This window comes from Acinetobacter sp. M5A5_2a (genome assembly GCF_053345265.1).
The window spans coordinates 173,015-230,685 of record NZ_JBKEZV010000002.1; the positions used below are offsets into that span (position 1 = coordinate 173,015).

50 protein-coding genes, 6 tRNA genes and 1 pseudogene (2 of these 57 running past the window's edge) are annotated in these 57,671 nt (G+C 39.6%); 25 read left to right on the forward strand and 32 right to left on the reverse strand.

Annotated features, from left to right (window positions below; genetic code table 11):
* The 5 genes from pilQ to ACLBWE_RS03185 form a co-directional block, all read right to left on the reverse strand.
* Positions 1-1,739: the 5' portion of a type IV pilus secretin PilQ gene (gene pilQ, locus ACLBWE_RS03165; RefSeq protein ID WP_447601133.1), read on the reverse strand. 415 nt of this gene lie to the left of the window's left edge; only the first 1,739 of its 2,154 coding nucleotides appear in the window; the start codon lies at positions 1,737-1,739; its stop codon lies off the left edge, out of view.
* 62 nt (positions 1,740-1,801) lie between these two features.
* Positions 1,802-2,329, reverse strand: a complete 528-nt coding sequence (locus ACLBWE_RS03170) for a pilus assembly protein PilP (protein WP_003653811.1) — start codon at positions 2,327-2,329, stop codon at positions 1,802-1,804.
* Positions 2,330-2,339: 10 nt separating this feature from the next.
* The gene (gene pilO, locus ACLBWE_RS03175) at positions 2,340-3,089 is read right to left on the reverse strand and encodes a type IV pilus inner membrane component PilO (RefSeq protein ID WP_045433421.1); all 750 of its coding nucleotides are present in this window, start codon (positions 3,087-3,089) and stop codon (positions 2,340-2,342) included.
* Positions 3,086-3,727: a PilN domain-containing protein gene (locus ACLBWE_RS03180; protein ID WP_347019403.1), complete on the reverse strand. Its 642-nt coding sequence runs from the start codon at positions 3,725-3,727 to the stop codon at positions 3,086-3,088. The genes pilO and ACLBWE_RS03180 overlap by 4 nt, the downstream gene beginning before the upstream one ends.
* On the reverse strand, positions 3,727-4,785 hold the full coding sequence (locus ACLBWE_RS03185) for a pilus assembly protein PilM (RefSeq protein ID WP_198496579.1): 1,059 nt from the start codon (positions 4,783-4,785) through the stop codon (positions 3,727-3,729). Before ACLBWE_RS03185 ends, ACLBWE_RS03180 begins: the two co-directional genes overlap by 1 nt.
* Before the next feature lie 161 nt (positions 4,786-4,946).
* Here ACLBWE_RS03185 and ponA point away from each other — a divergent pair, with 161 nt between their 5' ends.
* Positions 4,947-7,508, forward strand: a complete 2,562-nt coding sequence (gene ponA / locus ACLBWE_RS03190; protein WP_447601137.1) for a penicillin-binding protein PBP1a — start codon at positions 4,947-4,949, stop codon at positions 7,506-7,508.
* 54 nt (positions 7,509-7,562) lie between these two features.
* Here the strand turns inward: ponA and ACLBWE_RS03195 are convergent, their stop codons facing one another.
* The 9 genes from ACLBWE_RS03195 to ACLBWE_RS03235 form a co-directional block, all read right to left on the reverse strand.
* Positions 7,563-8,387 carry a putative RNA methyltransferase gene (locus tag ACLBWE_RS03195; protein WP_447601139.1) on the reverse strand — a complete coding sequence of 275 codons (825 nt, stop codon included), beginning with the start codon at positions 8,385-8,387 and terminating at the stop codon, positions 7,563-7,565.
* A gap of 2 nt (positions 8,388-8,389) precedes the next feature.
* Entirely contained in the window at positions 8,390-8,722 is a 333-nt protein-coding gene (locus ACLBWE_RS03200) for a DUF7709 family protein (protein WP_447601141.1), read from the reverse strand.
* 59 nt (positions 8,723-8,781) lie between these two features.
* Complete coding sequence (mraY, locus tag ACLBWE_RS03205) at positions 8,782-9,900, reverse strand: phospho-N-acetylmuramoyl-pentapeptide-transferase (RefSeq protein WP_003653822.1); 1,119 nt, start codon at positions 9,898-9,900, stop codon at positions 8,782-8,784.
* A complete protein-coding gene (locus ACLBWE_RS03210) occupies positions 9,901-11,301 on the reverse strand; it encodes a UDP-N-acetylmuramoyl-tripeptide--D-alanyl-D-alanine ligase (protein WP_003653823.1) in 1,401 nt (466 codons plus the stop codon).
* An 8-nt stretch (positions 11,302-11,309) separates the two neighbouring features.
* Positions 11,310-12,809, reverse strand: coding sequence for a UDP-N-acetylmuramoyl-L-alanyl-D-glutamate--2,6-diaminopimelate ligase (locus ACLBWE_RS03215; protein ID WP_447601144.1), 1,500 nt, complete (start codon positions 12,807-12,809; stop codon positions 11,310-11,312).
* 3 nt (positions 12,810-12,812) lie between these two features.
* Positions 12,813-14,645 (reverse strand): penicillin-binding protein PBP3, encoded by a 1,833-nt coding sequence (gene ftsI / locus ACLBWE_RS03220; RefSeq protein ID WP_447601146.1) that lies wholly within the window; start codon positions 14,643-14,645, stop codon positions 12,813-12,815.
* A gap of 11 nt (positions 14,646-14,656) precedes the next feature.
* Positions 14,657-14,989 carry a cell division protein FtsL gene (gene ftsL / locus ACLBWE_RS03225; protein ID WP_003653828.1) on the reverse strand — a complete coding sequence of 111 codons (333 nt, stop codon included), beginning with the start codon at positions 14,987-14,989 and terminating at the stop codon, positions 14,657-14,659.
* Entirely contained in the window at positions 14,989-15,912 is a 924-nt protein-coding gene (rsmH, locus tag ACLBWE_RS03230; RefSeq protein WP_005044059.1) for a 16S rRNA (cytosine(1402)-N(4))-methyltransferase RsmH, read from the reverse strand. The genes ftsL and rsmH overlap by 1 nt, the downstream gene beginning before the upstream one ends.
* 257 nt (positions 15,913-16,169) lie before the next feature.
* Complete coding sequence (locus ACLBWE_RS03235; RefSeq protein WP_447601149.1) at positions 16,170-16,775, reverse strand: NAD(P)H-dependent oxidoreductase; 606 nt, start codon at positions 16,773-16,775, stop codon at positions 16,170-16,172.
* 122 nt (positions 16,776-16,897) lie between these two features.
* Between ACLBWE_RS03235 and ACLBWE_RS03240 the strand changes: the two genes are divergently transcribed.
* Positions 16,898-17,497, forward strand: a complete 600-nt coding sequence (locus tag ACLBWE_RS03240; RefSeq protein ID WP_198496586.1) for a TetR/AcrR family transcriptional regulator — start codon at positions 16,898-16,900, stop codon at positions 17,495-17,497.
* 88 nt (positions 17,498-17,585) lie between these two features.
* Here ACLBWE_RS03240 and ACLBWE_RS03245 read toward each other — a convergent pair whose 3' ends face one another.
* The gene (locus tag ACLBWE_RS03245; RefSeq protein ID WP_416717806.1) at positions 17,586-18,584 is read right to left on the reverse strand and encodes a sulfate ABC transporter substrate-binding protein; all 999 of its coding nucleotides are present in this window, start codon (positions 18,582-18,584) and stop codon (positions 17,586-17,588) included.
* Positions 18,585-18,983: 399 nt separating this feature from the next.
* On the opposite strand from ACLBWE_RS03245, the gene ACLBWE_RS03250 reads away from it, so the two are divergent.
* The 8 genes from ACLBWE_RS03250 to ACLBWE_RS03285 all read left to right on the forward strand — a co-directional run bounded on the left by ACLBWE_RS03250 (position 18,984) and on the right by ACLBWE_RS03285 (position 24,015).
* On the forward strand, positions 18,984-19,283 hold the full coding sequence (locus ACLBWE_RS03250; protein ID WP_016139973.1) for a hypothetical protein: 300 nt from the start codon (positions 18,984-18,986) through the stop codon (positions 19,281-19,283).
* Positions 19,284-19,399: 116 nt separating this feature from the next.
* Complete coding sequence (gene gltX / locus ACLBWE_RS03255; RefSeq protein WP_447601152.1) at positions 19,400-20,908, forward strand: glutamate--tRNA ligase; 1,509 nt, start codon at positions 19,400-19,402, stop codon at positions 20,906-20,908.
* A 57-nt stretch (positions 20,909-20,965) separates the two neighbouring features.
* A tRNA-Ala gene (locus tag ACLBWE_RS03260) sits at positions 20,966-21,041 on the forward strand.
* A gap of 25 nt (positions 21,042-21,066) precedes the next feature.
* Positions 21,067-21,142: transfer RNA gene (locus tag ACLBWE_RS03265), tRNA-Glu, on the forward strand.
* Positions 21,143-21,271: 129 nt separating this feature from the next.
* Positions 21,272-22,693, forward strand: coding sequence for an amino acid permease (locus ACLBWE_RS03270; protein WP_447601154.1), 1,422 nt, complete (start codon positions 21,272-21,274; stop codon positions 22,691-22,693).
* A gap of 119 nt (positions 22,694-22,812) precedes the next feature.
* Positions 22,813-23,712: a hypothetical protein gene (locus ACLBWE_RS03275; protein WP_080758469.1), complete on the forward strand. Its 900-nt coding sequence runs from the start codon at positions 22,813-22,815 to the stop codon at positions 23,710-23,712.
* Between the two features lie 121 nt (positions 23,713-23,833).
* Positions 23,834-23,909: transfer RNA gene (locus tag ACLBWE_RS03280), tRNA-Glu, on the forward strand.
* Positions 23,910-23,939: 30 nt separating this feature from the next.
* A tRNA-Glu gene (locus tag ACLBWE_RS03285) sits at positions 23,940-24,015 on the forward strand.
* A gap of 91 nt (positions 24,016-24,106) precedes the next feature.
* On the opposite strand, the gene ACLBWE_RS03290 is transcribed toward ACLBWE_RS03285, so the two are convergent.
* Entirely contained in the window at positions 24,107-25,054 is a 948-nt protein-coding gene (locus ACLBWE_RS03290; protein ID WP_447601157.1) for a hypothetical protein, read from the reverse strand.
* Positions 25,055-25,328: 274 nt separating this feature from the next.
* Here ACLBWE_RS03290 and ACLBWE_RS03295 point away from each other — a divergent pair, with 274 nt between their 5' ends.
* The gene (locus tag ACLBWE_RS03295; protein ID WP_003653848.1) at positions 25,329-25,667 is read left to right on the forward strand and encodes a membrane protein; all 339 of its coding nucleotides are present in this window, start codon (positions 25,329-25,331) and stop codon (positions 25,665-25,667) included.
* Between the two features lie 18 nt (positions 25,668-25,685).
* Here ACLBWE_RS03295 and ACLBWE_RS03300 read toward each other — a convergent pair whose 3' ends face one another.
* The 5 genes from ACLBWE_RS03300 to ACLBWE_RS03320 all read right to left on the reverse strand — a co-directional run bounded on the left by ACLBWE_RS03300 (position 25,686) and on the right by ACLBWE_RS03320 (position 32,999).
* Positions 25,686-26,630: a cation diffusion facilitator family transporter gene (locus ACLBWE_RS03300; protein WP_017390939.1), complete on the reverse strand. Its 945-nt coding sequence runs from the start codon at positions 26,628-26,630 to the stop codon at positions 25,686-25,688.
* A 132-nt stretch (positions 26,631-26,762) separates the two neighbouring features.
* Entirely contained in the window at positions 26,763-29,921 is a 3,159-nt protein-coding gene (locus tag ACLBWE_RS03305) for an efflux RND transporter permease subunit (RefSeq protein ID WP_447601160.1), read from the reverse strand.
* Positions 29,911-31,128, reverse strand: a complete 1,218-nt coding sequence (locus ACLBWE_RS03310; protein WP_447601162.1) for an efflux RND transporter periplasmic adaptor subunit — start codon at positions 31,126-31,128, stop codon at positions 29,911-29,913. Before ACLBWE_RS03310 ends, ACLBWE_RS03305 begins: the two co-directional genes overlap by 11 nt.
* 2 nt (positions 31,129-31,130) lie before the next feature.
* Complete coding sequence (locus ACLBWE_RS03315) at positions 31,131-32,546, reverse strand: TolC family protein (RefSeq protein ID WP_447601164.1); 1,416 nt, start codon at positions 32,544-32,546, stop codon at positions 31,131-31,133.
* 54 nt (positions 32,547-32,600) lie between these two features.
* Complete coding sequence (locus ACLBWE_RS03320; protein ID WP_212772031.1) at positions 32,601-32,999, reverse strand: cation efflux protein, CzcI-like; 399 nt, start codon at positions 32,997-32,999, stop codon at positions 32,601-32,603.
* Between the two features lie 158 nt (positions 33,000-33,157).
* On the opposite strand from ACLBWE_RS03320, the gene ACLBWE_RS03325 reads away from it, so the two are divergent.
* Positions 33,158-33,850, forward strand: a complete 693-nt coding sequence (locus ACLBWE_RS03325; protein ID WP_017388592.1) for a hypothetical protein — start codon at positions 33,158-33,160, stop codon at positions 33,848-33,850.
* A 62-nt stretch (positions 33,851-33,912) separates the two neighbouring features.
* Here ACLBWE_RS03325 and ettA read toward each other — a convergent pair whose 3' ends face one another.
* Positions 33,913-35,574 carry an energy-dependent translational throttle protein EttA gene (gene ettA / locus ACLBWE_RS03330; RefSeq protein WP_003653862.1) on the reverse strand — a complete coding sequence of 554 codons (1,662 nt, stop codon included), beginning with the start codon at positions 35,572-35,574 and terminating at the stop codon, positions 33,913-33,915.
* Between the two features lie 296 nt (positions 35,575-35,870).
* Between ettA and ACLBWE_RS03335 the strand changes: the two genes are divergently transcribed.
* Both ACLBWE_RS03335 and ACLBWE_RS03340 read left to right on the forward strand, forming a co-directional pair.
* Entirely contained in the window at positions 35,871-37,148 is a 1,278-nt protein-coding gene (locus ACLBWE_RS03335; protein WP_447601167.1) for an O-acetylhomoserine aminocarboxypropyltransferase/cysteine synthase family protein, read from the forward strand.
* Positions 37,149-37,421: 273 nt separating this feature from the next.
* Positions 37,422-38,312: an SDR family NAD(P)-dependent oxidoreductase gene (locus ACLBWE_RS03340; protein ID WP_045433483.1), complete on the forward strand. Its 891-nt coding sequence runs from the start codon at positions 37,422-37,424 to the stop codon at positions 38,310-38,312.
* A gap of 70 nt (positions 38,313-38,382) precedes the next feature.
* Here the strand turns inward: ACLBWE_RS03340 and ACLBWE_RS03345 are convergent, their stop codons facing one another.
* Both ACLBWE_RS03345 and ACLBWE_RS03350 read right to left on the reverse strand, forming a co-directional pair.
* A complete protein-coding gene (locus ACLBWE_RS03345) occupies positions 38,383-40,572 on the reverse strand; it encodes a solute carrier family 23 protein (protein WP_447601170.1) in 2,190 nt (729 codons plus the stop codon).
* Positions 40,573-40,871: 299 nt separating this feature from the next.
* On the reverse strand, positions 40,872-43,220 hold the full coding sequence (locus tag ACLBWE_RS03350) for a Tex family protein (protein ID WP_446090853.1): 2,349 nt from the start codon (positions 43,218-43,220) through the stop codon (positions 40,872-40,874).
* A 668-nt stretch (positions 43,221-43,888) separates the two neighbouring features.
* Here ACLBWE_RS03350 and ompR point away from each other — a divergent pair.
* The 5 genes and pseudogenes from ompR (at position 43,889) to ACLBWE_RS03375 (ending at position 48,396) form a co-directional block, all read left to right on the forward strand.
* The gene (ompR, locus tag ACLBWE_RS03355; protein ID WP_000060753.1) at positions 43,889-44,653 is read left to right on the forward strand and encodes an osmolarity response regulator transcription factor OmpR; all 765 of its coding nucleotides are present in this window, start codon (positions 43,889-43,891) and stop codon (positions 44,651-44,653) included.
* 17 nt (positions 44,654-44,670) lie between these two features.
* Positions 44,671-46,128: an ATP-binding protein gene (locus tag ACLBWE_RS03360; protein ID WP_092708218.1), complete on the forward strand. Its 1,458-nt coding sequence runs from the start codon at positions 44,671-44,673 to the stop codon at positions 46,126-46,128.
* Positions 46,129-46,155: 27 nt separating this feature from the next.
* Positions 46,156-46,284: pseudogene (locus ACLBWE_RS03365) on the forward strand (hypothetical protein).
* A 35-nt stretch (positions 46,285-46,319) separates the two neighbouring features.
* On the forward strand, positions 46,320-47,834 hold the full coding sequence (locus ACLBWE_RS03370) for an acetyl-CoA hydrolase/transferase family protein (RefSeq protein WP_003653872.1): 1,515 nt from the start codon (positions 46,320-46,322) through the stop codon (positions 47,832-47,834).
* Between the two features lie 130 nt (positions 47,835-47,964).
* Positions 47,965-48,396: a GNAT family acetyltransferase gene (locus ACLBWE_RS03375; RefSeq protein ID WP_003653874.1), complete on the forward strand. Its 432-nt coding sequence runs from the start codon at positions 47,965-47,967 to the stop codon at positions 48,394-48,396.
* A 173-nt stretch (positions 48,397-48,569) separates the two neighbouring features.
* Here the strand turns inward: ACLBWE_RS03375 and ACLBWE_RS03380 are convergent.
* The 3 genes from ACLBWE_RS03380 to ACLBWE_RS03390 form a co-directional block, all read right to left on the reverse strand.
* Positions 48,570-48,645 (reverse strand) — tRNA-Phe (locus ACLBWE_RS03380).
* A 126-nt stretch (positions 48,646-48,771) separates the two neighbouring features.
* A tRNA-Phe gene (locus ACLBWE_RS03385) sits at positions 48,772-48,847 on the reverse strand.
* A gap of 105 nt (positions 48,848-48,952) precedes the next feature.
* Positions 48,953-49,336, reverse strand: a complete 384-nt coding sequence (locus tag ACLBWE_RS03390) for a GNAT family N-acetyltransferase (RefSeq protein ID WP_003653877.1) — start codon at positions 49,334-49,336, stop codon at positions 48,953-48,955.
* Between the two features lie 102 nt (positions 49,337-49,438).
* Between ACLBWE_RS03390 and hisB the strand changes: the two genes are divergently transcribed.
* From hisB to hisA, 5 genes are all read left to right on the forward strand, one after another.
* A complete protein-coding gene (gene hisB, locus ACLBWE_RS03395) occupies positions 49,439-50,032 on the forward strand; it encodes an imidazoleglycerol-phosphate dehydratase HisB (RefSeq protein ID WP_004639787.1) in 594 nt (197 codons plus the stop codon).
* Positions 50,032-50,649 carry an imidazole glycerol phosphate synthase subunit HisH gene (gene hisH, locus ACLBWE_RS03400; protein WP_003653881.1) on the forward strand — a complete coding sequence of 206 codons (618 nt, stop codon included), beginning with the start codon at positions 50,032-50,034 and terminating at the stop codon, positions 50,647-50,649. The genes hisB and hisH overlap by 1 nt, the downstream gene beginning before the upstream one ends.
* A 150-nt stretch (positions 50,650-50,799) precedes the next feature.
* The gene (locus tag ACLBWE_RS03405; protein ID WP_348948635.1) at positions 50,800-51,342 is read left to right on the forward strand and encodes a DUF805 domain-containing protein; all 543 of its coding nucleotides are present in this window, start codon (positions 50,800-50,802) and stop codon (positions 51,340-51,342) included.
* An 88-nt stretch (positions 51,343-51,430) separates the two neighbouring features.
* A complete protein-coding gene (locus ACLBWE_RS03410) occupies positions 51,431-52,072 on the forward strand; it encodes a 3'-5' exonuclease (protein ID WP_447601179.1) in 642 nt (213 codons plus the stop codon).
* Positions 52,073-52,166: 94 nt separating this feature from the next.
* Entirely contained in the window at positions 52,167-52,898 is a 732-nt protein-coding gene (hisA, locus tag ACLBWE_RS03415; RefSeq protein ID WP_004639792.1) for a 1-(5-phosphoribosyl)-5-[(5-phosphoribosylamino)methylideneamino]imidazole-4-carboxamide isomerase, read from the forward strand.
* Positions 52,899-52,955: 57 nt separating this feature from the next.
* Here hisA and ACLBWE_RS03420 read toward each other — a convergent pair whose 3' ends face one another.
* Both ACLBWE_RS03420 and ACLBWE_RS03425 read right to left on the reverse strand, forming a co-directional pair.
* Positions 52,956-54,671: an ATP-binding cassette domain-containing protein gene (locus tag ACLBWE_RS03420; RefSeq protein ID WP_447601181.1), complete on the reverse strand. Its 1,716-nt coding sequence runs from the start codon at positions 54,669-54,671 to the stop codon at positions 52,956-52,958.
* Positions 54,672-54,875: 204 nt separating this feature from the next.
* Positions 54,876-55,427, reverse strand: a complete 552-nt coding sequence (locus ACLBWE_RS03425) for a helix-turn-helix domain-containing protein (RefSeq protein WP_447601440.1) — start codon at positions 55,425-55,427, stop codon at positions 54,876-54,878.
* Between the two features lie 96 nt (positions 55,428-55,523).
* Between ACLBWE_RS03425 and ACLBWE_RS03430 the strand changes: the two genes are divergently transcribed.
* Positions 55,524-56,426, forward strand: a complete 903-nt coding sequence (locus tag ACLBWE_RS03430; protein ID WP_447601183.1) for a DMT family transporter — start codon at positions 55,524-55,526, stop codon at positions 56,424-56,426.
* Between the two features lie 32 nt (positions 56,427-56,458).
* Here the strand turns inward: ACLBWE_RS03430 and ACLBWE_RS03435 are convergent, their stop codons facing one another.
* The 3 genes in view from ACLBWE_RS03435 to ACLBWE_RS03445 are tightly spaced (at most 36 nt apart) and all read right to left on the reverse strand, a layout consistent with a single transcriptional unit that may run on beyond the window.
* On the reverse strand, positions 56,459-56,764 hold the full coding sequence (locus ACLBWE_RS03435) for an antibiotic biosynthesis monooxygenase family protein (protein WP_045433515.1): 306 nt from the start codon (positions 56,762-56,764) through the stop codon (positions 56,459-56,461).
* Positions 56,765-56,767: 3 nt separating this feature from the next.
* Positions 56,768-57,160, reverse strand: a complete 393-nt coding sequence (locus tag ACLBWE_RS03440; protein ID WP_045433518.1) for a DUF4870 family protein — start codon at positions 57,158-57,160, stop codon at positions 56,768-56,770.
* 36 nt (positions 57,161-57,196) lie between these two features.
* Positions 57,197-57,671 carry the 3' portion of a DUF1294 domain-containing protein gene (locus tag ACLBWE_RS03445; protein ID WP_447601186.1) on the reverse strand. Its footprint extends 155 nt past the window's final position, so only the last 475 of its 630 coding nucleotides appear in the window; the start codon falls outside the window, past its right edge; it ends in the stop codon at positions 57,197-57,199.

The following is a 57,671-nucleotide window of genomic DNA, read 5'->3' on the forward strand; positions in this document are numbered from 1 at the left end:
TGACCTGTTGCCACCCTAGCTCGTTGTTTATCTGCAGTCATGACTTTTGGTGTTGAAATCACTTCACCATAACCATCTGCCTGCAATGCTGATAACTCTAAATCCAACATAAAATCAGACATACTGATTAAACTAAAAGCTATGCTACTGGCTCCGGCTGAGGTAACACCCAAATCAACGTTTAAATTATCTGGCCGTTCAATCGTGTATTTACCTTTGTCATCTGGTTCTCTTAAATTCCAAAGCGTCGTATCACTACCACCCACCAACAAACTGTTATTACTGTTCACACCTTGCGATAATATTCCCCACTTAACGCCAAGCTCCTTGGTAAATGAAGTAGATGCTCTTACAATTCGCGCCTCAACCATGACCTGTTTGACTTGCACATCTAACAAATCAATCATTTTACGAATTTGATCAATCGACTGTGCTGTATCATTAATAATTAAGGTATTGGTGCGATCATCTTGAGTAATTGTTCCACGTGGACTCAACAAACTCCCAACATTATTGCCTAAACTATCAACACCCGTATTTAAGTTAGTAGATGTTGATGTTCCTCCAGCAGAAGTCCGTTGTAAACCATTACTATTATTTGAGCCTTGAGTAATTAAACCCATAATATCCTGAGCTTGCGCATATTTAAGTTGAATATACTCAGTTTGTAAGGGTGCAAGTTTGACACTTTGAGCAACAGCCTTAGCTTCTTCCTCTTCAGCCTTAATCAACTCTGCAACAGGCGCAATCCAAATAACGTTACCATTTCTGCGTTTATCCAGATTTTTAGTTTTTAAAATAATATCAAGTGCCTGATCCCACGGAACATCTTTCAATCGCAAAGTAATATTGCCCTGCACACTATCGGCAGCCACCATATTAATGCCCGTAAAATCGGCAAGTAACTGTAGAACTCTACGAACTTCAATATCTTGGAAATCAAGAGAAAGCTTATTACCAGAGTAATTAGGCGTCTTATATAAAGAAGTTACGTTTTTGTCCTGAGGACGCTTTAAGCTAATGGTGAGTTTATTTTCCGCTTGATAGGCCATATATTCATAGCTACCAGTGGATTGAATCGTAATAACACCATTGCCTTTTTCATTATAAGATTCGATGGTAGAAACAGGGGTCGCAAAATCGTTCACATTTAAGCGTTTAGCTAAATGAGTTGGAATTTTAGAGCCTAGTGTTCTCACTACAACTTTGCTGCCTTGTTGTTGAACATCAACAGGGGTATTACTTCCCAATAAATCAATAACAATTAGCCCTTCACCTTGATCACCACGCTGAAAGCCAATATTTGAAACACCTTGGGGTTGCATCGTACTTGTTGGTAAAGGTTTAATAGCCGTTTGAGCTGAATTAATCTTTAAAATAAAAGTATTGCCTTCTATGCGCGTTGTAAACGCACCCGCCTCTTTTAAATTTACAGTTAAACGTGAGCGCTGATCGTCAGAACTTACATCGACCGAGCTCGCTTCATTTGTACCAATTGCCACTTTTGACTGTGTCAAAGTCTGCTGAGCTTTATTAAAATCCAAAATCAAACGCGAAGGATTTTCAAGTTGATATGCCTGTGGTTGCGGCGGTAAACCATTAAACATAACTCTAATTTCTGTACCCTGACCTGCAATTTGTGTCGGTACAATATTGGTCATGCTGACCTGTGCAGATGCAACCTGCATAACTGCAATGGCTACAGCCCCCATAGAAAACTGACGGAATACGTGATTCATTGTCTGACCATCCCCAATTAAATAATCTTTAAAAATACTTTTTCTTTGTTATTCCCTAAATTTTAGGGTGCGGGTCCAATTAACACTAAGGTTCTTGGTCTCTCCACATAGCCTTCGCGCCCATCGGGGACAATTTCTACCAGATCAATCTGGGTTGGACCAATATGGGTAATACGCCCTTGATTCATCCCGATATAGTTCCCCACCTGCACTCGCTCAATTTGCTGATCAGGTGATTGGATAAGAGCCAGTACTTGCCCACGGTTATTACGTATGCTTCCTTTCATGTTTAAGGATTCTAATGCATAACTTTCTAGAGGCTGAGGTGCACGTGAGAAATTCGGATATACCCGTTTTCCTGCCATAATTTTGAGCTCAGCAGCAAGTGAGCTTGGTAAAAATGGACTCTTTAGCTGATGAGCCGCATAATTAAATTGTGGTACAGGTGTGAAAACAGGTGCTGGATCTATCGGCTGTGGTGGCTGGTTACGTATATCTGCCATTTGCTGATTTACAGCGTCGATTCTCGAGTCACATCCGACTAAAACTAAACATGCCAAAATAGAAAAAGAAATTTGCTTAAGTTTCATTGTAATGCTCCTATTTCGACTGTGTATTAGCAGTAGAGGAAACAGGTGCTACTGAAGCCGAAGCGTTGTTTTCCGGATGTTCAGCATTTTCTGCGGCGCCCATATAGCGATAAGTTTTTGCTTTAATAGAATAATTAAGTACAGGAATATCTGACTTACTATCTTTAACAGGTGCAGCCTCTACAACAAAGTCATGCATTGTCACAATACGTGGTAATGCCGCAATACTACTGACAAAAGCACCAAAAGCGTGATAATCGCCGGTTGCTTCCATCGTAATAGGCTGTTCAATAAAAATTTCCTGCTTCACTTCATCTTCTAAACGGATATTTTTAAACTTCAGGCCAGAATTCACCCCAGTTAAATTAATATCTTCAACCAAACTTGGAATTTCGGTTTCTTTTGGCAGTTGCTCTAACTGCTGATTAAAGTTTGCTTGCATCTCTTGAAGTTGAAGCTGATATTGCTGCAAGTTACGCAATTTTGAATCTTTTTCTCGAAATTCATTCAACAAATTACTTTCTTGTGCCTGTGCATTATCAATTGCTTGTAGCTTTGGCTGAATAACAACAAAATATCCCAAAGCCAACACAGCAAAGAAAATAAAAATCCAGCAAGTAATTTTCACAGATAATGGCCAGCTACCATAGCTGTTCATATCTAGTGTGTTAAATTGCTGAAGAAATTTTTCTAAAGTGATCTTTTTTTTCTTAGATGGAGCTTGCTCTAACGACAACTCATGAAGTTCATCCGGACTCATTTAACCGCCCCCTTATCCGTACTTACAGACGTATTGGCGGTATCATCTGTTGTAGTCACCCCCATTTCGCCCAAATCAACAGTCACAACAAAACTGCCATAGCTATCTTCCACTCGAGGAAGCAGCGAACTCGCAGTCTTATCTTTTTTCTCTTCAGTCGCCAAGAAAGAGTTCATAAAAGCATTGCGATACCATGGTGATGCTTCGAGATTACGTAATAACTCCGCAACCGTATTTGGACTTTCCGCTTTACCTTCAATGGTAAATTTATCTCCAGTTCGACTAAATTTAGTCAAATACATCGCAGTAGGAGTAACACGTACCAATTCATCTACCAAACGCACGACAACAGGGCGCTGACTTTGCAATCCCTGAATAAGTTTCATACGCTCGATAATAGCGTCACGCTGTTCTTGCAGACCATTTAAGGTTTTAAGTTGTTGATCTAGACTCTGGTTTGTACTGGTGATGAGTTGATTAGCTTGTTCTTGATCATTTAATTTTTGATTCAAATAAAACCACCCAGAAAATACAGTGGTGATCCCCAAAACAACGACCCCAAAACAGAAAATAATAAATTGTTTTTTGCGCTGTTCCCTAAGCCCATCACGCCAAGGGAGTAAATTAATTGTTGCCATTAATCAAAACTCCTTAAAGCCAAGCCACATGCCACCATTAACGATGAGGCATCATTTTCAATTTTTTGAACGTCGACTTGAGGAGAAAAACCCATTTGTAAAAACGGATTGGCAATGGTCACACGGTAACCAAGTTTTTGCTGCAACAATTTAGCAAGCCCAGGAATATTGGCATTCCCACCAGCGAGTAAAATATGGTCAATTTCATTGAATTGTGATGAAGAGAAGAAAAATTGTAGAGATCTAGCTGCTTGCTGCACGACAGCATCAAGAAATGGCTCTAAGATTTCGATGTCATAATCATCTGGTAAAGAGCGCTCTTTTTTAGCCCGTCCCGCTTCTTCTAAAGACAAACCATAACGGCTTTGAATTTCCAAAGTAAGCTGTTTACCACCAAAGACTTGTTCACGGGTATAAATGATTTTGCCACTTTGCATAACCGATAATGTGGTCATGGTATGGCCGATATCTAAAATCCCAATGGTATTTGCACCCATTGGCAAGCTATCAGCAAATACACTAAAAGCACGCTCGACAGCATAACTTTCTACATCAGCAAGCTTAGGAGTTAAGTCCACCAGTTCCAGCACTTCTACTCGTGTTTCAACATTTTCTGTTCTTGTTGCAACTAAAAGTACATTCACGCGGTTTGGATTAGGCAGTCGATCTGGTAAAACCTCAAAATCAAGGCTCACTTCATCCAAAGGGAACGGTATATACTGCTCCGCATCTAATCGAATCTGAACTTCTCGCTCATCATCATTCATATCTGCATCCATTTCGATGGTTTTATGAATAACCGTCGATGTTGGAACAGCAATTGCAGCGTTACTGGTTTGGGGATTTGCTAAATTCATCGCCCGTTCCAAAGCTTCCGCAACTGCCTCTGGATTCAAGATATTTTTTTCAACTACACTGTTCTCGGGTAAAGGCATCAAAGCATAGCTTTCTACCCAATATTTACCGTTCTTAACAGAGAGCTCTAACAACTTAACAGAAGTCGAACTAATATCGACACCCATTAACCCCTTATTCGGTTTACGATATAACCTGAGCACACTATTGTCCTATTATTTTTTTATCCCCAAAAAAAATTACAAACCAATAATCTAGGTCTTTATTTTTACACGGATACAATATCTCATCTAACAATCCGCATGTCTAAAGGCTATACTGACCACAATTAGTTTGTATTCGATCTTATTAAAGCTTACTTATCATGAAAAAGCTATCCAGTTTGGGCTTCGTGCGTCCAATTTTTTTGATCATTATTATTATCTTAGTCTCACTTCCGATGGGCTTTTATGGCATGTATCTCTATATCGCCCCATCGCTCCCAGAAATGAGTTCACTAAAAAAAGCTCCGCTTTTAAAACCACTACAGGTCTACACATCAGATAATCAACTGATTGCCGAGTATGGTGGTAAACTGTCTATTCCGGTTGAATACAAACAAATTCCTCCTGCTTTTATTCATGCATTTTTAGCAGCAGAAGACTCTTCTTTCTTTGAACATAGCGGGATCAGTTTTAAGGGTTTAGGGCGCGCTTTAAGTGAAAGTGTGACGGGTTCTGATGTGCAAACTGGTGGTTCAACCATCACTATGCAGGTTGCAAAGAACTATTATTTGAGTCCAGAAAGAACATTAAAACGTAAAATAACCGAGATCTTTTTGGCTCGAAAAATTGAGCAAAATTTATCCAAAGAAGAAATTCTCAGTCTCTATGTGAATAAAATCTTCTTAGGAAAAAATGCTTACGGTATCGCAGCAGCAGCCAAAATTTATTACAACAAAAGTATTAATGAACTCAGCATTGCTCAAATGGCAATGATCGCAGGTTTACCAAAAGCGCCTTCTAAATACAACCCTGTGGTTAATCCAGAGCGTGCACTTGAACGTCGTAACTGGATTTTAGGTCGTATGTTACAGCTGGGTTATATCTCTCAAGCAGAATATCAAAAAGCTGTAGCTGAACCGATCAACCTCAACATGCCCAATCGGGATCTAAATAATATTCACCCTTATGCAGGTGAAATGGTTCGTTCAGAACTCGTAAAACATTTTGGCGAACAAGCAATTGATTCTGGCTATAAAGTCTATACAACCATCAATGCTAAACGCCAAGCGATTGCTGAAAAATCTGTGCAAGATGGTCTTGAAGCTTATGACCGTCGTCATGGCTGGCGCGGTGCTGAAGCACACGACAAACCATTAAGTGAATTTAGAGCATATGCCAACACCTACCCTGCACAAGTTACCAAGGTAAATAGCAGCTCTTTTGAAGCATTAATGCAAGATGGTACAACAGTTACTGTACAGTGGTCAGGTATGTCATGGGCCCGTCCCTATCGCAATGCGAATAGTGTAGGTGGTGCTCCTTCCCGTGCATCTCAAATTGTTCAAGTTAAAGATATTGTTCGCTTACGTCCAAATGAAGCAAAAACGGCATGGTCTTTAGTTCAAGTTCCAAAAGTTCAAGGTCAACTCATTGCAATCAATCCTAACGACGGTTCAATTGAAGCAATTGTAGGTGGTTATAATTTCTATCAATCGAAATTTAACCGTGCTTTACAAGGCTGGCGCCAACCGGGTTCAACGATTAAACCTTTTGTCTATGCATTGGCACTAGAGCGCGGTATGACGCCGTACAGTATGGTTAATGATAGTCCTATCACGATTGGTAAGTGGACACCGAGAAACTCAGACGGTCGTTATTTAGGAATGATTCCATTACGCCGTGCGTTGTATTTATCTCGTAACACCGTATCTGTACGTCTTTTACAGACAGTCGGAATTGAACGTACTCGCCAGTTATTTATGGATTTTGGTTTACAAGAAGATCAAATTCCACGTAACTACACCATTGCCTTAGGTACTCCTCAAGTCTTACCAATTCAAATGGCAACGGGATATTCGACTTTTGCCAATGGCGGCTATCGCATTCAACCGCACTTTATTCAACGTATTGAAGATGCATACGGTAAAGTGATTTATGAAGCTAAACCTGAATATGCATGTATTCCATGTATTAACGCGCCTGACACAACTGATGACGAGCAAAAAACGACGACAACAGACGATGAAGTGATTGAAGTTACTAATAAAGATGTAGAGCAGAAAGAAAAGGCAGCTAAGCAACTTAATCTTAAACAGACTGATAAAGCGAACAGTGAATATCGTCAGGCACAGCGTATTTTAAAATCAAGTTCTGCTTATGACATGGCTAATATTTTACGAGACGTTATTGAACATGGTACAGGCCGTGCTGCGCTTAAAATTGGTCGTAATGACTTAGGCGGTAAAACAGGTACAACCAACGATGCAAAAGACGCATGGTTTGCTGGCTTCAACGGCAAGTTAGTTACTGTGACGTGGGTTGGATTTGACCAACCGACGACACTAGGTCGTCGTGAGTATGGTGGTATTGCTGCATTACCGATCTGGATTAACTTTATGGGTCAAGCATTGGAAGGTACACCATCAGCTTGGGTTCGCCTCGACAAAGATGCTCAAGCACCTATTTCACGTGACAAAAATCAAGCGGTAGTAGAAGTTAGCGACAAGAAAACCTATCGCGCGGCTCCACCATTGGCTCGTCCGCTATATCGTCCAGCACCACCACAACCGAAGCTCAACAATAATAATGACTTTGCCGATTTACCTGGCGAAGAAATTGTTATTCCATCAAAAGCTGCACCTCCTGCCATAAAACCTTCGCAAGAACCCGCGCCTAAGCGAGAAAAAGATGAACTAGAAAATCTGATTAATCAGATTGAATAAATAATAAAAAAGCCATCGTTAGATGGCTTTTTTTTACGCTTTAAAAATAGTCTATTAGCTAGCTTCTTTATTACGCTTCTGAAAGACATAAATTTGAAAAGAGGCCGTTACTTCTAATTGCGACTGCTGCTCTAACTGCAAACGACGTTCGGGAGAAGCTTTATAAGCATAAGGCGTCATAGCAATTAGATTTTTTAAGGCCTGTTGATCAAGCACAAAAGGGGCATCAATAATTTGCTCTTGCTTGAGTTCAAACAAATCTTGTAACTGCTCCACAAACTTTTCTGGCGTGTGGGGGTTAACTTGTTCAAATAAAGCTTCACGCATTGCATATAAATGTTCAGAGGCAGGCGTGACAACAATTAAATAGCCATCATCTTTTAAAACACGCGCAATTTCTACTTGTGGAATTGGGCTAAACAAACTGGTACATGCATCCATGCTTTGATCAAGCACAGGTAAAGTCGCACCAGTTCCCACAACCCAAGTCACCTCATTATTGAGCTTTGCTGCACGCTGTACCGCATTTTTTGCAATATCAACACCAACACATTGCTCAGCCACTTGCTGCATAGCACTTGTGTAATAGCCTTCCCCACACCCAATATCAAGTACAGTTTTTACATCGAGTTGTTTTAATAAAGCGACTACAGCATGTTGTAAGGGTTGGTAATAACCACCTTGTAAAAAAGCTCGTCTCGCATCGACTGACTCTGGCGTGTCTCCTGGGTTTTTACTATGTTTATGTTGCACAACATGTAAATTGACATAACCTTGTTTAGCCACATCATAACTATGCCCCAGCTCACATCGCCAAGTTTTTTCATTTAAATCCAGAGATTGACGACACACAGGACACATTAAAATTTGCTTAGTCACTTTTAATTATTCTCTTGTTCTTTTTGCTGTAAATATATTTTCGCCTGTATTCCCACAAATGTACGCCCCGCATTTGTTCCGTTAATCCATTCGTCTACCTGAAATAAATCAAATAGACCAACCTTGACTAAAGTTGGAATTGCGATCTTTAATTCCTCTTCAATCTGTCCTCTTTGCCCTGCATTATATAGTTCAATATTATGCAGCATTGTAGCGACAGTTCCTGTTTGTACCTGACTTCCATCTTTAAGTACAACCCGAGGTAATACCTCACCCTCACCAACCACTTTTTGATTAATTACAGATAATTGGTCTAGACCAGCAACTTTTGTCATTCATCTCTCCAATAAAAAAAGCCAGTAGAACTGGCTTTATATTGACACTAAAATAAGATCTATCGCAATTTTAAAGTCATTAGACCTAAAACTACTAATATAATTGTAATAATCCAAAAACGAATCACAACTTGGGTTTCTTTCCAGCCCTGCTTTTCATAGTGATGATGCAACGGCGCCATTAAGAACACGCGTTTATTACGCATTCGCAGCGATCCAATTTGCAAGAAGACAGATACTGCCTCCATTACAAACACACCACCCATAATCGCAAATACGATTTCTTGGCGCACCATGACAGCAATTGTTCCAAGCATCGCGCCTAAAGCTAAAGCACCAACATCACCCATAAAGATTTGGGCAGGGTGCGCGTTATACCAAAGAAATGCCAAACCTGCGCCAATCATGGCAGAACAGATCACAACAAGCTCAGAGGTATATTTCACATATGGGATATGTAAATAGTTAGCGAAACGAATGTCACCAGACAAGTAAGCAAATACACCTAAGCCTGTAGCTACCATTACAACAGGCATGATCGCCAAGCCATCTAAACCATCGGTTAAGTTAACCGCGTTAGAGGCACCATTAATCACTAGATAGGTAAATACAATAAATGCCAAGCCTAAAGGAACAATTGAGAGTGGAATTGAAAGATTCTTAAAGAAAGGAATCAATAAATCCAGCATATTTGCAGTATGTTCTGCATTGGACTGTTGAGTTGCAATTAAATATAACGCAATACCAGCACCAAGGGATGCAACAGAAGTCCAGAAAAACTTCTTACGTGCAGGTAAACCTGCATTGTCTTTATAGCGAATTTTAATCCAGTCGTCTGCCCAACCTACAGCACCGAACACAACCATTACACCAAGCACAATCCAGACATAAGGGTTAGATAAATCAGCCCAGAGTAAAGTACTAATCCCAATTGAAAGCAGAATTAAAATCCCGCCCATCGTTGGCGTACCCATCTTTTTAGCATGATTTTCAGGAGCAAATGAACTTACTGCCTGACCGTATTTTAACGCTTGTAATTTACGAATCATGATCGGTCCAAGGACCAAACCAATGGTCAGGGACGTTAATACACTGAGTAAAGAACGTAATGTTAAATAACGAACGACCTGAAACGAACTGTGATAGCCCGCAAGTTGTTCAAACAACCATAACAGCATTTAAAGTTTCTCCATCAAATCAGCCATCAACGTTTCCATATGAGTAAAGCGAGAACCTTTAAACAGGAAACTCATGGACTGGGGTTGATGTGTTTGGATTAGATTGATTAGAAATGGAAGCGCCTCAGCTTGTGTCTGAAATGCTTTCACTTTATTGGAATGAGAGTCTGCACCCTCGAGCGCGGCTGAAGCAAACTGCCCAACTGCAATAATATGATCTAAAGGAAGCTGAGCAAGATCATGACCTAAATCATGATGCTCTTGCCAACTGCTATCTCCCAATTCACCAATATCACCCATTACCATCACTTTTATGCCTTGTTGCTGCAACAATACTTGCGCAGCAGCACGCATAGAATTTGGATTGGCGTTGTAAGTATCATCAATAAATAAGTAAGGAGATTTTTGAATAAAGTTTAGACGACCTTTAGCCCCCTGAGCTTGCTCTAAACCTTGAACAATATCTTCAAGTCCAATACCAAGCGCCAAAGCAAAGGCTACAGCCGCAGTGGCATTTTGCACATTATGCTCACCGGCAAAAGGGAGTTTAACGGTACTCGTCCCTTGCGGTGTATGCAGCGTAAAATTTGTTGATTGAGGCAATAATTCAATATCTGTTGCATAAATATCACCCCCTACACCAAATGTAGAAATGCGATGTGCTTGGGCAGCTTTATGAATTTCAGCAGTAAAATCATCTTGTTGTGGAACGATTGCAACGCCATTTGGTAAAATATGACGATAAATTTCTGATTTAGCGCGGCAAATACCTTCACGTCCGCCAAATTCGCCTAAATGAGCTGTCCCAATATTTAAAATGCCTGCAACATGCGGCTGCACCAACTTAGAAGTATAATCAATTTCACCCTGATGACTTGCACCTAGTTCCATTACAGCAAACTGATGTTCTTTTCTCAGTTCAAGCAACATCATGGGTACACCAAGGTCATTATTTAAATTACCACGGGTGATTAGTGTCGGTGCTAAGCGCGATAATATACTTCCCAACATTTCTTTAGCTGTGGTTTTACCGCTACTACCTGTTAAAGCAATCACTTTTAGTTGTGTATTTTGCTCACGGCGATAAGCGCCAAGTTGCCCGAGAGCCAAGCGAGTGTCGGCAACAACTAGTTGGGCAATATCTACATCTAAAGGGCGTTCAACAATTGCGATTTGACAACCATTCGCTGCAACCTGAGCTACAAAGTCGTGCGCATCAAAACGTTCACCCTTAAGTGCTAAAAAAACATCCCCAGTTTCCGCATGACGTGAGTCCGTCAAAATACGTTTAATTTCAGTTTGAGGGATCTGGTCTTTATGCCAGTAGCCCTGTGTTGCCTGTTGTAATTGCTGAGCTGTCCACGGTTCCAAAGGCACGGTACTGGTGGTTGAAGTATGCATAATTTGTCCTATTGTGCAGGGTAAGCAGCGTCTACAGTATGGTGTTGCGCAGCAATCGCTGATTGAACTTCAACAACATCATCAAACCAGTGACGCACACCATTAATTTCTTGATAGTTTTCATGACCTTTACCAGCAATAACAACAATATCACCAGCCTGAGCCTGCTGTGCAACAAATTTAATTGCTTCACGGCGGTCATGAATTTCATGCATACGGTGCCCTGAAAAATCGATTCCTTGCTTCATATCAGCAAAAATTTGTTCAGGGTCTTCAGTTCTTGGGTTATCTGAAGTCAAAATAATCGGATTTGCGCCGTCTAAAGCGGCTTGAGTCATGAGTGGGCGTTTGCCTCGATCCCGATCTCCCCCGCATCCAAATACCGCCCAAAGTTGATTAGATACATGACGTTTTAGAGTTTTAAGTACCTGAATCAAAGCATCAGGTGTGTGCGCATAATCCACAACAAATAAACGTTCACCATCACGAATGACCTGCATCCGTCCCGGCGCACCAATCAATTGAGGGACAAAAGCGACTAATGCTTCTAAATCAAAACCTGCTTGCTCAACAGCAATAAGTGCTGCAATCAAGTTTTCGACATTGAAATGTCCCAATAATGGACTTTGAACAGCAAAAGAACCTTGCTGGCTGACTAAATTAAAAGTCGCCCCTGCCAAACTGTAACTTAGGTCACTAATATAATAATCTGCTGTATTTTGAGTAAGCGAATACGTCAGAATCTTTGGCTGAGCAGGATTTTGTTTTGCTGCATTTATCATTAGAGCAGCATACTCATCATCCAGATTAATAACAGCCACTTTTAAAGAGCTGAAGCGGAATAAAAGAGCCTTAGCTTCAGCATAAGCCTCTAAAGTCCCATGATAATCCAGATGATCACGGCTCAAATTGCTATAAACAGCAATTTCAATAGCACAACCATTTAAACGGCCCTGCTCTAAACCATGTGAGCTTGCTTCCAAAGACGCAAAAGTTGCACCTTGTTTAGCATAGTCATGTAACGCATTTTGTAATTGTAAAGCATCAAGTGTGGTATGCGTTGATGGTGTTAAGTCTGGCAAAATACCATTACCCGTAGTTCCCATCACTGCACATTGCTGTTGTTGCGAACTAATTAACTCAGCAATTAGACGTGAAATTGTCGTTTTACCGTTTGTGCCTGTCACTGCAACAATACGTGCTGGTGCAACTGAATCTATCTGCTGCAAATAACGCTGTTGCCACTCACCCATACGTTGACGCACATCAGGACATACCCACTCATTTTCCAAACCCAACTCAGTCTCGCTAATGATAGCAAGTGCACCATTGGCTAAAGCTGACTCAGCAAATATACGCGTTTTTTCAGGTTGGCTATAACTGGTCAAGGCGATAAAGATTTGGCCTGACTCAACCTTACGGCTATCTAAACTAAAGCCACGAAAAGGCTGCTTAGACCACTGTGCATCAATCTCGACTGGATTAATTTCTCGAAAAGAAACAGACATAGCTTACCTGCGAATAGGGTTTTCTGGAGTATCAAGGGGCTTATCAAGCGGCACATTCATTAAGCGCAATGATTCTTGCATAATGCGTGCAAAAACAGGGGCAGCAACCAAACCACCGTAATAACGGCCTTGCGGGTTTTCAACCACAACAATAACGGCTAAACGCGGGTCACTAATTGGGGCAACACCAGCAAATAAAGCACGGTATTCATTATTTGAATAACCTTTACGGTCTGCACGAAGTTTATGCGCCGTACCAGTTTTACCACCCACGCGATAACCTGGAATATTAGCTTGTTTTGCAGTACCACCAGGCATAGTCACCTGCTCTAGCATGAGCAAAACCTGATCGGCAATTTTTGGAGCAAGAACTTGTTCACCTTTAGGTGCCTGATCTAACTTATGCAGGCTTAAAGGCATTTTCTCGCCATGATTTGCAAGCATTGCATAGCCTTGCGCCAACTGGAGAATAGTCGCATTTAGACCATAACCATAAGCCATAGTACCAATTTGGGAAGAATTTAATTTACTTACCGGTAGTACCAAACCTGAGCTTTCACCTGGGAACTTCACAGCCGAACGTTTACCAAAGCCCGCGCGATTAAAGAAGCTCGGCAATGTTTGCTTTGGAAGCGACAACGCAATTTTTGCAGAACCCACGTTTGAAGACTTGATAATCACGCCACTTACAGTTAATGCACCATAATTATGGGTATCACGAATCGTATGCCAACCTAAACGCATTGAACCCGGAGAGGTGTTTACAATCGTATTTGGCGTATATTGTCCAGTTTCCAGTGCCGCAGAAACAGTAAATGGCTTCATGGTTGAACCCGGTTCGAACATATCAATCGCACCGCGGTTACGCATGGCATCTTTATTAGATAAACCGTTTTTGTCATTTGGGTTATATGACGGCCAACTGGTCATTGCCAAAATTTCGCCAGTTTTAACATCTACAGCAATAGCTGTTGCCGAACGAGCGTTATTTGCAACACCAGCAGCTGTTAATTCACGGTACATAATGTACTGCAAACGGGAGTCAATACTTAAAGTGATGTTTTCGCCCGGTTCACCCTCACGAATAACCTCTGAAACTTTTAAACGGTTTCCGCGCTTATCACGAATAATTTTTTGCTCACCATCCACACCCGACAGCTGTTTATTGAGCTGCATTTCCAAGCCTTCAATCCCTTGGCCTTCACTGTTGGTTAAACCAATAATCTGGGCATTTGGCTGTGGTTGAGGATAATAACGCTTATACGTTTTCTCGGCATAGACCCCTTGAAAGTTACCCTTCGTAATGAGGTCTGCCTGTTGCGGCGGTATTTCTTTCTTCAAAACCAGATAACGAGAACGCGGTCGTGCATTCATCTGTTTTTTAAGATCGGCACGGTCTAAACCAACAACATCCGCCAATTCATTAAGATTCAAATTTTTATCGGGTAATTGTCTTTTTAATTTACGATTATTCGGATCTTTCTTTAATTCTTCTGTAATTTGGTCATATAAGTGCTTCGTATCGAAATAATCACGTGGATCCATTACGATTTTCATGATCGGTGTACTAATTGCCAAAGGTACCCCATGGCGATCACTAATCACGCCACGCATGGCTTCCACACGCTCAGTACGCAAAATATTGGCATTGGCCTTGTTTTGTAAAAAATCCTTATTAATTACTTGTACATAAAATGCACGCGCAATTAAAACAACAAAACAGAGTAGCACTACTGCCCAGAGCAGATAAAACCGCCACATATCAAAGGCAAGAGTTGGTTTTTCCGAAATAGACTGCTGTTTTTTCCGTGTTTGTTTTGTTCGCTTATCTACCATACAGCAAGGCCTTACTTATTTTGCTCTGAGGTCATTGGTAAAGAAATTACCACCGTTTCTGCAGCCGGTGGAGAAAACATCCGTAGCTGAGTTACAGCACGCGTACCAATCTGTGCCGTTGCACCAAAGGTTTGTTGCTCAATGAGCAAACGCCCCCATTCAGCATTGAGATCATCACGTTCACGCATATAAGAGCTAAGCTCTCTATAATCATGACGATATTCAAATACTTGAAATACCACCATCATGGCACTTATAAAAACAAGCGCCACCAATACTGTATACACAACAACTTTTTTCACCACGTTATTTTCTGTGGTTGCGATTTCATCACTGCTTTTCATTACGCGCCTTTTTCTTCCAAGCGTTCAGCAACCCGAAGCCATGCACTACGTGAACGAGGGTTCGCTTTTACTTCTTCTTCACTCGCACGAACCCGTGAAATTTTCTTTAATCTTCTTGTATCTACTCGCTGCTCAGGCATTCCCCAACCGAAATCTTCTGCTAACGTAGATTCTTTTTGAATAAACTGCTTAATCAGTCGATCTTCAAGAGAATGGAAACTAATAACAGACAAACGTCCTTCCGGTTTTAGTAAGTCTACAGCTTGCGGCAAAAACAGTTCAATATCTTCTAGCTCTTTATTAATAGCAATTCGAATAGCCTGAAATGCACGTGTCGCTGGATGTTTATGTTTTTCCCATTTTGGATGAGCAGTTTTAACAACTTCCGCCAATTGAGCGGTCGTTTCTAGTTTTCCAGCTAGTTTAATGGCTTTAGCAATACGTCGACTATAACGCTCTTCACCATATTGATAAATAATATTTGCTAATTGTTCTTCTTCAATTTTAAGTAACCACTCAGCCGCAGTTAAACCCTTAGAATTATCCATTCGCATGTCCAACGGACCATCTTGCATAAAACTAAAACCACGCTCTGCCTGATCAAGTTGAGGAGATGAAACCCCTAGATCAGCCATGATTCCATCAACACTCATCACGCCAATTTCCTGCATCTTCTCTTTGATATCAGCAAAACTGGCATGAATGATGGTAAATCTTGAATCTTCTTGTGCCAAAGCAGCAGCAACTTCCAATGCTTGAGGGTCTTTATCAAATGCGTACACTCGCGCATTTTCATCAAGTTTAGAAAGCAATAAACGGGTATGCCCACCTCTTCCAAAGGTTGCATCGATATACACCCCAGTTGTGCGATCTGCCAATAAGCTCTCAATGGTCTCGGAAAGTAAGACAGAAATATGCGACATAGGTGTTAAATCATAGCGTAAAAATGTAACTGCACATTATCACCTTGTTTATGACCAACGCCAAACGGCTTTTTGTAGGAAAATATTAATTTTTCATAGATAAAACCGTTTTGTTAGCACTTTTTAAGCAAAATAAGAAACCAAGAATAATTTTTTATAGCTAAATACGAATTTATAAAACTTTTTATTAACCGCTTTACCTAAAAAATTCTCTTTTCCTTTACGCTTATTCCGTTAGAGACTCTCACGGATTTACCTTAGGACGAGATGAGCTGGCAATCTTTTTCGGCATATTTACCGATTTGATTTAACCATTTTTGCCGTTGGTCTGAACTTGCTCCCCGCACTGTTCCAATATAATTAACTTTGACTCTGCTAACCCCACAAAATTGCAAAGTCGCTTTTTTAAGTTGACGTGTACTCGGTTCACCATAGTACCAACGATAAAACCAGCCTGGCTGGTCTAAAGTAGTAATGAGTCGTGCTGATTTGGAATGTAAATGACCAATAACACGATTGCTATTTTCTCGGTAACTAAATACAAGATTTGGTAAAAAGAGTCGATCAATAAAACCTTTAGCTATGGCTGGAAGTCCTCCCCACCAGACAGGAAAGAACCACACCAAATGATCAGCGGCTTGAATTTTTTCCAACGCATTCATTAAATCAGGTTCCAGATCCATACGTTTCTCATAACCATATTTTAAATTAGGTTCGAAATCCAACTTAGCAATTTCTATAAGATCTACGTGAACACCTAATGTTTTTACGTGTGCTACATAGTTATGAGCTAATGCATGATTAAAACTGATATCGGATGGATGACCATTAATAACTACAATACGTTTAGAGAGTTGAGACATATATCGCCTTTATTGTCGCACATTCAAATATCAAGTGATATCTGAAACAAATAAGTAGCGAAAATATCTTATAAAAATTAAGATAACAAGTGATATCTCAACTATTATTTGATCTGGCTCTTATGACTCTTTCGCGCAATGAAAAACAGATACAAACTCGACAGCATCTCATTGAAGCTGGGTTTGCTCTCATTTCTGAATTTGGTTATAACGCGGTATCAATCAGGAATCTTTCTAAACAAGCAGGTTATACTCAAGGTGCCTTCTACTCTAATTTCAACAATAAAGAAGCGTTTTTACTTGAGCTGATGGAGCTTCAATTCGCTAAAGAAAATTTACAATTACAAGAAATATTTACCAGTGCTCCTTCAAATACTGAGCAACTAATTGATTCATTGCGTCAGTGGCTGAAGGTTTTTTTTACAAACGATGAATGGCTGAAAATATCAATCGAGCTACAACTATTTGCTGCACGTGATATTACCTTCGCAGAGGAGTATCAAAAGGTTTGGAAAACTCATCAGCAAGAAGTAACCAAGATCATGAAGCAATTTTTTTCTTTAATGCAGATAGCTGAGCCTGATGACTATGATTCTATTGTTATAGAGCTTGTATCATTAAGTTATGGGCTAGCTTTACAATATATGATTTTTAAAGATGATGTAGACCACTACATTAATATCTTTATCAGCACTTTATTAAAAAGATTGGGTAATTTCTAAATTAATCAAAAATTAGATGTGAAAATCTTAAAATTCAAAAAAGCCGCTTAATTATTAAATAAGCGGCCACATGGAAAAACTTAGTTAATTACTGCTTCCCATCATAAATTTGATCAAAGACAGCTCCATTAGCAAAGTGAGTTTTCTGAGCTTTCGCCCAACCACCGAACACATCATTAATGGTAAATAATTTAATTTTTGGGAATTGTGCTGCATATTTTGCTGCCACTTGAGCATTACGTGGTCGGAAATAATGTTTAGCAGCCAGCTCTTGCCCTAAAGGTGAATATAAAAAATTCAAATAGCCTTTTGCTAAAGTTCGGTTCCCATCTTTATCAACGGTTTTATCTACAATTGCGACTGATGGCTCTGCCAAAATTGAAATTGATGGGTAAACAATTTCATATTTGTCTTTATCAGGTCCTTTCGTCGCTAATAAAGCTTCGTTTTCCCAAGATAATAAAACATCACCAATGCCACGTTCGGCAAATGTTGTTAGCGAACCGCGTGCTCCCGAATCAAGTACTTTTACATTGTGATAAAGTTTTTTAACTAGCTCACGAGCCTTGGCATCATTACCACCCGGTTGTTTTAAGGCATAACCCCACGCAGACAAATAAATCCAACGAGGTGCGCCACCTGTTTTAGGATTAGGGGTGATAATTTCAACACCCGGTTTTGTTAGATCATTCCAGTCACGTATATTTTTCGGATTACCTTTTCGTACTAGGAATACAACAGTCGAAGTATAAGGCGCAGAATTATTCGGAAATTCTTTTTGCCAATTCGGCTGGATAAAGCCTGCTTTCACAATCTCATCAATATCATTAGCTAACGCTAACGTTACAACATCAGCTTCTAAACCAGTAGCCACCGCCCGAGCTTGTTTACCAGATCCACCGTGCGACTGTTTAAACTCAACATCTTGCCCCGTACGCTGTTTCCAGAACTTACCAAAAGCCTGATTATATTCTTGATAAAATTCTCGGGTCGGATCATAAGAAACATTTAAAAAAGAGGTAGCGGCTTGAGCTGCTGTTGCCATTCCCAAATAAACAGCTACAGCTATTATTGATATTTTTTTCATTTACAAAATCCATCATTGGTTTTAGTTTTACTATATTTTTAATTTTATAATTTACAATCAATTACTTATATTAATATATTTTTTATTAATCTCTTTAAAATATATAGATTAAGATGTCTAAGTTATTTCATTTTTGAAAAGTTTTGTAATTATCCTTACAACTTAATGAGGGCCTTCACTTTATCTACACATTAATTTGTTAAATAATGAAGCGCAAAGGATACATATGGCCTACATTTGGGTCGACCAGATTAAAATATAGATAATTTTTGTAAAAAGTGTGACACAGTTCCACTTTTTTATTAAGATTTATGTTTAAATCGTAGCATTACCGTAATTTTACATTTCGTTAAACTCAAAAAATAGATGAAATGTAATGAACAGAGGGGATGATTAATAATGAAAATTCATTATGGAAAAGCGTTAAGCTTAAGTTTGGTGCTGGGTTTGGCATCACAGTTTTCTGCAGCAGCAGTACTTAAAGATACTCCAAACAAAACTGGCTCAGATAAGCAGACTTCGCTTATTGAAAAAGCTTTAGATCAACAGAAACGTAATCCTATTGTATTACCTTCTACAGATGATGAGCTTAAAGTACTCAATACTATTCGCGTTACACCGACTCAAAATTTTCTCGCTGCTCAGCATGAACGTTTTTCACGTTTTGTTCAGGCAATCTTTCAGCCGCATACTTCTTAAAATCTGAAACACCCCCTCTTCGTTTCAGTTTTAGCCCAGTCTGATGTTAAATAAAACGTCAGAATACTGGGCTTTTTCGTTATAATAGTTTCAATTTTTATTTTGACCCATTACCTATGAAAGTTCGTACTCGTATTGCACCATCCCCTACTGGTTTTCCTCATGTCGGCACCGCCTACATCGCCTTATTTAACATGTGTTTTGCGAAACAACATGGCGGAGAATTTATTTTAAGGATTGAAGATACAGACCAACTTCGCTCTACACCAGAGTCTGAAAAAATGATTTTGGATTCATTGCGTTGGTTAGGTCTAAATTGGTCTGAAGGTCCAGATGTGGGAGGTCCTCATGCACCGTATCGCCAATCTGAACGTATGGGAATTTATAAGCAATACGCATTAGAACTTGTCGAAAAAGGTCATGCTTTTTATTGTTTTGCTACAGCTGAAGAACTAGACCAAATGCGTGCAGAACAACAAGCACGTGGTGAAACACCAAAATATGATGGTCGTGGGTTAAAACTTTCTCAAGAAGAAGTGACACGTCGCTTGGAAGCGGGCGAACCACATGTCATCCGTATGAAAGTACCTGAAGAAGGTATTTGTAAATTTAATGACTTATTACGCGGGGAAGTTGAAATTCCTTGGGCACAAGTCGACATGCAAGTTCTTCTTAAAAATGATGGATTACCAACTTATCATTTGGCCAATGTCGTTGATGACCATTTAATGGAAATCACTCATGTATTGCGTGGTGAAGAATGGCTTCCATCTGCACCGAAGCATCAGTTGCTTTACCAATATTTTGGCTGGGAAATGCCAACGCTCTGCCACATGCCATTATTGCGTAACCCAGATAAATCAAAATTATCTAAACGTAAAAACCCGACATCAATTAACTACTACCGCGATATCGGTGTATTACCAGAAGCGTTGTTAAACTATTTAGGCCGTATGGGTTGGTCAATGCCGGACGAAAAAGAAGTGTTTACGCTACAAGACATGATGGATAACTTTGATATTCAACGTGTATCACTCGGCGGTCCGATTTTTGATGTTGAAAAATTAAACTGGCTTAACGGTCAATGGATCAAAGGTTTAACCCCTGGCCAACTGTTAGACCGTTTATTAACTTGGAAGAGTGATCGAAGCACTTTAGAAGATATCGCTGCTGCTATTCAACCGCGTATTAATTTGCTTTCAGAAGCAGTGAATTGGGCTGGTTTCTATTTTAACCATATGCCACAAATCACAGCAGAAATGTTTGAAAGTAAAAAGTTGACACCTGAACAGGTTCGTCAAAGTTTACAATTTGCAATTTGGCGTCTTGAAGGCCAGTTCACTTGGAATAATGACACTGTGAGCCAAACCCTAATGGATCTTGCGAACCAGATGGACATTAAATTACGCGATTTCATGCCTGCGTTCTTTATCGCAATTGCGGGTTCAACCAGCTCGACCCCTGTAATGCAGTCGATGGTCACCCTTGGACCTGATTTAACTTTCGCTCGTTTACGTCGCGCTTTAGAAATTGTGGGTGGACCAAGCAAGAAAGAAGTTAAAAATTGGGAAAAACTCAATGAGAGCTTAAAATTGCCGAAAAATGAAGCAACTAGCGAAGTTTAATTCATTTTTTAGTTGACGTGTGAGTGCATTCAACCTAATATTGCGCTCACACAAACTGGGGTCATAGCTCAGTTGGTAGAGCGCTACAATGGCATTGTAGAGGTCAGCGGTTCGATCCCGCTTGACTCCACCACGCTCCTTTGTGTTTGCCTCATCAAGTCCCTATCGTCTAGAGGCCTAGGACATCGCCCTTTCACGGCGGTAACCGGGGTTCGAATCCCCGTAGGGACGCCATATTCTGCTTTATAAAATTATAAAAAGACTCTATCGTCACCTTACTGTTTATTCTTTATCTCTTTCTAGATTGCACATTTGTCTATTTTATCTAAAATAGCGTCTTTCTTAATTCTCTCAATGTGTAATATGCAGCCATCTGACAATCAACTAGATGCTCATCAGCATCAGAACAGTACTGCACCTTTAAAAAGAGCCATGAGTACTCGCCATCTTGTTATGCTATCACTAGGCGGGGCAATCGGAACTGGTTTATTTTTAGGTTCAGGGGAAGTCATTTCACAAACTGGAGCTATTGGCGCAATTGTTGCCTATATTCTTGGTGGCGCGATCGCTTATATGGTCATGCTTTGTCTAGGAGAGCTTGCTGTACACATGCCTGTTTCAGGCTCTTTTGGTGCCTATGCCAAAAAATATATTAGTCCTAGTACAGGCTATATGATTTCTTGGATGTACTGGCTGACCTGGACTGCAACGCTTGGAACTGAATTCACAGCCGCAGCATTACTCATGCAGGAATGGTTCCCACATATTTCAATGTGGATCTGGACAATTGTTTTTGCAATCACTATTTTTGGTTTAAATATTAGTTCAACTCGCATTTTTGCTGAGTCTGAGTTTTGGCTAGCTCTTATTAAAGTCATTACCGTTATTGCTTTTATTGTGCTCGGCCTATTAGCAATTTTTGGTTTAATTCCTTTTCATGGTAGCCAAACTGCACCGCTATTTAGCAATCTTACAGCTCAAGGCTGGTTCCCACACGGTTTAATTCCTATTTTTACCACCATGCTAATTGTTAACTTTGCTTTCTCAGGCACTGAATTAATTGGCGTAGCAGCAGGTGAAACCAAAGATCCGGCTCAGAATGTACCCAAAGCAATTAACGCTGCGATTTGGCGCCTTCTTATTTTCTTTGTCGGAACCATTATTGTTATTAGTGCTTTGCTTCCCTTCCAGCTTGCAGGTTTAGGCAGTGAAAGCGTAAGTAGTAGTCCTTTCGTTACCGTATTTAATTATATTGGCATTCCCTATGCAGATGACATTATTAGGTTTGTAATTATTACAGCCCTACTTTCGGCAGCAAACTCAGGCCTTTATGCCGCTTCACGTATGATGTGGTCACTGTCAGAACAAAAATTATTACCTAGCGTATTTGCTACGCTCTCAAAAAGTGGAACACCTATTGTTGCCTTAGTTGTAACAATGTTTGGAGCAATTCCAGGCTTGTTATCAGAGCAATTTGCCCCAGAGACTATTTTTAAAAATCTGCTTGGCGTTGCAGCATTTACTATGGTTATTGTCTGGATGAGCATTTGTTTAAGTCAATTTAATTTCCGTCGCCAATGGTACAAATCTGGCCATACAGTTAAAGACTTACAATATGCTGCTCCATTATTTCCTATCGTCCCAATTTTAGGTTTTATTTTCTGCTTTATTACGTGTTTAAGTATGGCAGCAGACCCTGAAATGCGTGCTGGTTTCGTAGGCTGCCTTATTTTTACAGCTTTATGTTATGTCAGCTATTTTATTTTTTACCGCAATAAAGTCTAAACCACTCTTATTCAATGAAAGTGTAGCAAAAAGCTACACTTTTTTTTGTCTGCATACTGGTTTTATATAACAGACCGTTGTAGATTAAAATTTATATTAAAAACAATTCCTTGTATAGAATGAAAATTATATTTATCCACGGGATGAATCAACAAAATTACACAGCACATCGCTTGAAAGAGCATTGGTTAAAAGTATTTAAGCTCGGTCTAAAACAGATGCCTTGCAAAGTTAACGTGCGCGATCTTCATATTCATATGCCATTTTATGGCGATCTGATGACTAAATATCAATTAAGCAATCAATTAAACCCTAATACTTTATTACCTAAGTCTTTTTTAAATAATTATTTACCCATTCACTTACATCGCAACAATCCTCCAGCTAAAGAACACACTCCATTTGTTCCTTTATTACTACCAGCAACTGACCCAGCTGAAAAAAGCTTTTCAGAACGACTTTATCTCACCTCTCAGCTCGTAAAGGATCGAGTACTCAAAGAATTGGTTGTTCTTTTAAACAACTTTCCAAAATTGCATGAGAGCTTAATACAGCAGTTTCTGATTGAAACTTATATGTACTTATCTAATCCTGAATTTATGCAGGAAGTGAATGAGCGGATTTTACAAAAAATGCGAGAAGATGATGATTATATCGTCGTTGCACACTCTCTCGGCTCAGTTATTGCTTTTAATCTACTTTCAAACCCTTCATATCGGTTTTCGATTAAACGATTTATAACATTAGCGTCTCCTTTATCTTTTCGCGTCATTCAAAGTAAGCTCCCGAGTCCAATTTCTAGGCCACCCCATATTGACGGTGAATGGTTTAATTTTTATTCCCAAGATGATTTTCTGACTGCATTTCCATTATGTGAGGCTCCTTTTAACTTTGATCCACCCATTATTAATCAGAAAATTTTTACCTTCGCCAACCAGCCACATGAGATTTTAGGATATTTACAACATCCCTCCGTGATAAAGGCAATTATTGAACCTTTTCAGAAAAAAGAGGGCTAAATGTATATATTTTCTACAATTTGAGTTATTTTTAAGCGCTTGATAGCTTTTTTTAATATTTATTCAGAAAACTATTTGACACTTTTATTAAATCGACCTAATATACGCCCACCTCTGAAACGTCCCTATCGTCTAGAGGCCTAGGACATCGCCCTTTCACGGCGGTAACCGGGGTTCGAATCCCCGTAGGGACGCCAGTAATTTTTTCAGATGTATGCCTCACATATGTCCCTATCGTCTAGAGGCCTAGGACATCGCCCTTTCACGGCGGTAACCGGGGTTCGAATCCCCGTAGGGACGCCAAATTCTAAAAAGCCACTGCATAATGTCAGTGGCTTTTTTCTTGCCTAAAAAAATAAAAAGCCAATCAATGATTAGCTTTTCATATGCTCCATTAGCTCGCAATACCCACTTGTACTTCAAGGCGACCCGATTGTACCCGTAGTCCTCTAATTTCAAATTGATCTACCAATTGCTGGACCAACTCTCGACTTTCTCTCAAAATATTCAAGCCAGGTAAAATACTGAAATCAGTCAAACTCAGAAGCTTTTCTACCATCCATGAACGGTTATTAATAAAGTCAATAAATCCGGCTTGCTCTAGGTCAATAAACCACATACGGTGACCATCGCGCTGGATACCAGGAATATCACCAATCAAATGATTAATGAGTGATGGAATCGGTAACATATTCACGACTTCAAAACCAACTCGACCAATACGGCGCACAGCCCAGTTTGACAGGGTTCCCCCATGGCGAATCTGGACATCGAGGCTCTCATCCATTTGACGTAGGCGCAAAAATTTTTCCTGCCCAATACGACATTCCAATACTTTAAAATCTAAACTTAAACGATACATGAAACGATGGTAATGCCCATCGATCTCGACTTGGAAACTATCATTGCCACACTTGATTTTAATATCATCAATTTCAGAACGATCTATGCGCTTACGAATTTGATTGTTTAATAGCATTTCCGGTAAATACAGCGTTAAGGTGCTCTTCCCCAAAAATGTACGTGCCATGATCAACGCGACTTGACGTGCAGTTTCACTGGTTTCAGACACCATATCTCTCACAGTGCCTGCCGCCAGATTTGTCATTCCGACAACTCCACGTCTGGTGTGAGTGGTCACTTGGTCGAGCGCATCTAATGCAGCATCCGCGACCCCTGCAATATTACGTGTCGTATCACTAGCGAACCCGACCGCGTCTTGGGCATGTTGCAATGTCTTATACAGTAATCGACGAGATAATGACTGTTTTGCGGTATCTGGGTTATCTACAGCCGATGCTGTTGTTGTAGGCTTCGACTCATTGTCATCTTGTTGACCCAAGTCTCTCTCTCCTTTTTATATTTATTTCACATCCTATTTATGAGTATTTAAGCTCATTTATAGTGCTAATCACACTTCATTTTTCTGTAGATTAGCATGCTCTACAATATTATTTTAATTTTTATGTGTACGCATAAATCATCTGCTTTTTGTATTTCCTTGTTTATTCAAAATTAATTTTTTGCTAGCTCAAAGCACTTCATCGATATCCTACAAATTTTTTTCTTTTTCGACATTTCCGTTAGAATAGATTCAAACTGAATGTGGAGTTCCTATGCAATACCGTTGCCCTCAATGTCAAAGTGTTAAAATTATGCCTGTAAGCCAAGGCATTAACAGCGCAAAACCAGCAGTTCCTAAAAGCCTTGCTATCTTAATTCCTGCAATTTTTATGCTTTTACTCTTGGTTATTATTAGCATTTTTATGTGGATTTTTGGCAATGGTGCAAGCAGCTCTCTTCAAATTGCAACAGTAGTTGTTTTTGTTGTGACTGTAGGGGCAGGTTTTATGTTCTGGCGTGACTTACCAGACTTTAAACTGTCTATGCAAGCATTTATGCAATCACAAAAACATTGGAAATGCCGTGACTGCAATAACGAGTGGGAAATCTAATCAATTATTCACATCAGTTTAATGCTGATGTGAATGTGCTTCGTCAGCATGTTCATGGGGAGCATGCTGGGCAGTGTGCTGACAGTTAATCTCCTCGTCATCTTCAATTTGCAAAGTAACCTCTGCAATCCCATGTTCATGAGATAGCATTTCAACTGCTTCATTATAAAGCCTTGTACGCTCTGCTTCTGGCGCAAACAAGTGCACCGTTAAATGAATATTTTTAGACGTAATGGCCCATACTTTAAGTTGATGAATACTTTCAACGCCATTTAAAGAAAGCAGATCTGTACGTAATTTCTCAATATCCACTTCTTCTGGCACACCTTCGAGCAAAATATTAATGCTCTGTTTAAGCAAAATCCATGTTCTTGGTAATACCCAAAAGCCGATGAGTACGGCAATAAGCGTGTCAATCCAGTACCAGTTGGTGAAATAAATCGTTATTGCCGCGATGATCACTCCTACCGAACCCAATGCATCGCTTAAGACCTCTAGATAAGCACCTTTAACATTTAGACTAGAGTTAGCGCCCGACATTAAAATTTTCATTGAAATGAGGTTAATTACTAAGCCAACCGTTGCCACAATAAGCATACCCACGCTTTGGATTTCAGGTGGCTTAGAGAACCGGATATAGGCCTCATATAAAATATAAACTGCCACCACAAAGAGCATGAGCGCATTAAATAAAGCTGCCAAAATTTCAAAGCGCTGATAGCCAAAAGTACGCTTATTATCGGCGGGACGTTTTGAAATTTGAATGGCAACCAAAGCAATTGCCAAAGCAGCTGCATCTGTAAACATATGTGCAGCGTCAGAGAGCAATGCCAAACTTTGCGTGATTAAACCTGCAATGACTTCAACAATTAAAAACGTTGTAGTAAGAGCTAAGGCAATTGTTAATTTTTTAGCATTACCTTCAGTCACTACGGCATGACTATGATCATGTTGTCCACCCATGTTGCGGACTCCTTATTATTTATCTTTATGGTGAGGTAAAAGTAACAATGAATGCATCATTATTTTTACCTCTTTCAAACACTTTTTTGACTTAGATTCTGTAATCAAAAAAGATATCTCAAATCGATGACATTATGAATGCTCAGCGCTTTTCGCTTTGCTTTCATTCATCCATCGATAAATTACTGGTAATAAAACCAGAGTTAATATCGTAGATGAAATAATGCCACCAATAACAACCGTTGCCAAAGGTCGTTGCACTTCTGCACCGGTTCCTGTTGCCAAAGCCATTGGAATAAAACCAAGCGAAGCAACACAAGCCGTCATCAGAACAGGTCTTAAGCGTAAGATCGCCCCATTCCAAGTTGCAGTTTGAATATCAAAGTTTTCTCTAAGCTCTTTAATAAAACTCAGCATCACCAGACCATTCAAAACAGCAACACCCGATAAGGCAATAAACCCGACACCCGCCGACATCGAAAGCGGAATATCCCTCAACCAAAGCGCGATAATTCCACCCGACAAAGCAAACGGAACGCCGCTAAACACCAACAGACTTTCTTTAATGTTATGGAATACAGCCATGAGTAAAATGAAAATCATAGCAAGCGCCAATGGAACAACAATTTTCATTCGTGCAGCAGCTGAGGCTAGATTTTCAAACTGACCTCCATATTCCAACCAATACCCTGCTGGTAGTTGTTCTTTTGCGAGCGTTGTTCTTAGCTCTTGAACAAATGATCCTAAATCACGACCTTCTACGTTAGTGGTAATAATGACACGGCGCTTACCATTTTCACGTCCTACCTGATTTAAGCCTGAGGTACGTTCAACTTTAGCGACATCTTGAAGCTGGATTAGACCACCATTTGGTAATTGAATCGGAAGTTGGGCTAAGTTTTGAATGGTACGTTGCTGATCTTCTAAGCGAATTTCAAAATCGAATCGTCTATCACCTTGTAAAATCTGCCCTACATTTTGTCCACCGACACTTGCTGCCACAATATCTTGAATGGCTTTGGCAGATAATCCATATTGCGCGGCCAAAGGACGATTAATTTCGATACTTAGCACAGGCAAACCGCTCGTTTGTTCTACCTTAACCGCTGTAGCACCAGAAATCGTCTGTATTTTTTGAGCAAATGTCTGAGCCTGCTCATTAAGCACTTGCATATCATCGCCAAAAATCTTGACGCCAATATCGCTACGAATGCCTGAAATCAGCTCATTAAAACGCAGCTCAATCGGTTGAGAGAACTCGCTGTTATTGCCCGGTAATGTCGCCAAGAAAGCCTGCATACGCGAACGTAGTTCATCTAGCGTTTCTTTAGAGTTTGGCCATTGATCATGAGGTTTAAGTAAAATGACTGCATCAGAGATATTAGGTGGCATCACGTCAGTTGCAACCTCAGCTGTCCCTGTTCGCGCAAAAACAGCTTTTACCTCTGGAAAGTTTTTCAAAATGAGCTTTTCGGTATTTTCTTGCATTCGCAGAGACTGCTCAAGTCCAGTGCTAGGTGAACGCATTTGCTGTAAGGCGAAGTCACCTTCACTTAACTGGGGAGCAAATTCACTGCCCATTTGGGTTGCTAACACACCTGTGAGCACTAAAATACTTAATGCAAAACTAAGAACAACAATCTTAAGTTGATAAGCCTGATCGAGAATATCTCGATATTTCTGCTTTAAAAGCAGCATCCAACTTGTTTCTTTTTCTTTCACTTCACCCGCAACAAAAAGAGCAACTGCCGCAGGTACAAATGTCACAGAAAGAATCATGGCACCCAATAACGCCATAACCACAGTCATTGCCATTGGATGGAACATTTTGGCTTCAACGCCAGATAAAGCAAAAATAGGTAAATAGACCACTAAAATAATCATTTGCCCAAAAATAAGCGGTCGACGGGCCTGTTTTGCTGCGAGAAAAACTTCTTTGAATCGCTCAGTGCGTGTAAGTGGTCGATGTAAAGCATGCTGTGCTTCTGCTAGACGTCGAATACAGTTCTCTACAATAACAACTGCACCATCTACAATAATCCCGAAATCAAGCGCTCCTAGGCTCATCAGGTTGGCACTAATGTTTTGTTCAGCCATACCTGTCAGGGTAAATAGCATCGAAAGTGGGATAACACAGGCAGTAATTAAAGCTGCTCGGAAATTTCCCAAGAAAATAAACAAAATCACAATAACCAGAATCGCCCCTTCTACAAGGTTCTTCTGTACTGTTGCAATTGCTTTGTTTACCAAACTCGTCCGGTCATAAACCGTTTCGATTTCTACACCTTTAGGTAGGGTAGATTGGATTTCCTTAATTTTGGCATCAACCGCCTGAGCAACGGTACGGCTGTTTTCTCCCATCATCATCATGGCTATGCCAAGAACAGTTTCTTCACCATTGTAAGTTGCAGCCCCTGTTCTTAAATCATGCCCAATAGAGACATTCGCCACATCTGCCACACGAATTGGTAAACCATTTTTAGTGCTTACAGTAATGTTTTGAATATCCTCAACACTACTTAACATGCCCGGAACACGAACAGTGAGCTGCTCTCCGTTTTCTTCAATAAAACCTGCACCGCGATTTTCATTGTTTTCTTGCAGAGCAGTCTGAAATTCATTAATTGAAATCTGGAGCTGCTGCAAACGTTTTAAATCAGGCGACACGATATAAGTTTTATTGTAGCCACCAATACTGTTAATTTCGGCTACGCCTTTCACACGCTGCAATTGAGGACGTACAATCCAGTCCTGAATTTCGCGTAAATCCATCGCTGTATAGGCTGTACCATCAGCTTTTTTAGCACCAGATTTTGCTTTTACGACCCATTGGTAAATTTCACCTAATCCCGTTGAAACAGGAGACATAAGTGGATCAACTGATTCGGGTAGTTGTCCATCCGCCTCTTGTAAACGCTGGTTAATCAGTTGTCTTGCCCAATAAATATCTGTTCCATCTTTAAAAATGATGGTGACTTGGGAAAGTCCATAACGGGAAATAGAGCGAGTCTGTTCCAGATTAGGAATTCCGGCCATCGCATTTTCAATAGGATAGGTAATCCGCTGTTCGACCTCTAAAGCCGTATATCCATTTGCTTGAGTATTAATCTGGACCTGAGCATTGGTAATGTCTGGAACCGCATCAATAGGAAGCTTCTGATAACTCCAGATTCCGACTCCAATCCACGTCAGCACAAATAGCATGACCCAAATAGCATTTTGAATGGCAAACTGAATAATTCGGTCAAATAACCCTTCGGGTTTGGGCAGTTCAGGTTTATTAATGTCCATGCTCTGCCTCTCCTTTTTCCAGTTCGGATTTCAGCAAGAAGCTGCCTTCTGCAACATAGCGCTGGCTTGGATTAATACCTTTTACAACTTCGACCCACTGACCATCTTTAGAACGTTGCCCCAACTGTACCGTGACAGGTTCAAACTCAAAGCCTGTTTTGACCATTTTTGGAGTAAAGATAACGTCTTTACCTTCAACTTGCTGGATCGCTTGAACTTTTACACGTGTTACTTTTTGCGTTGAACCTGAATTTAGCTCAACGTTAACCATTAGGTTTGGACGTAATTCACTATTATTTGCTAAAACCTTAGCACGGACTTGTAAACGCCCTGTTTGAGCATCAGCCTCTGTTGTTAAGCTTTGAACCTGTGCAGTAAATACATTCCCAGTTTGCAAAGATTTAAATTCAATTTGCTGATTTGGCTGCACATTCATATTTGCAGTACTTGGTAAAATAAATTCCAGCCACAACTGATCAAGTTGATTAATAATAAAAAGCTGATCTGCAAGCTGTACGTTTTCACCCACCACAATATCTTTGTTACTCACCGTGCCAGCAATTGGCGCTGTTAAGGTGTAGCGTCCTCCTGAACCGGAACCTGCGCCGAATGCACTTAAGCGTGAGCGAGCTGCTTTAACCTGAATTTGGGCTTGCTGGTAAGCGTTATAAGCTCTTTGATAATCTTGTTTAGCAGAAATTCCCTGAGACCATAAGCTACGTTCACGTTCATAGTCCTGACGCGTTAAATCAAGATTAGACTGTGCAATTTGCAAATTAGCTTGTTGATCGACTAGATCTGGAACCAATAAGCTTGCGAGAGCCTGACCCTTTTTAACTTGTTGTCCCAATTCAACATAGACCGCTTCGACACGACCACTAAAACTTGGTGAGACATGGGCTTGACGGTCAGTATTTACAACCAGTTTGGCTGGATATGTTTGAAGCTGAGCAACTTCACCTAATTCAGCCTGTTCAATTTTTAAATTTTGTTCCTGCATTTGTTGAGCAGTGAGCATCAATGGTTTTTCACCCTCGTCATGATGTCCTTCACCCTCTTCTTCAGCATGCTCATGCTCTTCTGAGGCTTCAGAAGAGGCAGGTTTATTTTTTGAATTTAAAACCAGTAAACCAATTAATATTGCAGTGATTGCTGCAATCACTCCCACCCAAAGCCATTGAGAATTTTTCTTTAAATTTGCCGACATTTTTATTCTCCTGCCTGAGTTGGGAATGTTTGACTTTGTTGCCAAGCACGTTGATTGAGTTGCATTAAGGCATCTTTCGCCATGATTTGTTCTGGTTCTAACCCGAGACGCAAACTTTGAATTTCAATTGAGTTTTGCCAAGCCTGTTTTAATAGCTCAACTTTACGTAAGCGCACGTCTTGCAATTGCATGGTAGCTTGCTGAACATCGGTAACTGCGAATTTACCCAGACGGAAACCTTGTAATGTTTTTTGTTGGACTTGAGCCGCAAGAGGAACTTGCTGATCATTGAGTTGTTTAAACTGGATGCGTAAACCTTTCAATTCAGACATTAAAGTCTCAATATCTGCTTGATTCTGCTGTCGATAAAAGCTTTGTTGGCGTTGAGACAGCTCTTGCTTGGCTTGAGCGATCTTGACTCCATACTGTTGGCGATTAAAAAGATTTAAAGGAATTTCTACGCCTAAACGAATTTGGTTATCTGTACTTTGCTCTGGAGAGCGAGTGTTATTAACACCCAAAGTTACGGTAGGTTGTGGTCTTGCTTTTGCTTTAAGCTGTTGAATATTGGCTTGCTGTGCAAGAGAATCTAACTGGAAAGAGCGCTCCAATAAATTATTTTGTGAATCTTGGCTTGGTTCTACATTTGCTGCCAGCGCCCATAATTGGTTTGGACTTTGGAATAGCTGAAACTGACTTGAACCACCACCCCATAAATTCACTAGTTGCTGTTTCGCAACTTGGAGTTTTAAATCGACTTGTTGATATAAACGCTGATTTTCCAAGTGAGACATACGCACTCGGTCTACATCAACTTGAGCAATACTGCCTGCCTGATAACGTTTTTCCGATGCTAGTAAATTCTCTTGGCTCACTTCGAGCTGCTCGCCAATGAGAGACTTTTCAAGCTCAAGCAAAGCCACTTGCGACCAAAAATATTTAACGATTAATCCAAGTTCAGCTTGATAACGCTGCTCAGCCAAATCAATTTTTGATATTTCCACTTTTGCTAAGTTTTGCGCAGCCTTACGTTGTCCAAAAAGATCTAAAGGCTGAGAAATACCTATCGCAAGTTCTTTTTCTTGATCACTCTGGAAACCTGTTTGCTCAATGGAAAGACTTGGGTTGGCCCATAAACGACTTTGCTTTAAATTAGCCTCAGCCATTTGCTGCTGTGCTTGCCAAACACCTTGCTGACTTTGATATTTTTGTACCTGCTCTAAGGCTTGGTCAAAAGTAAACGCTGCTTTTTGAATATAACGTTCTTGTTGAATCTCAGACTGAGCCATCGTTACTTGTGCAGCCAATAGCATGGCAACAGATAGACTTGAGATGGTTAAAACTTTTTTTAACGTTATCTTAACGTTACTCTCTAAGTGATAAGTAGAACTCACTCGATTTGAAAAAATAGAAGACATGTTTTTGCCCCGCAATAAATAAGAGATGCGGTGGGCTTATTTTGGCTACCCCACCTATAGCGGGGTCAAAACAGGAGGAGGTTTTAAAGCAGTAAGATGGGGTGACTGGTAAGAATTAGACCAGTGATAAATTTGTGAGAGTTCCTGCACATGGACTACAGGTGCTTCAGCTTGTTTTGCAACTTCAGTCATCACAACATGAAAACATGAAGGCAAATGATCATGGTGATCTTGCAAATTTAAAGGAGCTTTATGAGAGGTGTTTCCGGCATCGTTCTGTTCATTATGAGCTTGATGTGAAGATTGATATACATTCAAAGCCGCATGATGCCCGAAATGATGCAATGCTTTTTCCTGATTTTCATGCGCGCAAAATGCCGCTGCCACATTCCATAAACTCTGGAATATGAGCAAACTAAACAAGACGGACATAAAAATTGCGGAACGTGGCAAAAGCGCACCATTAAACTAAAAAGTTGAACAAAGCCACTATAACAGGCACTAGGCATGTAATAAAATTACAAAACCTCGAATCACGAATCCCCATCTTTTAATTTAGAACTTATCTCACGTTAGACGAGACAAAAATAACTTATTATTGAGTAATCATTATGTACAAGCTTTTTTCTGCATCTATATTAACAATTTGCCTTGGCTTAACTGGCTGTGCAACGTCAATGCTATCATCAGCCTTACCCGATGAAACAACCCAAGTTCAGACGAATACCTTAAAAACAGATCAAATTATTGCCCTAGGACAGGCAGTTAAAAATCAGCAGGAACAAGGATTAGTATTTATAGGTCAAGACTATAATTATTTAATGACTGATGGTAGCGCAGAGTTTCTAAAAATTATTAAAACCATTCCAGCCACCGAAAGAACGCTTAATATCCCCTCTCCACTTGTACTCACCATGGATGATCCAAATCATTTTCACGGAGTAATACAGGTTCGCTATAATACACGCATGGGAAATCTAAATGAAAAACAAAAAGATATGTTAAAGGATTTGGGTTTTAAACAGAATTTTGCCATGCTCCAAGCTCAAGAGAATACCCCATATCCCTATATTAATATTCTTTTCAAAGGGCAACTTTATGAAGCTAAAAGCCTAAAAGATATTCAACAAAAACTAGTAACCCCATACGTGGTTGAATTACAGGAAAAAATTGAAACAACTAAGAAACATCCATTCAAGCGTGCTACCCGCAAGGTTTTGTACCCTTTAGCAATGACCTTTGATGTAATTGTCTTTGCACCCTCTTTAATATGGGCAGATTTACATGGTGACTTTAATAAATAAAGTACTGAGATTCCTAAAACAAAAAAACCAGCCCTTAGGCTGGTTTTTTAAATTAACAGAGATTAACCGCTAATTTTTTTGTATTTCGTACGTTTTTGAGCAGCGTCATCACCTAAACGTGACTGGCGATATGCTTCGTATTCAGCATAGTTACCTGCGTAGAATTCCGGCTGTTCATTTTCAAATGACAAGATATGTGTCGCGATACGGTCAAGGAACCAACGGTCATGCGATACCACCATTACCGTACCTGGGAATACAAGAATTGCATCCTCAAGCGCACGTAAAGTTTCAATATCCAAGTCGTTTGATGGTTCATCCAGTAAGATAACGTTTGCACCTAACTGTAAGATCTTCGCAAGTTGTAAACGGTTACGCTCACCACCAGACAATTCGCCTACACGTTTTTGCTGATCTTGACCTTTAAAGTTAAAACGGCCGATATAAGCACGTGATGCGATTTCGTAATCACCGATTTTTAAGATATCTAAACCGCCAGAAACTTCTTCCCAAACAGTTTTATTATTATCTAGAGTGTCACGGATCTGACCAACATAAGCAACTTTAACCGACTCACCTAGAGTCACAGTACCTGTATCAGGTTGCTGTTCGCCAGTCATCATACGGAATAAAGTCGTTTTACCTGCACCGTTTGGACCAACGATACCAACAATCGCTGTTGGAGGTACGGTAAACGTTAAGTTTTCGTACAACAAGCGACCGTCAAATGACTTACTGATACCTTCCACTTCCACAACTTTGTTACCCAAACGTGGACCAGGTGGAATATAGATTTCAGACGTTTCATTACGTTGCTGGAATTCTTTAGAGTTAAGCTCTTCAAAACGTTCCATACGCGCTTTGTTTTTCTTCTGCTGACCTTTAGCATTTGAACGAACCCATTCAAGTTCTTTTTTCAATGCTTTAGCAAAAGATTCTTCTTGTTTATTTTCCTGCTCTAAACGAGCATTCTTTTGTTCTAACCAAGAAGAATAGTTCCCTTGATAAGGAATACCCATACCACGGTCAAGTTCAAGAATCCACTCAGCCACGTTATCCAAGAAATAACGGTCATGCGTAATCGCAACGATAGTGCCAGGGAAATCTTTCAAGAAACGTTCTAACCAAGTTACAGATTCTGCATCCAAATGGTTCGTCGGTTCGTCCAGAAGTAACATATCTGGTTTCGAGAGCAATAAACGGCAAAGTGCAACACGACGGCGCTCACCACCTGAAAGTAATGATACGTCTGCATCCCAAGCTGGAAGATTCAAAGCATCCGCAGCAATTTCAAGCTGGTTGTTTAGGTTATGTGCATCCCAAGCATGGATAATTGATTCTAATTTTTCCTGCTCTTTTGCAAGCGCATCAAAATCTGCATCTGGATCTGCATATTCTGCAAAAACCTGATCAAGACGTTCTAATGCATCTAAAGCTTCACGCACGCCATCTTCAACGTTACCACGAACGTCTTTAGTTGGATCTAGCGGTGGTTCTTGCTCTAAATAGCCGATTTTAATTCCAGGTTGTGCACGAGCCTCACCAGAGAAATCTTTATCTACGCCAGCCATAATACGAAGCAAGGTAGATTTACCTGCACCGTTCAAACCGAGCACACCAATTTTGGCACCCGGGAAAAATGATAAAGAGATGTCTTTTAAGATTTCGCGCTTTGGCGGAACCATCTTAGACACTCGGTTCATCGTATAAATATATTGGGCCACGCAGGACTCCTCAATTGAAAAACCAGTACATCGCAATAAGCGATAAATAATCGCGCGTATTATACGCTGAAAACCTCTTTGACTTGAAGTTATGATTTCCATCGTACGGATTTATCAAACAATTTTCTTTTTCAATAAGTTGCAAAATGTTTATGTATAAGATTTATACAAGGTTTCAGCGTATATTTTTCTATCTTTATTCCTAAAATTAGAAAACAAACCAGAATTTCTGCAATTTTCAAGATGAATTTTAGGCTAGACTCGCTCAATATTTAACTCACGAAGATGAAGTAATCATGACTTATAAAGATGAAACATTAGCCATTCATGCAGGCTATTCACCAGAGGCGACCACAAAAGCTGTTGCAGTCCCTATTTATCAAACTACTTCTTATGCATTTGATAATACACAACACGGTGCCGATCTTTTCGATTTAAAGGTTCAAGGTAATATTTATACCCGTATTATGAACCCAACGACCGCTGTGCTTGAACAGCGCCTAGCTGCTCTAGAAGGTGGTATTGGAGCTTTAGCATTAGCATCTGGTATGGCTGCAATTACCTATGCTATTCAAACGATTACCGAAGCGGGAGACAACATCGCCTCGGTCTCAACATTGTATGGTGGAACATATAACTTATTTGCCCACACCTTACCGAAACAAGGAATTGAAGTCCGATTTTTTGATTACCAACAACCTGAAAGCTTACGTAACTTAATTGATGATAAAACCAAGCTTGTTTTTGTTGAGTCGATTGGCAACCCACTCGGAAATATTATTGATCTAGAGGCCATTGCTAAAATTGCTCATGAATATGGTGTTCCAGTCGTTGTAGACAATACCGTTGCCACCCCTGCTTTATTAAAACCTTTTGAATATGGCGCTGATATCGTCATTCATTCTCTTACAAAATATATAGGTGGTCATGGCAATAGCATCGGCGGTGCGATTGTAGATAGCGGTAAATTCCCTTGGGGTAAATATCCAGAACGCTTTAAAGTTTTGAACACACCAGACCCGAGTTATCACGGGGTTAATTATGTCGAAGCATTAGGTGAAGCAGCTTATATTGCACGAGCTCGCGTAGTCCCATTACGTAATACAGGCGCGGCAATTAGCCCTCTCAGTGTGTTCTTGATTTTACAAGGCTTAGAAACATTGAACCTTCGGATGGAACGCCATACTGAAAATGCTCAAAAAATTGCGGAATATTTGCAAAATCATCCAAAAGTAAAATGGGTGAATTATGCAGGCCTCAAAGATCACCCACAGCACCAACTGGCTCAAAAATATGTAAAAGGCAAGCCTTCTGCAATTTTGTCTTTTGGCGTGCAAGATGGTCTCGAAGGCGGTACTCGCTTCATCGATGCACTACAACTGTTTACTCGTCTCGTAAATATTGGCGATGCAAAAAGTTTAGCTTGCCACCCTGCAACGACAACTCATCGCCAGCTCAACGAACAAGAACTTAAAGCTGCGGGCGTAAGTGAAGATATGGTCCGTCTTTCAATTGGTATTGAGCATATCGATGACTTAATCGCCGATTTAGATCAAGCCCTTTCAGCTGTATAACTTTTAAACTATCTAACAAGCCTCTGGAAACAGAGGCTTTTTTATTTTCTGCTCATGACAGGACTAAAAATAATTAATGGATTAAGATACTATTTTAGAGTTTTTACTCTAAATAAATTGTTAAATTTCATATATTTACAGACTAGACAATTTTTAAACATCTATTAAGATAAGAGCTATATTTATGAGTTCATTTGGATGAACCTACGGTTGTAAAAAATAAAAATTACATACCGGAATAAATAGTCCCTGCCCCTACTTAGGTAAAATGCTGTGAATAAAAAATTAGAAGCTCTGTTCCAGGAAAAGGTACAAGATAAAGTCATTTTAGTGACAGGCGCCTCGAGTGGAATCGGATTAACGATTTCAAACAAACTTGCTGATGCTGGTGCTCATGTTTTACTTGTTGCCCGTACTCAAGAAACTTTGGAAGAAGTAAAAGCAGGTATTGAAAGTCGTGGCGGTAAGGCATCAATTTTCCCATGTGATCTCAACGATATGGATACGATTGATCAAGTATCTAAAGAAATTTTAGCTACGGTTGATCACATTGATATTTTAATTAATAACGCCGGTCGCTCTATTCGCCGTGCCGTACATGAGTCTTATGATCGTTTCCATGACTTTGAACGCACAATGCAGTTAAATTATTTTGGCGCAGTGCGCTTAGTTCTCAATATTTTGCCTCATATGATTCAACGTCAAGATGGGCAAATTATTAATATTAGCTCGATTGGTGTGTTAGCAAATGCGACTCGCTTCTCTGCCTATGTAGCATCTAAAGCTGCTCTTGATGCATTTAGCCGCTGCCTATCAGCTGAGGTTCATGCACATAAAATCGCGATTACTTCAATCTATATGCCGTTGGTTCGCACTCCAATGATTGCACCAACTAAAATTTATAAATACGTACCAACACTTTCACCTGAACAGGCTGCTGACTTAATTGCTTATGCAATTGTGAAACGTCCAAAACGTATGGCAACCAACTTAGGGCGTTTAGCTTCAATGACTTATTCGGTTGCGCCTGGTATCAACAATATGTTTATGTCGATTGGCTTCCGCTTATTCCCAAGTTCGGATGCAGCAAAAGGTGAAAAAGCTGAAAAACTGAATTGGGCACAAAAAGCGTATGCACGAATTTTCCCAGGCGAACACTGGTAATTTTCGGCTAAAAATATAATTTAGGATTTAAAAAGCGCCTCAAGTAAGGCGCTTTTTTTAACTAAAAATATTACCCATCCAGAAACTGAACATGGCCTGTTTTTACATCGTAAATTGCACCCACAACTGCAATCTCACCTCGCTCAACCATATCTTTTAAGACGTTACTCTGGTTAATGATGTATTGAATATTGTAGTGAACATTCATAGCAGTCACCTGATTGATAAAGGCTTTATTTAGATCACGTGGCTGCATAATGTCATATACACTATCAACCGAATGCATTAACGGCCCAAGCACATATTGAATATGTGGCATTTCCTTCACGTCAGCCACCTGCTTATGCTCTAAGCGTAATTGACAGGCGCTCGTAACCGCACCACAATCGGTATGCCCTAAGACTACAATCACTTTAGAGCCTTTAGCCTGACAAGCAAACTCAAGCGAGCCTAATACCTTTTGCCCAGCAATATTACCTGCAATTCGTAAGCTAAACAGATCACCGATACCCACATCAAAAATCATTTCGGTAGGTGCACGCGAGTCCATACAACCAAGCACTGCCGCGATCGGATGTTGCCCTTCATCTGCAGTAACACGAATTTGTCGATAAATATCTCGTTGAAGACGTTCATTTTTTACAAAACGTTCGTTCCCTTCTTTAAGTAAGTTTACGACCTGTTGGGGACTCAGCTTTTGTTGCAAATCATGTGTACTAATATCAATATCAAGTACCGCATCATCAACGTCTTGATAGTGCTGTTTGAACCCAACCAGTTTAAGATTTACTTGGCGTTTAATGGCCGTTTCACTTTGATAATCTTGAATAACCTGATAAATATCAGGATCGATCGAATCACATTGAGTTGCATCAATAATGAGTTGTTGATGTTTATGCACATGTTCCAATGCCGAAATAAGCGCAGAACGATTAAGAAAGGTGACTTGTGAAGGAAGCTCAATACGAGTCACTACGCCATGCAAACGCTTCTCTCTATAAACACGAATACCTTTATTAAAATTGCCATAGAGAATAAAAGCGCTACTGGTGAACAGACCAATTAAAATGCCCATTAAAAGATCGGTCTGCAAAATTGCAACTAAGGTAATAATAAAAGGTAAAAACTGTTTCCAGCCCTTTTGATAGAGCTGTTTAAATAGTTTTGGATGAGTAAGCTTAAATCCTGTCACGATTAATATCGCAGCCAATACTGACAAAGGAATCATGTTCATTAATGGTACAAAGAACAAAACTGCCAATAGCAATAATACGCCATGAATAATGGTAGAGCATTTACTACGTGCCCCTGTATTTGCATTCACCGAACTACGCACAATAACCGAGGTCACAGGCATTCCACCAATTAAGCCCGAAATAATATTACCTGTACCTTGTGCCCAGAGTTCACGGTTAGGAGGAGAAGAGCGTTTTTGAGGGTCGATTTTATCTGCCGCTTCCAGATTCAATAATGTTTCTAACGATGCCACGACAGCAAGCGTAATTGCTCCTGTGTAAATCATAGGCTCAGCTAAATAGCTAAAATTAGGGAAAATTAATACTTCTTCGGGTGCTTGCAATATATTCGGCAATTGAATGAGGTTATCAACTTGCACTGCCCAGGGTGAGCCAATACTCACCAAAATAAAATTTAAAACCGCTGCCAACACAACTGCAATCAGAGCAGAAGGTAAAGCTAGTTTTTTGAGTGGACTACTATCCCACGCTAAAATTAAGAATAAACTGAGCAAACCAATGAGTGCAGCTCCTCCATCAAAACGCTGAAGAAATGCATCTGGCGTTGAAGTCCAAACCTGTTTCCATGAAAAATCAGAAAGACCAAACAGATAAGGCAATTGTGTCGCAATCAGGATGACACCAATGGCCGCCAGTAATCCTAAAATGACATTATTTGGAATAAAGTTTGCAAAAAAGCCTAGCTTAAATAATCCAAAGAGAATTTGTAGAACACCTGCGAAAATAATACACAATAAAAAGGCGGCATAATTGCCGCCTAATTGTTCTAACTGTACAAGGATGACAGCAGTTAGTCCTGCTGCTGGTCCGGCTACACTGATGTGGGAACCACTCAGTAAACCAACAATAATACCACCAACAATACCAGCAATAATGCCAGAGATAATGGGAGCTCCTGAGGCTAAAGCGATACCCAAACACAGCGGTAATGCCACAAGAAATACGACAACTCCGGACAGGAGGTCTTTTAAATGAAATCTATTTTTCAGGTTTAAAACCGACATAAAACAACCATTTATAATATAAAGAAATAAGCAAAGTTGTACTATTACAGCCTGAAAGTGATTAATTGCTTCAAGGCTTGGTTGATGATGTCGGACAACTGAATATCGTTAAAGTTGAGTTATGCTATAACGTTGTATATTTGATTGTAGGTTTCACAACGTTTTTGTTGATCTTAAGATTCACCTCATCTTTACGACTGCTATTTTTTTCTTATTTGCTTTTATATAACTGTTAAAAAATAATTCTTAACCCATAAAAAAAGCCTCCGATTGGAGGCCTTTTTATCAATTAAAAACTCTTATTTAGAGCCTTTAATCCCTGCTTGTAGTAACAATGCACCTAAACCGCCGATCTTTTGTTCTTGTGGTTTATCTTGCTTGCTACGCTGAGGGCGTTCAGCTTGATCTTTACGCGGTTGAGGACGCTTAGCTTGAGGTTTACGCTCAAAACGCTGTTCTGTATTTTGCTCACGACGTGGTGGACGCGGCGCTTTAACAGGTGCAGAACCTTCAGCACGCATACTTAAGTTCACGCGGTTACGTTCAACATCAACCTGCATAACACGCACTTGTACAATCTGGCCCGGTTTTACAACTTTATGCGGATCAGATACAAATTCATTTGCTAATTCAGAAATATGAACTAAGCCATCCTGATGTACACCAATATCAACAAAGGCACCAAAGTTTGTGACATTAGTGATCACACCTTCAAGCTGCATACCTTCTGTCAATTGACCAACTTCAGTAATATCTTCACGGAATTTAGCAGTACGGAACTCTGGACGTGGGTCACGACCCGGTTTTTCAAGTTCAGCTAAAACGTCTTGAATTGTTGGTAAACCAAATTTGTCATCAACAAATTCATCAGCTTTTACTTGGCGAATGATTTCGGTATTACCGATGATGTCTTTAACAGTTGTTGCTTTTGCTGCAACAATTTTCTCAACAAGACCATAACTTTCAGGGTGAACTGAAGAAGCATCTAAAGGTTCAGAACCATTTTGAATACGTAAGAAACCAGCTGCCTGCTCAAAAGTACGCTCACCTAAACGTGGTACGCTTTTCAACGCTTGACGGTTGTCAAAACGACCATGCTCTTTGCGGTATTCAACAATTTGTTGAGCAATTGCTTTGTTTAAACCTGCGATATAAGCCAAGATTGCTGGTGAAGCGGTATTTACATCAACGCCTACAGCATTCACACAGTCTTCTACCACTGCATCAAGTGTTTTTGCCAAACCAGTCTGGTTCACATCGTGTTGATATTGGCCCACACCAATTGATTTCGGATCAATCTTAACAAGTTCAGCAAGTGGATCTTGTAAACGGCGAGCAATAGAAACTGCACCACGAATTGAAACGTCAAGTTCTGGAAGTTCTGCCGATGCAAGTTCACTTGCAGAGTAAACAGATGCACCCGCTTCACTTACAGTGATTCGTGTTAAATTCAAATCAGTATTCGCAGCCATCATTTCAGCAACAACAGCTTCTGTTTCACGGCTAGCTGTACCATTACCAATTGCAATGAGCTCTACATTATATTCACGGCATAGACGCGTAAGTTCAGCAATTGAGCCTTCTTTATCTTCTTTTGGAGCAAATGGATAAATCGTGCTGTGAGCAAGTACATCACCTGCATCGCTGATTACTGCCAGTTTCACACCTGTACGAATACCAGGGTCAACACCCAAAGTCGTACGGCTACCAGCTGGCGCTGACAATAATAAATGACGAAGATTTTCAGCAAATACCTGCATTGCCTCTGCTTCGGCAGTAAGACGTTTTTCTGTCAGCAATGAATGTTCGATTTGAGGACGAATCTTACCTAACCAGAATAATTTTGCAGTTTGCTTTAAGAAATCTTGACGTGCTTGAGGTTGAATTTGCTCAAGGTTGTATTCAGTTTCAATAAGCGCCAATGGTGCATCATCTTCACCATCTACTTTCAAACCCAATACGTTTTCTTGACGACCACGTAACATCGCCAATAAACGATGAGAAGGTAATTTGTTTAGACCTTCAGAGAATTCAAAGTAGTCACGGAATTTTTTACCAACTTCTTTCTTTTCTTCAGATGCAACCGCACTTTTTAAAACGGCACTTTTTGCAAAAGTTGTTTTTAATTCTGTAGTAAGTGAAATATTTTGCGCCCAGTCATCAATCAGAATGTGCTGAATCGCATCTAACTGACTTTCAACATCTGGGTAGTCTTCGTGACTAAAACCAGCTAATGCTTCTGTCGGGTCAACTTGTTCTGCAATAATTTTTTCAGCAATTGGTCCTAAACCTGCTTCTTTTGCTTTAAAAGATTTACTTGTACGCTTAGGGCGATACGGTGCATAAATTTCTTCTAAAGCATTTTTTGTTTCGGCTGCATTCACCCGCGCCAACAAGTCATCACTCAATTTATTCTGTTCTTGCAATGACTGAATAACCTTTTCACGGCGCTCATATAAATCACGTAAATACGCTAAACGAGTATCTAATTGGCGTAACTGCGTATCATCTAAACCTTGTGTTACTTCTTTACGGTAACGGGCAATAAATGGAACACTGGCACCTTCATCAATTAAGCGGATGGCAGCTTCTACTTGGTTTGGACGTACGGCAAGCTCACTTGCCAACTGCTGAACTAAGTCAGTCATCGTGTTTGATCCCACAAGGATAAAGTTTAAAAGCACTGATTATAAAGACCAAGCCCATAAAATCCACACTTGTTTGCGTATTCAAAACGTTTTTTTGTATTGACTCTGAATATTTATAGTTTTTACGACTACTAGAGCACATAAAAACAGGAGTTCAAGTATGAAAAAGTTGAGGCTGAGCTCTGTTTTTTAATCTTTATAAAATATAAACGTAGGCCTTGTGTCATGAAAGTAACAAAATTTTATTATAAATTATGAGAAAATGATCATATTGATACATTCCTCAAAAGCTAAAAACATAGTGATTCAACAAGGTTTTATTCGTCCAATCTTTTAACCAACCCAACCATCTGCTTACTTCAACAATTAAAAGCTTTATAACAACCAAGTTAGTTTACCTAAAATAACTTATTTGAAACAATTAGTTATTACTATTTAATTATTAAAAATTTATCAAATATTTAAGTATTTGTTTTTTTAGATCAGTCTTTGCTAAATTATGGGCTTAAGATGTTGTTTTTTGGTTTCAAACCACCTTGAAAATTGTAATTTTGAGCAAATTGATACATAGTCTTAACGAGAACATCAGCATTATACTGAGGGCTTGCTGGCAATAAGCCTGACCGACCCAATAATATATAAATTATGACTTTAAAAGGGAGTACATCATGAGTTTAGTTGTACCTGCTGAACATCCTGAAACCGTACACAACGAAACGGATCGTGTCGAACGTATTTTAGTGGTCGATGACGATGTGCGTTTACGTACCCTCTTGCAACGTTTTTTGGAAGATAAAGGCTTTGTTGTAAAAACTGCCCACGATGCTTCGCAAATGGACCGTTTATTACAACGTGAGTTATTTTCACTTATCGTACTCGACTTTATGTTGCCAGTTGAAGATGGTTTGAGTATTTGCCGTCGTTTACGCCAATCAAATATTGATACACCTATTATCATGTTAACAGCGCGTGGTAGCGATTCAGACCGTATTGCAGGTCTGGAAGCTGGTGCAGACGATTACTTGCCAAAACCATTTAACCCAAATGAACTTTTAGCCCGTATCCGTGCTGTATTGCGTCGCCAAGTTCGTGAAGTTCCCGGTGCTCCAAGCCAACAAGTTGAAGTTGTGAGCTTTGGACCATGGTCTTTAGACTTGTCTACCCGCACGCTGACACGCGAAGGACAAATCGTTACCTTAACAACTGGCGAATTTGCAGTATTAAAAGCCTTGGTACAACACCCACGTGAACCATTAACGCGCGACAAACTCATGAACTTGGCTCGTGGTCGTGAATGGGGTGCAATGGAACGTTCAATTGACGTTCAGGTCTCTCGTCTACGTCGTTTAATTGAAGATAATCCTGCACGTGCACGTTATATCCAAACTGTATGGGGCGTGGGTTATGTATTTGTTCCAGATGGTGCGGAATAAGCTTGAGATAATATAGAGTGAGTTTAGAACCAATCGCGCCACAAAACTTTACTGACTACACCACCTACTCTGAACGGAAACGAACTCGGTGGGAACGTTTTCTCGACAAAATTAAGCCACGCTCTGCTGCCATGCGTACCACAATTCTGGTACTGCTGGTGGTGTTTTTTAGCTTGTTTATGTCGTTATGGTTCTTTTGGCGCACTCTTTATTTACCTGAAATTCAACAACATGCCCGTTATCTAGCAGTTGAACTTGAACTCGTCAACAATCCAGATATACGAATTTTTCATCGTGACAACGAAGTTGATGTTGATGCGTGGTTACGTAATCGTGTTGGTATTGAATACGTTACCAACCCCAAAGAATATCCAAGCGTCCGCGATAAAGTTATTGCTGAGTTTTTTACCAATCAGATCGAACAAAAACTGGCAAATGAGATTGGGACGAAGGATGTTACGGTTTACTTCCAGTTTAAGCCTAGCCCACGCATCTGGATTCAAACACCTGAAATGCACGGGAACTGGGTCCGTGAGCCTTTAAAAACCTATGCCAATTATAGCCCTGAGCTATTAATTGGTTGGATCGTTGGTGTTCCATTACTTTCAGCTATTATTATTCTGATTTTAGTTAGGCAGATGAACCGCCCTTTACGTCGTTTGCAAAATGCTGCCAATGAATATAGTAAGGCTGGAACAGCTCCCTATTTAGATACCAATCATGGTCCCTTAGAAATTCGTCAGGTGAACCAAGCCTTTAATCGCATGGTTTATACGCTTGATCAAACTGAGCGTGAACGACGTATTATGCTGGCCGGCATTTCACATGATCTAAGGACTCCTCTTACACGTATTCGCTTAACGGCGGAAATGTTACCTGATGAGTTTTTACGTGAAGGTCTGGTCTATGACGTAGATGATATGGATGCGATTCTTAATCAGTTCATTTCCTATATGCGTGATGGCTCTGATGAAGAATTGAAAGACACCAATATCAATATGCTTTTGCAAGAACTTGTTATCCAGTTTAAGCCACTTGATATTCACTTCGAGATGCAGGATGTGCCAATTATTCCGGCACGTAGTCTTTCTTTAAAGCGACTTATTGCCAACCTGATTAACAATGCAAAACGCTATGGTGCCGAACCGATAGAACTCAGTGCAAAAGTTGAAAATGAACATATTTTAATTACTGTTGCCGATCATGGTGAAGGTATTCCAGCAGATCAAATAGAAGAGTTAATGCAACCTTTTGTTAGAGGAAACTCGGCAAGAACAGTTCAAGGAAGCGGTCTGGGCCTTGCGATTGTCAAACGTATTGTTGATATTCATCATGGTGAAATTCAAATTCATAACCGTGAACAAGGCGGTTTAGAAGTTATTATTTCTTTACCTATCCCGAAACCAAGCACTGAAGAAAACAGCTCGATCAATCCATTAGAAAAAATAAAACAAACTTTGAGTGAGCGCTTTTAATTTAACCAGTTAGTTGTTAGAAGCCTCATTTTAAAGACAAATAAAATAATTAAAAATCAATAAAATAAAAACCATAAATATATTTTATACCACCATTTATTTACAAAATTAGACCTTAGCCTAACACCTATGCACTTTTCAATTTTTCATAGCTAAAATCCCCTATGTTTTGACAATTCTGAGGATGTCCAATGTCTTTAAGTCGTATTCGCCTAGCTTCTCTTCATGACAAGGTCATCAGTGCTGAACAAGCTGCACAATTCATCGAAGATGGAATGACCGTAGGTATGAGTGGTTTTACTCGTGCTGGTGAAGCTAAAGCTGTTCCACAAGCACTTGTAGAACTTGCAAAGAAAAATCCGTTAAAAATCACGTTAATTACGGGTGCCAGCTTAGGTAACGACTTAGACAAACAACTCACGGAAGCAGGTGTTTTATCTCGTCGTATGCCATTCCAAGTGGACAACACTTTACGTCGTGCCATTAACAATGGCGAAGTTATGTTTATTGACCAACATTTGTCTGAAACTGTTGAGCAAATGCGTAACCAACAGCTTAAACGTCCGGATGTTGCAGTGATTGAAGCAATTGCAATTACTGAAGATGGCGGCATTATTCCAACGACTTCTGTTGGCAACTCTGCAAGTTTTGCTATTTTTGCCGAGAAAGTTATTGTTGAAATCAACACGTCTTTAAGCGAAAGCTTTGAAGGTTTGCACGATATCTACATTCCAACCTATCGTCCAACACGTACTCCAATTCCATTAACAAAAGTGGATGAGCGCATTGGTACATCAGCAATCCAAATCGATCCTGCAAAGATTGTTGGTATTGTATTTAACGATACGCATGACTCACCATCAACGGTAACTCCGCCAGATGATGAAACTCAAGGCATTGCAAACCACCTGATCGCTTTCTTTAACAAAGAAGTTGCTGAAGGTCGCTTACCAAAAAGCCTTGGCCCATTACAAGCAGGCATCGGTTCTATTGCCAATGCTGTATTAACTGGCTTAAAAGATTCTGACTTTGAAGACCTCATCATGTACTCAGAAGTATTACAAGACTGTACTTTTGAATTAATTGATGCAGGCAAGATGAAATTTGCTTCTGGTAGCTCAATTACACTTTCTGCAAAATGTGGCGAAAAAGTTTTTGGCAATATTGAAGCTTACAAAGACAAATTAGTACTTCGTCCACAAGAAATTTCTAACCACCCTGAACTGGTTCGCCGTTTAGGTATTATCGGCATTAATACTGCACTTGAGTTTGATATTTACGGTAACGTGAACTCGACTCACGTGTGCGGTACTAAAATGATGAATGGTATTGGTGGTTCAGGTGACTTTGCTCGTAACGCTCACTTGGCGATCTTTGTGACCAAATCAATTGCTAAAGGCGGCGATATCTCTTCTATCGTGCCAATGGTGAGCCACGTTGACCACAGTGAACACGATGTTGATATTTTAGTGACAGAGCAAGGTTTAGCAGACTTACGCGGTTTAGCACCTCGTGAACGTGCTCGCGTTGTTATCGACAACTGTGTACATCCACTTTACCGTGATGCATTAAATGATTACTTTGATCGTGCATGTGCTAAAGGTGGACATACACCTCATTTACTTCGTGAAGCATTGTCTTGGCATGCAAACTTCGAAGAAACAGGTCAAATGCTTCAAGCAGCACCAGTTGCAAAATCAGCTTAAATAACTGTTTTAATTCAAGCACTCCTAAGGGGGTGCTTTTTTATTTGTTTAAATTTTTCATAAAATACTGCTCAAGCCTGAATTTTTATTTTATCTTTTCAGCACATCAAAACAAAAAGTAGAAATCTATATGTTTATTATTCGTCAATTTACAAATGCGGATCTGGAAGATGTCGTTATTTTATGGGAAAGCTGCGGCCTGACTCGTCCTTGGAATAATCCTGAAACCGATATTTTCAGAAAAGTCTCACAACAAGATGATTTATTTTTGGTTGCTATTAAAGATGAGCAACTCATTGGCACGCTTATGGGCGGCTACGACGGCCATAGAGGCTGGATTAATTATTTGGCTGTTCACCCCCACCAACAACGCTTAGGAATAGCTACAGCGCTCGTTCAGCAGCTTGAAAAGCGACTGATTGCTCGGGGCTGCCCAAAACTACAATTATTGGTGCGTAAAGATAACCTAAATGTACTGAATTTTTATGAACAGCTCGGCTATGACGAAGTAGAAGCGGTATGTTTAGGGAAACGTCTAATTAACGATAGCCCACATGATTAGAGCCTTACTTATTATAGCTTTGACTCAATAAGAAAAATAATCAGAACGTGGGGATAAGTGACAGTGCTTGTGGATAAATCTCATTTTACCCACAAGTAAGAAAATGATTTGTTCAGATAAAACAATAGGCATGAAAAAAGCCTCATACGTTATGTATGAGGCTTTTTCGAATATGGTGGCGAGACCCAGGATCGAACTGGGGACACACGGATTTTCAATCCGTTGCTCTACCTACTGAGCTATCACGCCGATGGCCTGTATTAAGCCGTATCTCAGAACAATAGTCAACTATTATCCTGAGTTTTTGATTTAAATGAGTATTTTTTATACTCAAAAAAAATCCCTGATGGGATCAGGGATTGAAAACACATATAATGGTGGCGAGACCCAGGATCGAACTGGGGACACACGGATTTTCAATCCGTTGCTCTACCTACTGAGCTATCACGCCGAAGTGGGCGTATTAAACAATGTTTATATGATCACGTCAAGCAACTTCCGTGTTTTTTGTAACAAGTGATTATTTTTAAATCACCATCACATACGAACTGGACTTTTAATGGTGTAATTTACCAATATGAGCCAAACAGCGATGAATAGCACCACAACCCGGCTCAAAAATTTTCACGCCTTTTGACTCTTCTATACGACAAGCTTCTTCAACTAAGCGCTCTGCTACCCCACGACCACGGTTGGCAGGGTGCACAACAATATATTCAAGAACCTTGCTTTCACCTTGTCCTGAAGACCACATTGCCCCTATAATTTTGGTGTTAAATTCGGCAGTGTATAGCGTGGTATACTGTTGTAAATCTTGTTCAAGTTGTTCAATCGCATCGTGCCCGTCACCAAACTCCGGACTTGTATCATACAGTCGCTCAAGCTGATCGCGAATCTCTGAATTATCTAGAGAACTATAAGCATGTACGGTAATAGGCATTGATTAACCCTCCTGAGCAAACTATGATGCTGTCACGAATTCGTCACAGCGAAATTATCGTTACATCCAATCATTTTTGACGTTTTTTTGAGGAACGTGTCCATGACGCAACGTATCAGTGAAGTGGTTAGAAATACCAATGAAACCAAAATTCGAGTTCGATTAAATCTCGACGGTACTGGTCAAGGCACACTAAACACTGGAGTTCCATTTTTAGACCATATGATTGATCAAATCAAGCGACATGGCTTATTTGATATCGATATTCATTGTGACGGAGACCTCGATATTGACGATCACCACACCGTAGAAGACTGTGGAATCACGCTTGGACAAGCTTTTGCACAAGCTTTAGGCGATAAAAAAGGTTTAAAACGCTATGGTCATTTTTATGCACCATTAGACGAAGCTTTGTCTCGTGTTGTTGTAGATTTATCTGGTCGTCCGGGTTTATTTATGGATATTCCATTTACCCGCGCACGTATCGGTACGTTTGATGTCGATTTATTTTCTGAGTTTTTCCAAGGTTTCGTAAACCATGCGCTTATGACCTTACACATCGATAATTTGAAAGGTAAAAATAGCCACCATCAAATTGAAAGTGTCTTCAAAGCGCTAGCTCGTGCTTTACGTATGGCATGTGAAGTTGATCCACGTGCAGAAAACACGATTGCATCGACAAAAGGTAGCCTCTAATGACACGTATCGCGTTACTTGATTATGGCATGGGCAATCTACACTCAGCAGCTAAAGCACTTGAGTATGTGGGCGCTACAGTCGATGTGACCAATGATCCAAAATTAATTGCACAAGCCGACAAAATTGTTTTCCCAGGTGTTGGCGCAATGCGCGACTGTATGCAAGGTATGCGTGAAGCAGGCATTGATGAAGTCGTACGTAAAGCTGCTTTTAATAAGCCAGTTCTTGCGATTTGTGTGGGCATGCAAGCATTACTACAAAGTTCTGAAGAAAATGGCGGTGTAGACGCTCTAGGTATTTTTGACGGCGTAGTAAAACACTTCCCTCAAATGGAAGGGTTAAAAGTGCCTCATATGGGTTGGAATCAGGTTCACCAATTGGACCCAAGCCACCCTATGTGGAACAACATCGAACAAGATGCACGTTTCTACTTTGTACATAGTTATTATGTCGAGCCAAAAGATGAAAGCGTTGTGGCTGCGACCTGTGACTATGGCGTGAACTTCTGCACAGCAATTCACAAAGATAATTTATTCGCGACTCAATTCCACCCAGAGAAAAGTCATACTGCTGGTTTGCAGTTACTTAAAAACTTTGTGGAATGGAATATTTAATCTCATTTAAAACTGAAAAAGATCAGGTCTAGATGGCCTGATCTTTTTTTTATTTATAATAATAACCAATCACTTATAAAATGATATTTTATTCAATAAAATATTGAATATTTATACTTTTAAATAAAACCAAATGATCAGGAAAACAAAATGAATTCACCTTTCGAAAATCAGCCACTTCAACAAGATTCCCCCTTTAAAGCTAGTGGTCGTTTTGGACGACTCTCTTATGCTGCTTGGTTAATGATTTACGCTATTATTTTTACTAGTGCTTTTGCAGTGATTGGTATGTCTGCTGGTCTGGTAGCTGAACCCAGCAGTAATGTACCTGTCACGGTTGGGTTCATTTTATTATTTGTTTTTTATATCGCATATTTCTATTCTACTTTTATACTTATGATTCGTCGTTTACATGATCGAAATCATAGTGGTTGGCTGTCACTACTTCTACTCGTACCCTTGGTAAATATTGGCCTTATGATTTATCTTTTTGCAGCTAAAGGTGATGAAGGTACTAACGACTACGGTCCAGCACGGGCAACGCCAAGTTGGGAGCGTATATTGGGTTGGATTTATATTGTCATTATTCCAATCCTCTTTATTGTTGGCATTATTGCAATAGCAGTCCCAAGCTATCAAACTTACATTGAAAAAAGTCAACAAATTAAAATTAGCTCAACAACCCAACCATAAACATTGTTAAATCATTGATAAAGCCTAGTTCTCTAGGCTTTATTCCTATATAAAGCTAATAGCTCAATTCATTTGTATGCTGTTAAATATGTCCGAAGCCTCTCCCCTCCTTAATAAAGCCTCTATTCAGCAGCTTCCTCCTTTTGAAAATCTTAATCATCAAAATATTGTGGTCATTGAAAATATTGAGCAATGCAAAAGTATCGGAGAGGAATTAAAAGTCGTTAGTATTTTTGGCTTTGATTCAGAATCTAAACCGACTTTTCGAGTAGGCGAAGTCTCAACAGGTCCACATCTGATTCAGCTTGCCACAGTAAAAAAAGCATATTTGTTTCATGTAAATTCATTCACTTTAAAATTTTTACAGCCTATTTTATCTAACCCCAAACAAATTAAAGTCGGTTTTGGCCTAAAAAACGATAAGCATATTTTTCATAAAAAAGGGATTGAACTCGAAGGTTGTGTCGACCTCGCAAAAGGCTTTAGCCATTTTGGTTTTAAACAGCAAATGGGGATACAAAAAGCAGTTGCGCTGTTATTTGAGCAATATCTTGCAAAGTCGAAAAAAGTCGGAACATCAAACTGGGCACGAAAGCCGCTTAGCTCTCAGCAAATCAGTTACGCTGCTGCCGATGCATATGCTGCTTTATTGGTATTTCAAGAGCTCAGAAAACAAAAACTATTACCCGCTCACATTTCTCAAACTATTCAAACCGCACTTCAAGCGTAAAGTTATAAAAGTCTTTTCTAAGGCTTAGCGATTGATCAATACTTTGCTAAGATGTGCAAAATTTCATAATCATGATGAAGCAAGGAGCGGAAGCATGCTAATCATTCCTGCAATTGACCTGAAAGATGGTAAATGTGTGCGTTTAAAACAAGGGCGTATGGAAGACGATACAGTTTTCTCTGACGATCCAGTTGCAACTGCCCAGCATTGGGTAAATGAAGGCGCACGTCGTTTGCATTTGGTCGATTTGAATGGCGCTTTCGCAGGCACTCCAATTCATAAACCTATTGTTGAAGCAATTGCTAAAGCTCAGCCAGAATTACCAATTCAAATTGGTGGTGGTATTCGCTCTTTAGAAACAATTGAGCACTATTTAGAAGCTGGCGTGACTTTTGTCATTATCGGCACTAAAGCTGTTCAAGAGCCTGAATTTGTAGAAGAAGCTTGTAAACGCTTTGCAGGCCACATCATTGTTGGTATTGATGCCATGAATGGTATGGTTGCAACTGACGGTTGGGCTAATGTAACTGACGTTAAAGCAACTGATTTAGCAAAACGTTTTGCAGATGCAGGCGTATCTAGCATTGTTTACACAGACATTGCTCGCGATGGCATGATGCAAGGTGTAAACGTTGAGCAGACTGTAAACTTGGCTCAATACTCAGGCTTACCAGTAATTGCTTCTGGTGGCGTAACTAACCTTGATGACGTTCGCAACTTAATAGGCCAACCAGGCATTTTAGGTGCGATTACAGGCCGTGCAATTTATGAAGGCACACTGAGCCTTCGTGAAGCTCAGCTTTTATTAGATGAAAACCGTCTTTAATTTTTAAGATGTAAAAAAAGAGCCGCTTTAGGCTCTTTTTTTATTTTTTGATTATCTTTAGTTTAATAACTTTTCTAAATCGGTAACCTCATCTGCAAGCTCCATTGCGTAGGGTGAATGTGTAATCATAATTGCGGATGGAACAACCTGCTGAATATATTCAAGTATATTTTTTGCAGTATCTACGTCCAAGGCGGCAGTCGGTTCGTCTAGGATGATGAGCTGCGGGCGAGCTAAAAGCCCTCGAAGAATGCAAATTCTTTGCTTTTCTCCTCCTGAAAAATTCTTATAAATTTCAGTTAAATCATCATCAAGTGTCAGTTGATGCTTTTTCAAAATATGTAACAAGTTAAATTGATCAAGCATCTGAAGTAAGTAAGAATCCTCATATATATGCGAGGAGTTATAAACTAAATTATCTCTAAGGGAATAAGGGAATAAGGGAATAAGGGAATAAGGGAAAATAACTGGTTGCTGTGCAACGTAAACAACCTCATCAAAAATATGCTTAGAAAAATTTTGACTGATATCAATATTCTTATAGCAAAGCTGTCCTGATTGAATCTGATAGACGCCCATTAAATAATTCATCAGAGAAGTCTTACCTAGACCTGTTTGGCCAATCACGACATATGTTTTATTGGCTAATATTGTTAAATTAAAATGATCTACTGCTCTTTTCCCAAGTAAAAATTTAGCATTTATAAATTGGAAGAGAACGTTGGAGTCTTGAACAATAGAATGCGTATAATTTTCTTTATTGAGATCAAAGTATTTTCGATATTTTGCTAAGGCGACAAAGTTGCCATTTAAACGCATCAAGCTTTGGGAAACCGCCAGAAATGGATTGGTGAGTTGAATAATATAGGTACTTATCAATACAAAAGCACCCGGTGTAAGCTGCTTTTCAGTTGAAAGAAACACTGTAAATAACATAAAAAAGAGTAAAAATAGAAAGATCAGGAACAATTGAGAAATCATCAATAACCCTATTTTCTTGTTCCTATCTTTAGCTGTTGTGATGTATGAATCTAATGTGGCATTAAATTTTGACAATTGAAACGGTACTGCATTTTTCACTTTAATTTCATAGGAGTTTGATATCTGATGTATCAAATGACTATTCACCTGATTATCTTTTTGATACATCGAATCGAATAAAGAACTGCTTGTTTTATTTATATGAAAGGAAACTAGGAAAATAACGATAGCTATTAATAAAAAGCTAATACTAAAGACTAGGCTAATGGTCGTAAATAGAACTGCAAAGATCATAACCAATTGAAAAATAATTGGTCCTAAATGAAGCAGTAACGTTAGATTAATCTCACCAAAAGCAGAACTTCCTCTTGCAAGATCACTGATCACTGTTCCAGCCTCAATTTGATCTTGCTCATCTTTTTTGAGGTTTAAATAATTTTTTAGGCCCGCAAAGATTAATGCACCTTTGAAATCAACCATCAAATAAGCACTAAAAATATTTTTTGTCCAATTACATAACTCATTCGCTAACCATGCTGCAGCATACGCGAGTACGATTAGATATAAGAAATTAAATGGGAGTCGAATATCTAGTGAAAAGTTATATTCCTGTGCAGAGTAGTCAATAATAATTTTTAACAAATATGGCAATAATGTCGTAAAGAATGCTGTGAACATCACTAATAAAAACATGAGAAACATACTACCCTTCTGTTTCTTATAGTTTTCTTTAGAAATTTGCCATAAAAATTTATAGTTTTGAATATCTTGCGAACTTAATAAAAACTTCATTTCTGTATCTTTTTTCTATTAAAACAAGTTAAAAATAATTTCATTACACAAGAAATATCATAGCTTGCCTTATTTATTCTTATTCATATTTTTTTGTTTAAAATTAAGTTCACTGTTTTTCAGATAAGTGATATTTCACTGTAAAGACTTAACAACTTAATTTCAAAAGAAATTTTTTTATAAAGATTTAAAAAAATCGGTTAATCAATACACCACATTCCGCATAAATTTAAGTACTTGGTTACTACTATTAATATAGGTGTAAGTCACTGAACTTTCAAAACTAAAAGATGAACCAGCAGGAATTATTTTTATGCAGTCGGTAAATTGTATGGTTAACTCACCTTCTAATACATAAATCAGTTCTTGCCATCCTTCCGCATCTGCTTCGGCAATATAAGATTCCCCCACTGCCAATGACCATGTCCATAGCTCAACTTGGGAGCGGGATGGGACTGAAGCCAGTAAAGTTGCTTTGCTTTCTTCTTTGTCTCCCTGCCAAGCAAGTACATTTACTAAGGCTTGTTCTTTGAGCTCTGGCGCACTCACAATCGTCCTAAAATCTACGCCCAAAACTACCGCAATCGCATCAAGTTTAGCCAAGCTAATATTGACTTGCCCCGTTTCTAAAGCAGCAATTGTTCGTCTACTCACACCCGCCTGATCGGCCAAGTCCTGTTGGCTTAAACCTCGCTCGTCTCTTAAGGAACGGATATTTGTGCCGACATGCTGTAAAACGGTGCTGGACTGGGTCATAAAATAAGTAACAAAGAAAATATGAGCAATATATTGCACAAAACATAGGAATACTGCAATATGTGCAGTATATTGCACAATTCCTCTTGATCAGATATGTCACCAATTTCTCTGAGCTCAAGCAAAGCCCCACAGCTAGCTCTCATCCTAATTACCATTATTTGGGGTGGAACATTCCTTACTGTGCAGTATGCACTGAATTTTTCGTCACCTATGTTTTTTGTGGGCTGTCGCTTTGCTGTAGCTGCCTTAACGTTATTAGTTATTTCATTAAAAAGTATGAAAGGCATAACGTTAAAAGATTTAGGTGCAGGGAGTGCGATTGGCCTCGTAATTGCAGCGGGCTATGGCACACAGACGATTGGTCTTCAAACCATTCCAAGTAGTGAATCCGCATTTTTAACGTCACTTTATGTGCCGCTTGTCCCTCTTTTAATGTGGCTTATCTTTAGAAAAGTTCCACACATTATGACTTGGGTTGGAGCGGTCCTTGCTTTTGCTGGTCTTGTTTTGTTGACAGGAAATGGTTTTAAGCAAATTTCATTAAGTTTTGGGCAGCTTTTAACAGTGCTTGGCGCATTTGCAATTGCTTTAGAAATTATTTTTATTAGCTACTTTGCTGGAAAAGTAAATTTACGCCGTGTCACCATCATTCAACTCGCTGTCGCATCTCTAATTTCTTTTGCCATTATGCCTGTGGTTGGTGAACATACGATTCCAGCATTCTCATGGCCTCTGGTGCTGATTGCTGTTGCATTAGGCTTAGCCAGTGCACTCATTCAATTTGTGATGAACTGGGCTCAACGTGTGGTTGACCCTTCACGGGCTGCAATTATTTATGCAGGAGAACCCGTTTGGGCGGGCATTATTGGTCGTATTGCAGGTGAGCGTTTACCAGTTATTGCCCTATTTGGTGGTGCTTTAGTGGTATTAGGTGTTTTAGTGAGTGAGTTAAAAATTAAGTTACCGACCAAAAAAGTCAAAAGAATTCAAGAATAAAAAAGAGAGCGAAATGCTCTCTTTTTTATCAATTATTTTTTCTTCAATAATATGCAGGGTTGATAGTACTCAACTGTCGGCATTGGATCATAAAATGGATGGAGCAATGCCTTCCATTCCTGATAAGCCTCAGACTTTCTAAAACCTTCGGTATGATTTTCAATCTCATCCCAAAAAATCATTAAAATATAATGATGAGGATCAGTTGCATGTCTAATCAGCTGGACAGCATTAAAGCCTTCCATTGGATAGACAATATGTTTGGCCTGCTCGAATGCCGCAAGAAACGCCTCACTTTGCCCAGCCTTTATGCTCAAATGCACATGTTCGATAATCATGGTTTATTGATACATCGGTCTATTATCATTTAACGCAATCAAGCCACGAATTGCACGATATACAATCCAAATCCAAGCAGCAGTAATTACGCCTACACAGAATACGGTAGATGAGATTGCAACACCTGCAAATAGATCGGTATTTTCACCGGTAAAGAACAAGAAAATAAACGGTAAAAAGGCGATAATATTCCAAGCCAGATACCACCAGAATGTTCTGATTTGCCATGTAAAGTGGCTCTCAAAAATTGAACCTTGCACATCAGAACGTTTTACATAGTTAATAATTAGAGCAATAACCGCAAGTAAGCCGCCAGTAAAAATGGCAACAATATAAAGTACATATAAAATAAGCGTTAAAGTACGATTTGAATCTTGGTCGATAGAACTATTCATTTTTATACCTCTCGAGTTTAATAAAACGATTTACTTTTATGAGCCCCGCAACACATTTAAGGGAGAAATTAGCCACAAAATCAAAAGTAAATGAAGGAATATGGTACAAAAATAAATCTTACGAAAGGGTTGTTTTTGTGTTTTATGTCTCAGTTTTTGTTGTGCCCACCATGCAGCAGGCCAACCCCCTAGAAAGCTGACAATATGCAATGTTTGTTCAGGCACACGGCGATTACCCAATTGTGCTGCTTCTTTGTCTTGTGAATAGAGCCAATAACTCAGCACATTCATCATTAAAACAAACAACAAAGCGTAAGCTGGCAAAGTATGCATAAAACTCATAATGCCCATTAAAACAAAATAAAATACGATCCCCATTTGCATGGCAGACCATGGTTTAGCTTGAAATGAAGATTCTGTTTTTGTTGGCTTTGAAGCTTTACGAGTTTGAGATGCCTTTAAATAGGTCACCTGCTGGGCACGAAAGCGGCCACGTTCATCAAGGATAATC

What these genes read in the sequence shown, in the direction of transcription:
- ACLBWE_RS03170 (WP_003653811.1), bottom strand. Translation starts at nt 2,329, where the DNA reads ATGAAACTTAAGCAAATTTCTTTTTCTATTTTGGCATGTTTAGTTTTA.
- pilO (WP_045433421.1), bottom strand. Translation starts at nt 3,089, where the DNA reads ATGAGTCCGGATGAACTTCATGAGTTGTCGTTAGAGCAAGCTCCATCT.
- ACLBWE_RS03180 (WP_347019403.1), bottom strand. Translation starts at nt 3,727, where the DNA reads ATGGCAACAATTAATTTACTCCCTTGGCGTGATGGGCTTAGGGAACAG.
- ponA (WP_447601137.1), top strand. Translation starts at nt 4,947, where the DNA reads ATGAAAAAGCTATCCAGTTTGGGCTTCGTGCGTCCAATTTTTTTGATC.
- ACLBWE_RS03200 (WP_447601141.1), bottom strand. Translation starts at nt 8,722, where the DNA reads ATGACAAAAGTTGCTGGTCTAGACCAATTATCTGTAATTAATCAAAAA.
- mraY (WP_003653822.1), bottom strand. Translation starts at nt 9,900, where the DNA reads ATGCTGTTATGGTTGTTTGAACAACTTGCGGGCTATCACAGTTCGTTT.
- ACLBWE_RS03210 (WP_003653823.1), bottom strand. Translation starts at nt 11,301, where the DNA reads ATGCATACTTCAACCACCAGTACCGTGCCTTTGGAACCGTGGACAGCT.
- ACLBWE_RS03215 (WP_447601144.1), bottom strand. Translation starts at nt 12,809, where the DNA reads ATGTCTGTTTCTTTTCGAGAAATTAATCCAGTCGAGATTGATGCACAG.
- ftsI (WP_447601146.1), bottom strand. Translation starts at nt 14,645, where the DNA reads ATGGTAGATAAGCGAACAAAACAAACACGGAAAAAACAGCAGTCTATT.
- ftsL (WP_003653828.1), bottom strand. Translation starts at nt 14,989, where the DNA reads ATGAAAAGCAGTGATGAAATCGCAACCACAGAAAATAACGTGGTGAAA.
- rsmH (WP_005044059.1), bottom strand. Translation starts at nt 15,912, where the DNA reads ATGTCGCATATTTCTGTCTTACTTTCCGAGACCATTGAGAGCTTATTG.
- ACLBWE_RS03235 (WP_447601149.1), bottom strand. Translation starts at nt 16,775, where the DNA reads ATGTCTCAACTCTCTAAACGTATTGTAGTTATTAATGGTCATCCATCC.
- ACLBWE_RS03240 (WP_198496586.1), top strand. Translation starts at nt 16,898, where the DNA reads ATGACTCTTTCGCGCAATGAAAAACAGATACAAACTCGACAGCATCTC.
- ACLBWE_RS03245 (WP_416717806.1), bottom strand. Translation starts at nt 18,584, where the DNA reads ATGAAAAAAATATCAATAATAGCTGTAGCTGTTTATTTGGGAATGGCA.
- ACLBWE_RS03250 (WP_016139973.1), top strand. Translation starts at nt 18,984, where the DNA reads ATGAAAATTCATTATGGAAAAGCGTTAAGCTTAAGTTTGGTGCTGGGT.
- gltX (WP_447601152.1), top strand. Translation starts at nt 19,400, where the DNA reads ATGAAAGTTCGTACTCGTATTGCACCATCCCCTACTGGTTTTCCTCAT.
- ACLBWE_RS03270 (WP_447601154.1), top strand. Translation starts at nt 21,272, where the DNA reads ATGCAGCCATCTGACAATCAACTAGATGCTCATCAGCATCAGAACAGT.
- ACLBWE_RS03275 (WP_080758469.1), top strand. Translation starts at nt 22,813, where the DNA reads ATGAAAATTATATTTATCCACGGGATGAATCAACAAAATTACACAGCA.
- ACLBWE_RS03295 (WP_003653848.1), top strand. Translation starts at nt 25,329, where the DNA reads ATGCAATACCGTTGCCCTCAATGTCAAAGTGTTAAAATTATGCCTGTA.
- ACLBWE_RS03300 (WP_017390939.1), bottom strand. Translation starts at nt 26,630, where the DNA reads ATGGGTGGACAACATGATCATAGTCATGCCGTAGTGACTGAAGGTAAT.
- ACLBWE_RS03305 (WP_447601160.1), bottom strand. Translation starts at nt 29,921, where the DNA reads ATGGACATTAATAAACCTGAACTGCCCAAACCCGAAGGGTTATTTGAC.
- ACLBWE_RS03310 (WP_447601162.1), bottom strand. Translation starts at nt 31,128, where the DNA reads ATGTCGGCAAATTTAAAGAAAAATTCTCAATGGCTTTGGGTGGGAGTG.
- ACLBWE_RS03315 (WP_447601164.1), bottom strand. Translation starts at nt 32,546, where the DNA reads ATGTCTTCTATTTTTTCAAATCGAGTGAGTTCTACTTATCACTTAGAG.
- ACLBWE_RS03325 (WP_017388592.1), top strand. Translation starts at nt 33,158, where the DNA reads ATGTACAAGCTTTTTTCTGCATCTATATTAACAATTTGCCTTGGCTTA.
- ACLBWE_RS03335 (WP_447601167.1), top strand. Translation starts at nt 35,871, where the DNA reads ATGACTTATAAAGATGAAACATTAGCCATTCATGCAGGCTATTCACCA.
- ACLBWE_RS03345 (WP_447601170.1), bottom strand. Translation starts at nt 40,572, where the DNA reads ATGTCGGTTTTAAACCTGAAAAATAGATTTCATTTAAAAGACCTCCTG.
- ACLBWE_RS03350 (WP_446090853.1), bottom strand. Translation starts at nt 43,220, where the DNA reads ATGACTGACTTAGTTCAGCAGTTGGCAAGTGAGCTTGCCGTACGTCCA.
- ompR (WP_000060753.1), top strand. Translation starts at nt 43,889, where the DNA reads ATGAGTTTAGTTGTACCTGCTGAACATCCTGAAACCGTACACAACGAA.
- ACLBWE_RS03370 (WP_003653872.1), top strand. Translation starts at nt 46,320, where the DNA reads ATGTCTTTAAGTCGTATTCGCCTAGCTTCTCTTCATGACAAGGTCATC.
- ACLBWE_RS03375 (WP_003653874.1), top strand. Translation starts at nt 47,965, where the DNA reads ATGTTTATTATTCGTCAATTTACAAATGCGGATCTGGAAGATGTCGTT.
- ACLBWE_RS03390 (WP_003653877.1), bottom strand. Translation starts at nt 49,336, where the DNA reads ATGCCTATTACCGTACATGCTTATAGTTCTCTAGATAATTCAGAGATT.
- hisB (WP_004639787.1), top strand. Translation starts at nt 49,439, where the DNA reads ATGACGCAACGTATCAGTGAAGTGGTTAGAAATACCAATGAAACCAAA.
- hisH (WP_003653881.1), top strand. Translation starts at nt 50,032, where the DNA reads ATGACACGTATCGCGTTACTTGATTATGGCATGGGCAATCTACACTCA.
- ACLBWE_RS03405 (WP_348948635.1), top strand. Translation starts at nt 50,800, where the DNA reads ATGAATTCACCTTTCGAAAATCAGCCACTTCAACAAGATTCCCCCTTT.
- ACLBWE_RS03410 (WP_447601179.1), top strand. Translation starts at nt 51,431, where the DNA reads ATGTCCGAAGCCTCTCCCCTCCTTAATAAAGCCTCTATTCAGCAGCTT.
- hisA (WP_004639792.1), top strand. Translation starts at nt 52,167, where the DNA reads ATGCTAATCATTCCTGCAATTGACCTGAAAGATGGTAAATGTGTGCGT.
- ACLBWE_RS03420 (WP_447601181.1), bottom strand. Translation starts at nt 54,671, where the DNA reads ATGAAGTTTTTATTAAGTTCGCAAGATATTCAAAACTATAAATTTTTA.
- ACLBWE_RS03425 (WP_447601440.1), bottom strand. Translation starts at nt 55,427, where the DNA reads ATGACCCAGTCCAGCACCGTTTTACAGCATGTCGGCACAAATATCCGT.
- ACLBWE_RS03430 (WP_447601183.1), top strand. Translation starts at nt 55,524, where the DNA reads ATGTCACCAATTTCTCTGAGCTCAAGCAAAGCCCCACAGCTAGCTCTC.
- ACLBWE_RS03435 (WP_045433515.1), bottom strand. Translation starts at nt 56,764, where the DNA reads ATGATTATCGAACATGTGCATTTGAGCATAAAGGCTGGGCAAAGTGAG.
- ACLBWE_RS03440 (WP_045433518.1), bottom strand. Translation starts at nt 57,160, where the DNA reads ATGAATAGTTCTATCGACCAAGATTCAAATCGTACTTTAACGCTTATT.